The following is a 41,763-nucleotide window of genomic DNA, read 5'->3' on the forward strand; positions in this document are numbered from 1 at the left end:
CACTGGGTACGGGCAGATCGTTGTCGCCCAGACTCAAGGACAGCTGCTGCACCACCTGCCACATCGGCAGTTGCCGATATAGCGACAAACCGATGACCAGCCAGATGGCGTGCTCGGCTGGAAGCTTGCGCCTGCGGATGCTGGCCTTGCCGCTGGCGGCAAGGGCTTGGGTGATCCACTCGTTGTCGATCAACTGCGCCAACTCCCCCAGGCTATCGTTGGGGGCTTGTTGCAGGGTTTGGGCCAGGGTGTTTTCGAGCAGGCGCAAAGCAAAAAGGGAACGTGTTGCACACGTTCCCTTTTTAGCTCCCATCAGACTTCCAAGGGCTTATCTGACTGGCATTAGCCCCTCGGGGCCCGTTTTCTTTTGCTATTCATTTGGTAGCAAGAAACGTAGCAAAGACGGCGACATGGAGCATGCGGGAGCCGGAATCCGCGCCGCACACCCCCCGCAGCCTCAGAAGGGCCCTCCCGCGGACCGGAGTCACTCCACCACGATGCCGGCGCGGTGCGCCAGCGCGCGGTAGCGGCCGATCTCCGCGTCCATCTGCTGGCGGAAGGCCGTGGCGCCGATGGCGACCGGCTCCAGGCCCTGCGCGCGCAGCTGCGCCTGCAGGCCCGGATCGGCCATGGCCGCGTTCACCTCGCGCGCGAGCCGCCCGAGGATGGGCAGGGGCGTGCGGGCCGGTGCCGCGAAGCCGTACCACGCGTCGAAGGTGGCGTCGGGCCACTGCAGCTCGGCCATGGTGGGCACGTCGGGCAGCAGGCTGGAGCGCACCGCGCCGATGATGGCCAGGGCGCGCAGCTTGCCCGATTTGACGTGCGGCGCCACGGCGGCCACGGTGTCGATGCCCAGCTCGATCTCCCCGCCGATCACGGCCACCGTGCTCTGGCTGCTGCCCTTGTAGGGCACGTCCTGGAGCTTCACGTCCGTGGCCAGCGCGAGCAGCTCGCCCGCGAGGTGCGGGCCCGAGCCGGGGCCGAAGGTGGCATAGCGGACGCCCCGGGGCCGAGCCCGGGCGGCGGCCACCACGTCGGCCACCGAGCGCCAGGGCAGCTCCGAGCGCACCACCAGCACGAGCGGCGTGCGCGCCACGATCACGATGGGCGCGAGGTCGCGCACCGGGTCGTAGGGCATGCGGGTGCGCAGTGCCGGGTTCACGGTGTAGCTGGTCGAGCCCGACAGCAGCAGCGTGTAGCCGTCGGGCGCGGCCTTGGCCACGGCATCGGTGCCGATGATGGTGGAGGCGCCCGGCCGGTTGTCCACCACCACGGCCTGCTTCAGCCGGTCCGCCAGGCGCTGCCCGAGCGCCCGTGCCACCAGGTCGGTGCCGCCGCCCGGCGGGAACGGAACGACCAGCTTGATGGGCTTGCCCCCCGGCCAGGCCTCCTCGGCGCGCGCCGCGGCGGGCAGCAGCGCGGCGGCGGCCGTGGCCAGCAGGCCCCGGGAGAACGCGCGGCGGGGCAGGCGGGAGGACGGGGCGAGGGGAGGGTGGTGCTTCATGGTGGACAGGGCCTGGGGTTCGAGGGGGATCGGTGGAAGGGTGAAAGGGGGAGGGCGTGAGCCGCGCGCGGGCGGCGCGTCAGGCACCGGCCGGCGACGTCTGTGGCTGTGGCTGTGGCTGCGGGTCGGTCCGGGCCGCCTTGCGGAACCAGGGGGCGGCCGCCTCCCCGGTGGTCTCGCCCAGGTCCCAGTACAGCCCCGCCATGATGCCCAGGCCCTCGCGCACCACGGGCGCGAGCAGGTGCTCGTTCGGGGCATGCTGCGCGCAGGCGGGGTAGGAGTGCGGCACCCACAGCGTGGGCAGGTCCAGCAGGTCGGCGAACACGTCGTTGGGCAGGGAGCCCGCGAGGTTGGGCAGCACGTCGGGCGGCTGGCCGGCGCTGCGCCCGATCGAGCCCCGCGCCCAGTCCACCCAGGGGTGGTCGGGGTCGAGCCGCGTCGCCCCGCCCGCGAGGGTGATGGCCACCTCCACGTCGGCGAAGCCGTGCGCGTCCAGGTGCCGGCGCACGATGGATTCGAGCGCCTGCCACGGCGTGCCCACCACGAAGCGCAGCTGGCAGTGCACCACGGCCTCGCCCGGGATGGCGTTCACCGGGCGCTGGGGCTGCCCGGCCCCCATCGCCAGCACTTCCAGCGTGTTCCAGGCCATGAGCCGCTCGGCGGGGGAGAGCCCGGGCTCGCCCCAGCCCTCGGAGAGCGCCGGGTCGCCCTCGCCGCCGCCGATCGCGATGGAGGCCAGCGCCCGGCGCACGGCGGCGGGGACCGGCGGCGGGCGCAGCCCCGGCAGCGTGATGCGCCCGCGTGCGTCCACCATCGTGGCCACGGCATGGCACAGCCGCGTGGCCGGGTTGGCCAGCACGCCGCCCCAGTTGCCCGAGTGGTAGGCGCGCGGCCTCTCGCGCAGGCGCAGCGTGAAGTTGACCGCCCCGCGCGATCCCAGGAAGAGGGTGGGGCGCGCCGCGCTCACGCGCGGGCCGTCGCTCGCCAGGAAGAGCTGCGCGCGCAGGGCCTCGCGGTGCGCGGCGCACACGGCGTGCAGGCCGGGGGACGCGGCCTCCTCGCCCATCTCGATGAGCCAGGTCATGTTGTAGCCGAGCCGGCCCCCGCGCGCCTGCAGCACCGCCGCGAGCGCCCCCAGGGCGATGGTGTGCTGCCCCTTGTTGTCGGCCGTGCCCCGGCCGTAGAGCCGGTCGCCCCGGGCCGTGAGCGACCAAGGGCCCAGGCCCTCGTCCCAGAGCGCGTCCTGGCCGCTGGTCACGTCGCCGTGGCCATAGGCGAGCACCGTGGGCAGCGACGGGTCTTCCACCCGCCGGGCGATGAGGAACGGGCCGGCCCCGGGCTGCGGGTTGGGTACCACCGTGCCCTCGAAGCCGAGGGCGGCCAGGCGCGGCATGAGTTCGCCCTGCAGGTAGGCGGCGAGCGCGGGCGGCGCGCTGCCGGTGTCGCTTTCGGTGCGCAGCGCCACGCGGCGGCGCAGGTCGTCGAGGAAGCGGCCGTCGTCGAAATAGGCGTGGGCCAGGGCGATGGCATCGTGGCGGTGCATGCGGTAATCCTTTCACGGTATGCCATGCAAGTGGAAGGCCAGAAACCCGTTGCCGGAAGTGCTGTTTTGGCACCTGGGTATTGCCTTTGGCGCAATGCTGGCCGAGGATCGCGGTCGCGCCGCGGCCTGCTTGCGGCGCCCATCCCTTCCCCATCGCCCACCTCGGCTCTCCATGGCATCGCTTTCCCTGCACAGCACGCCCGTGCGCTACTTCCTGGAAGTGGCGCAGGCGGGTTCGGTCAACCAGGCGGCCTCCCGGCTCTTCGTCGCCCCGTCCGCCGTGAGCCGCCAGATCGCCAAGCTGGAGGACGGCCTGGGCGCCGCGCTCTTCGAGCGGCAGGCGCGGGGCATGGTGCTCACGGCGGCGGGGCAGCGGCTCGCGGCCCACCTGCGGCACGCGGTGGCGGATGCCGGGCAGATGCTCGACCAGGTGCGCCAGCTCGGGCAGGAGTCGTCGGCGCGCGTGCGCCTGTGCTGCACCGAAGGCTTCGCCACCGATTTCATGCCGGCGTTCATGCAGGACTTCTGGCGCGCGCAGCCCGGCAGCCGCGTCGAGCTGCTGGTCGGCGCGCCCGACGCGGTCAGCCAGTGGCTGCTGCGGGGCGAGGCGGACATCGGCCTGAAGTACGCGGTCGCGCCCGAGCCCGGCCTGCGCGTGGAGCACTCCGCCCGCGCGCCGGTGCTGGCCGTGATGGCGCCGGACCATCCGCTGGCCGCCTCCGAGCGCGTGGCCCTGGCGGACGTGGTGCGCCATCCGCTGCTGGTGGGCAGCGCGGGCGTGACGGCGCGGCAACTCTTCGACCTGGCCTGCAATGCCCAGGGGCTGCGCTACCACCCGGTGTTCGTGAGCAACTTCTCCTCGGTGATGCTGCCGCTGCTGCGCAGCCCGCAGATCCTGCTGTCGGGCCTGCTCACGGTCGCGCACCGGGTGCGCGAGGGCTCCGCCGTGGCCCGCCCGTTCTCCGAGGCCACCGTGCTGCGCCAGCGCCGCCTGCAGGTGCTGTCGCTGGAGGGCCGCACGCTCTCGCCGCCGCTGCGCGCCTGCGTGGACGCGCTGGCCCGGGCCATCGCCGAGGCCGCGCCGCCGGGGTAGCGCCCCGGTGCTCAACCCGTGGTCTCAGCCCGCGGCGTCGCCGCCCGCCGCCTTGAACGGGCTGTGGGCGCGCAGCGCATCCAGGTAGCCTTCCACGCCTTCGCCCTCGCGCTCCAGGAAGCGGTCCACCGCCTCGGCGAAGCCCGGGTGGGCCAGCCAGTGCGCGCTGGCGGTGGCCACCGGCATCAGCGCGCGCGCCATCTTGTGCTCGCCCTGCGCGCCGCCCTCGAAGCGCCCCACGCCGTGCGCGATGCACCATTGCAGCGGCTGGTAATAGCAGGCCTCGAAATGCAGGCAGTCCACGCGCTCCAGCGCGCCCCAGTAGCGCCCGTAGGCCACCGTTTCGGGGTCGTCGGGCGGGCATGTCGCCGTGTTTTTTGCATGGATTGCTATCAAACTGCTAGCAATCGGCTGGCCGCCGCGCTCCGCGATGAAGAGCAGCCAGGCCTCGGGCATGGCTTGCTCCATGCGGTGGAAGAAGTCGCGCGAGAGGTAGGGCGGGTTGCCGTGCTCCCAATAGGTGCGCTCGTAGCAGCGGTAGAAGAAATCCCAGTCCTGCGGCGCGATGTCCGCGCCGCGCGCCCAGCGGAACGCCACGCCCGCATCGGCCACGCGGCGGCGCTCCTGGCGGATCTTCTTGCGCTTGTCCTGCGACAGCGTGGCCAGGAAATCGTCGAACGAGCCGAAGGGCCGGCCCGTGGCCGGCGCGGCGTTGCGCCAGTGGAACTGCACCGTCTGCCGCAGCATCAGCCCGGCCGCGCGCGCGGCCTCCAGGTCCTCGGGCGCGGCGAAGAGCAGGTGCAGCGACGACAGCCCCGCCTCCGTGCACCACTGCACCAGCGCCCGCACCAGCGCCGCCCGCGCGCCGGCATCCACCGCCAGCAGCCGCGCGCCGGGCACGGGCGTGAACGGCACGGCCACCACCGCCTTGGGGTAGTACGCCACGCCGTGGCGCGCGTAGGCCTGCGCCCAGGCATGGTCGAACACGTACTCGCCATAGGAGTGCGGCTTGGCATACACCGCGCAGGCCGCCACCAGCGCGCCGCCGCGCCACAGGGTGCAGAAGACGGGCGTCCAGCCGGTCTCCGGCACGGCGCTGCCGCTGGCGTCCAGGGCCGACAGGTAGGCATGCCGCATGAAGGGCGTGGGATGGGGCTGGGCGGCCAGCAGGGCGTCCCAGTCGCGGGCGTCCACGTCGCCCGGCGACGGATGCAGCCGCAGCGTGTAGCCGCCGTCCTCGGGCGCCGGGGGGCAGGGAAGGGAGTCGTCGGTGGAGTTCAAGGGGCGCGCGGGTTGGGGGTGGGGCGGGCGCGGGGCCGGCCCGGGGCGGCCGCCATGATCGCGCAAAAGCGGTGCCCCCACGGGCTGCTGCGGATGCCCCGGCGGACGCGGCCGGCCCCGCGCGGCGCGGCCATCCACTGCCCAAAAATGCGGCATTGCAACAATTCTGTAACGCTGACAAGGGCTTGGCGCGCCCCTACAGCGCAAGCCACGGCTTATCCACAGAGTTGTCCAGCGCAGGCGGGGATAAGGCCCTGGCGCCTGGGCATGGGAGGGCGGATGACATAATCGCCCGACTCTCCTCCAGCCCTTTTCCATGCCATTCGCCATCAGCATCGCCCAATTCAACTTCATCGTCGGCGATGTGCAGGGCAATGCCCAAAGAATCGTCTCCGCCGCGCGCGAGGCCCACGCGGCCGGCGCGCGCCTGCTGCTCACCCCCGAACTGGCGCTGTGCGGCTATGCCGCCGAAGACCTTTACCTGCGCCCGGCCTTCCTCGGCGCCTGCGAGCAGGCGCTGGCCGCGGTGGCCCGGGAGACGGCGGGCCTCGACGGCCTCGCCGTGGTGGTCGGCCACCCCTGGCGGCGCACCGTGGACGGGCTGGAGTGCCTCCACAACGCCGCGAGCGTCTTGCGCGGCGGCCGCATCGAGCAGACCTACGCCAAGCAGGAACTGCCCAATTACGAAGTCTTCGACGAGCGCCGCTACTTCACGCCCGGCGACGCCACCTGCGTCTTCGAGGTCGAGGGCGTGCGTGTCGGCCTGCTGATCTGCGAGGACGCCTGGTTCCCCGGGCCCGCCCGGCGCGCGGCCGAGGCGGGCGCGCAGATGCTCGCCACCCTCAATGCCTCGCCCTTCCACCTGGGCAAGGGCGCGGAGCGCGAGCAGATCATGCGCGAGCGCGTGGCCGAAACGGGCCTGCCGCTGGTCTATGCGCACCTCGTGGGCGGGCAGGACGAGGTCGTCTTCGAAGGCCGCTCCTTCGCGCTGGATGCCGGCGGCTTCGTGCGCCTGCGGGCACCCGGTTTCGAGGAAAACCTCGTCCATGTCGCCGTCGATGCTTCGGAGTTTGTTATCAAACTCGAAGCAAGCATCGCCCCTTTCCCCGCGCCGGAGGCCGACCTGTGGAGCGCCCTCGTGCTGGGCGTGCGCGACTACGTGGGCAAGAACCGCTTCCCCGGCGCGCTGCTGGGGCTCTCGGGCGGCATCGATTCGGCGCTGGTGCTGGCCATCGCCGTCGATGCCCTGGGCGCGGACCGGGTGCGTGCGGTGATGATGCCCTCGCCCTACACCGCCGACATCAGCTGGATCGACGCGCGCGACATGGCCGAGCGCCTGGGCGTGCGCTACGACGAGATCCCCATCGCCGCGCCGTTCGAGGCCTTCAAGGCGGCGCTGGCCCCTGAATTCGCCGGCCGCGCGGAAGACACGACCGAGGAGAACCTGCAGGCGCGCATCCGCGGCACCCTGCTCATGGCGCTGTCCAACAAGTTCGGCGCCGTCGTCCTCACCACCGGCAACAAGAGCGAGATGGCCACCGGCTACTGCACCCTCTACGGCGACATGGCCGGCGGCTTCGCCGTCATCAAGGACGTGGCCAAGACGGCGGTGTTCGCCCTGGCGCGCTGGCGCAACGCCCACGACCCGTTCGGCACCGGCGCCAATCCCATTCCCGAGCGCATCATCACGCGCCCGCCCAGCGCCGAGCTGCGCCCCGACCAGAAGGACCAGGACAGCCTGCCGCCCTACGACGTGCTCGACGCCATCGTCGCCCGCTACATGGAGAACGACGAGCCCATCGAGTCCATCGTCGCCGCAGGCTACGACCGCGCCGACGTCGAACGCGTGACGCGGCTCATCCAGATCAACGAATACAAGCGCCGCCAGGCCCCCGTGGGCATCCGCCTCACGCGCCGCAGCTTCGGCAAGGACTGGCGCTACCCCATCACCAACCGCTTCCGGGCCTGAGGGCCCGGCGCGGGCCGACCGCCGGGCCTGCTGCCGTAGCCCCGATGGCTGCGCTGTCTTTCTTCCCCATCGATACCACTTCCGAGGAGTTCCCAGCATGAAAATGATCACCGCCGTCATCAAGCCCTTCAAGCTCGAAGAAGTCCGCGAAGCCCTGGCCGAATGCGGGGTCACGGGCCTGACGGTCACCGAGGTGAAGGGCTTCGGCCGGCAGAAGGGCCACACGGAGCTTTATCGGGGCGCCGAATACGTGGTGGACTTCCTGCCCAAGGTGAAGGTGGAGGTGGTCGTCAAGAGCGATGACGTGGACCGCTGCGTGGACGCCATCGTGGCCGCCGCGCGCACCGGCAAGATCGGCGACGGCAAGATCTTCGTGACCGAGGTGGAGCGCGTCATCCGCATCCGCACCGGCGACCTCGACGACGCGGCGGTCTGACCGTTACGGGTCAGATCACCGCGCGCAGCGCGACGGCACCCTCGCGGGCGGTGCCCGCGGCCTCGACCAGCGCGCGCAGCAGCGCCGCCGCATCGGTATCGACCGACAGCAGGCCCATCTGCCAGTCGCTCATCAGGCCGCCGTCCACGCTCTGCCGCAGGAAGGCCAGCAGGCCGTCGTAGTAGGCATCCACGTTGAGCAGGCCCAGGGGCTTGTCGTGGTAGCCGAGCTGGCGCCACGTCCACACCTCGAACAGCTCCTCGAACGTGCCGATGCCGCCCGGCAGCGCGAGGAAGGCATCGCAGCGCTCGGCCATCATCGCCTTGCGCTCGTGCATCGTGGTCACGATGTGCAGTTCGTCGCAGGCGTGGTTGGCCAGCTCCTTGTCCACCAGGGATTGCGGAATGATGCCCACCACGCGGCCGCCGGCGCGGCGCGCGGCCTCGGCCACGGTGCCCATCAGCCCGCTGCGCCCGCCGCCGTACACGAGCTGGCCGCCATGGCGGCCGATCCACTCGCCCACGGCGTTGGCGGCGTCGGTGAAGGCGGGGTTCGCGCCGTTGCGCGAGCCCAGGTACACACAGATCGAAAAAGCGGGATCAGCCATCAGGAAAGCCTTTGGTACAGCGCCGCGGCCCAGACGCCGCCGCAGAGCAGCAGGCTCAGCAGCACGGCCGCGCTGCCCATGTCCTTGGCGCGTTTCGAAAGATCATGCCACTCCGGGCCGATGCGGTCGATCGCGGCCTCGATGCCGGAATTCAGCAGCTCGGTGATCAGCACCAGCACCACCGCGCCGCTCAGCAGCGCCACCTCCACCCAGCCGCGCCCCACCCACCAGGCCAGGGGCAGCAGCACGCAGGCCAGCGTGGCTTCGAGGCGGAAAGCCTTCTCGGACCAGCCCGCCCGCAGGCCCTGCAGCGAGTGCAGGCCCGCATGCCAGAGCCGGAGCAGGCCGCGGCGGGCCTTGTGGGGGTTGTTGAAAAGCGGTGCGGTCATGTGAGTCGGACTTAAGGGGGCATTGCGGCGGCCCGGCCCGTGGCAAGGCCAGGGCGCGGGTGCGCGCTGAGGGATCAGGCCTGGACCAGCCGGGTGCCGGCCCAGGCGTCGTGCCAGAACTGCCGCTCGGGATGGAAGCGGCTCAGCAAGGCCCAGACGGCCACCCAGCCCAGCGTGATCACGGAGACCTCCCCAGCCGACAGGCCCAGCGGCCCCAGCAGGGCCAGGGGCGGCAGGAACCACATCCAGCTGAGCACGTACCGCAGCAGGGCGCGCCGCTGCGACACCGGGGCGCCGTGGCGGTCCCGCAGGCGGATATGCCAGGTCTTCATGGCCAGGGTCTGCCCCCTGGCCCAGAACCAGGTGAAATAGATGCCGAAGACTACGAACAGGAACCCCATGCGAACGGCCCGGTGGTCCAGGGCGTGCCGGGATTGGCTCAGGGTGTCGAACAGATAGCCCGCGATGAACACCACGCCGAACATCAGAATGCCCTCGTAGAGCCAGCAGGCCATGCGCCGGCGCAGGGAGGGGGCCCTGAGCGCTGCGGCGGGCGTTTCGGGGCGTTCGGTTCCGGGCGCCGGGCCGCGGTGGGTCGTGGTGGGCATCCTGGGATTATTGCGGCGGATGCAGGGGCTCGTTGCTTCGCGCCTCGGGCTGGGCGGGCGCGGGCTGCGGCTCGGTGAGCGGAGGCAGCGGGGTCGGCACGGCCGAGGGAGCCGCCACCGGCAAGGTCTCCACGACCGCGGGGACGGCAGGTGCGGCGGGTTGCGCCGGCACCAGCACGGGCAGGGCCTGCACCGTGTGCGCCGGCGGCGTCGGAATCTTGGGAGCGTTGGCGCGATTGGGCGCCGCCGCGGTGGCCGCGGGCACCCGTGCGAGCTTGCGCGGAGGCACGGGGCGCACCGCCGTCGCCGCGCCCGTGGGCTTGGGGGCGGCGCGCGCCGCCAGCTGCTTCTTCTCTTCCTCGCTCAAGGCGAGGTAGGCCTCCCACTGGGCGCGCTTGTCGTCGACGGCCAGCTTGTTGGTCAGCGCGTAGTTCAGCCGCGCCTGGCTCCGTTGCTGGCCGCTGAGGCTCGCCCACTCGGTGATGCGGGCCCGCAGCTTCTCCTGCTCCTGCGGGGAGAGGGTGGGGAAGGTGGCGGCCAGGGTGATCCAGTGCCGTTTCTGGGCCTCGCTCATCAGCGCCCAGCGCTCCCGAAGGGGATGGAGGGCCTGCTTCTGCGCCGTGGTGAGCTCGTTCCATCCGGGGCCCGTGCCCGCGCCGTCGGGATCGGGCGCGGGCAGGCGCACCTCGGGGCCCCGGGCCGTGTGCTTGCTGGCCAGGGCTTCGGCGGGCAGGGGCGTGCCCGGAGCCATGTCGACCTGCTTCCAGGCCTGCCATCCCCCGAAAGCGAGCGCTCCCAGCAACGCGAAAGCCAGCACGGCGGCTGGCATCGGGTGGGGAGCAGCGAGAGAAGCTGTTGGCATGCAGGCGGTAGGGGTCAGCGGCTTTGTGCCTGGGCGGCGGTCTTGAGGAATTGCAGGAAACCGGGGTCGGCGTAGGCCGACGGGGGGAGATCATCGGTCAGAAGCGCGGCATCGACTTCCGCTACCTCGGTCACCCCTTTTTCATCCTGTGCAACGTTGATGACGACCAGCCCGACCAGTAGCGCGGTCAGGGGAATCGCGGACACCAGCGCCCGCCACCAATTGCCGCCTTCGCCGCCCCATCCCAGGCTGGCGCTGGCCCCACGCCCCAGAATGGGCGTCTCCGTGGCTGCTGCTCGAACCGGAACGGCGACCTTCTTGCGCCGCGCGACCGCCTGGACCCGCGCGGCACGGAGTCGCTCGGTGATGTCATAGGGCATCTCGGCCGCTCCGTCGGACAGCCGGGCCGTGACGCGGCGTGCGAAACGTTCCGCAGCGGCTTCCTGGACTGACAGGGATTGGGGTGTGGCGTTCATAGTTCGATTCCTTTGGCCTTCAGTGCTTTGCTGAGGGACTGGATGGCGCGAAAACAGTGCGTCTTGACACTGCCTTCAGAGCAGCCCATGGCCGCGGCAGTTTCCGCAACATCCATTTCCTCCCAGTAACGCATCAAAAACGCCTCCCGTTGACGGGCCGGCAACTCCTGGATTTCCGCCTCGATATCCCGGAAAACCTGCGCCCGGCGGGCCAGATCTTCGGCGCTCTGGACAGTTTGATGGCCTTCCGGGCCCGAATAGGCTTCCAGCAGATCGAAATCGTCGCCATCTTCGCCAGGGCCCTCGAAGTCGCTCATGTTGGAAAAAAGCGCATTGCGGGTCTTCTGCCGGCGAAACCAGTCCAGCGTGCAATTCGACAGAATGCGCTGGAACAGCATCGGCAGTTCGGCGGGAGGCTTGTCCCCATAGTGCTCGGCCAGCTTCAGCATGCTGTCCTGCACGATGTCCAAGGCGGCTTCCTCGTTGCGCACGTGGTAGAGCGAGCGCTTGAATGCACGCTTTTCCACGCTTTTGAGAAAGTCGGACAGTTCTTGTTCGGTCGCCAAGAGAAGTAGGGGCCTGCCAGGGGCGAAAAGGATCCGCGTGCGGTGCACGGGGACAGCGATGAGTGGCCACATTATCGCATTCGATCGATGTTTTTTCGGCGCCGGTGGCTGGCGTCCGGGCCGCAATGCCATAATCCGCCCTGCAATTCAAAAGGCAAACGGGTCCCGGTCCGGCGCAGCCATCATCTCGCCCATGTCCGAGGCCTCAAGTTCCGAGCCGGCTTCACAAGAGCCGCGGCAAGGAGCACCCAAGGTTTTTCGTTAGAGAAAATCGCAAAGGTTGATCATGGAAATCTCCAAGGCCGAACTTTCCTCGGCATCCGCAGCCGCGCCGAGTGGCGCCGCACCAAATCCCCCGTCTTCCGCGATGCCCCAGGATCTGATGGGCTCCGAAATCCTCATCAAGGCGCTTCAGGCCGAGGATGTGCAGTACATCTGGGGTTACCCGGGCGGAGCGGTTCTGTACATCTACGACGCGCTCTACAAGCAGGACACCATCCAGCACGTGCTGGTACGGCACGAGCAGGCGGCCGTGCATGCGGCCGATGGCTATGCCCGGGCAACGGGCGATGTCGGTGTGGCACTGGTCACTTCCGGCCCGGGGCTCACGAACGCGGTGACAGGTATTGCGACGGCCTACATGGATTCCATCCCGATGGTCATCATCTCCGGGCAGGTGCCCACGCCCGCGATCGGGCTGGATGCTTTCCAGGAGTGCGACACCGTCGGCATCACGCGTCCCATCGTCAAGCACAACTTCCTGGTGAAGGATCCCCGTGATCTCGCCGCGACGATGAAGAAGGCGTTCCATATCGCCCGCACCGGCCGTCCGGGGCCGGTCGTGGTGGATATCCCCAAGGACGTGTCCTTCAAGAAGGTGCCGTACCACGGCTATCCGCAGAGCGTCGAGATGCGCTCGTACAACCCCGTCCGCAAGGGCCACGGAGGCCAGATCCGCAAGGCGCTCCAGTTGCTGCTGACGGCCAAGCGGCCTTATATCTACACCGGCGGTGGCGTGCTGCTGGGCAATGCCACGCAGGAGTTGCGGACCCTGGTGGATACGCTCGGGTACCCGGTCACCAATACGCTGATGGGGCTGGGTGCCTATCCTGCGAGTTCGCCCAAGTTCCTCGGCATGCTGGGCATGCATGGCACGATCGAGGCCAACAATGCGATGCAGAACTGCGACGTCCTGCTGGCCGTCGGGGCGCGCTTCGACGATCGCGTGATCGGCAACCCCAAGCACTTCGCGCAGAACGACCGCAAGATCATCCATATCGATATCGACCCCTCCAGCATCTCCAAGCGCGTGAAGGTTGACGTGCCGATCGTGGGGGATGTGAAGGACGTGCTGACCGAGCTGATCTCCATGGTTCGCGAGTCCACGACCCGCCCTGATGCGGCAGCGCTCGCGGCCTGGTGGGACACGATCGAAGGCTGGCGCCGTCGCGACTGCCTGAAGTACGACCGTGGCAACCAGGAAGTCATCAAGCCGCAGTACGTGGTCGAGACCCTGTGGAACATGACCAGGGATGCGGATACCTACATCACCTCCGACGTGGGTCAGCACCAGATGTGGGCGGCGCAGTATTACCGTTTCGACGAGCCGCGTCGCTGGATCAATTCGGGTGGGCTGGGCACCATGGGTGTGGGCATTCCCTATGCCATGGGCATCAAGCTCGCGAAGCCCCAGAGCGAGGTTTTCTGCATCACGGGCGAAGGCTCCGTGCAGATGAACATCCAGGAGCTTTCCACCTGCCTGCAGTACAACACTCCCATCAAGATCTGCTCGCTCAACAACCGTTACCTGGGCATGGTGCGGCAGTGGCAGGAAATCGAGTATTCGGGCCGCTACAGCCACAGCTACATGGATGCCCTGCCCAATTTCGTGAAGCTCGCGGAAGCGTATGGCCACGTGGGCATGCTCATCGAGCGTCCCCAGGACGTGGAGCCGGCCCTGCGCGAGGCCCGCAGGCTCAAGGACCGCACGGTCTTCCTCGATTTCCGCACGGATCCCACCGAGAACGTTTTCCCGATGGTGCAGGCCGGCAAGGGAATCACCGAAATGCTGCTGGGCTCGGAGGATCTCTGAGGCCGCCTGTCTGCTAATTCAGGCGTCGCCTGAATGCGTTGCCATCTTCAGAGTGGCAATCTGCTGACGAATCTATTGCTTGCCAAGCCTGGCGCTTACCGGCGTCAGGGGAGGGCAGCGAAAAGAGGAATCTTTCCATGAAACACATCATTGCCGTCCTGCTCGAAAACGAGCCTGGCGCCCTGTCCCGCGTGGTGGGGCTGTTTTCGGCGCGAGGCTACAACATCGAATCGCTGACCGTTGCTCCCACCGAGGATGCATCGCTGTCGCGAATGACCATCCAGACCACGGGTTCCGACGACGTGATCGAGCAGATCACCAAACACCTGAACCGTCTCATCGAAGTGGTGAAGGTGGTCGATCTCACGGAAGGCGCCTACACCGAGCGGGAGCTCATGATGGTCAAGGTGCGCGCCGTGGGCAAGGAGCGCGAGGAGATGAAGCGGATGGCCGATATCTTCCGGGGCCGCATCATCGACGTCACAGAGAAAAGCTACACGATCGAGCTGACTGGCGATCAGTCCAAGAACGACGCTTTCCTGCAAGCCATCGACCGCACGGCCATCCTGGAAACCGTGCGGACCGGCGCCTGCGGCATCGGCCGTGGCGAGCGCATCCTGCGTGTCTGAAGGTTTTTATCTCCCGACGCGCGCATTCACCATTACGACAAACCCACCGGATTCAACCTGGAGCCAAAATGAAAGTTTTCTACGACAAAGACTGTGATCTGAGCCTCATCAAGGGCAAGACCGTGGCCATCATCGGCTATGGCAGCCAAGGCCACGCGCATGCACAGAACCTTAACGACAGCGGCGTGAAGGTCGTTGTGGGCCTGCGCAAGGGTGGCGCTTCCTGGGACAAGGTCGGCAAGGCCGGCCTGACGGTCCTGGAGGTCAATGACGCGGTGAAGGCCGCGGATGTCGTGATGATCCTGTTGCCCGACGAGCAGATCGCCGAGGTCTACAAGAACAACATCGAGCCCAACATCAAGCAGGGCGCATCTCTCGCCTTCGCGCACGGCTTCAACGTGCATTACAACCAGGTGGTGCCCCGCGCCGATCTGGATGTGTGGATGGTGGCGCCCAAGGCCCCTGGCCACACCGTGCGCTCCACGTACTCGCAAGGCGGCGGCGTGCCCCACCTCGTGGCGGTGCACCAGGACAAGTCCGGCAAGGCCCGTGATCTGGCACTGTCCTATGCCATGGCCAATGGCGGCGGCAAGGCCGGCATCATCGAAACCAACTTCAAGGAAGAAACCGAAACCGATCTGTTCGGCGAGCAGGCCGTGCTGTGCGGTGGTGCCGTCGAGCTGATCAAGATGGGTTTCGAGACGCTCGTCGAGGCCGGCTATGCACCGGAGATGGCGTATTTCGAGTGCCTGCACGAGCTCAAGCTCATCGTGGACCTGATCTACGAAGGCGGCATCGCCAACATGAACTACTCGATCTCGAACAACGCCGAGTTCGGCGAATACGTGACGGGGCCCGAAGTCATCAACGAGCAGTCGCGCGCCGCCATGCGCAATGCGCTCAAGCGCATCCAGAATGGTGACTACGCGAAGATGTTCATTCAGGAAGGCCGCCTGAACTATCCGAGCATGACGGCCCGCCGCCGCAACACCGCGGATCACAAGATCGAAGTGGTCGGCGCACAATTGCGTGCCATGATGCCTTGGATCGCCAAGAACAAGCTGGTCGATCAGAGCCGCAACTGATGCGCAGCCGCCCATGAATGGGCGGTGCCCGACTCAGGAAAGGCCACCCGTCAGGGTGGCCTTCTTCTTTGGCGGCGGTCGCTGCCCGGTCGGCTCTACACTGCGCGCTTTCGTCCGCGGACGGCGGATGGGGTACTATGAATTTAATAGCTGAATGCGGCAATGCATTGGGCTCTGGAGATCTATCTGATGCATGACGGCAAAGACATCACCGGCAACCCGGGCGTGGTGGTGCGCAAGCGCCGCAAGGGCATCTACATCCTTCCCAATCTGTTCACCCTGGCGGCGCTGTTCGGTGGCTTCTATGCCATCGTGATGGCCATGAACGGCCGTTTCGACCTCGCGGCCGTCGGGGTGTTCTGTGCGATGGTGCTCGACAGCCTCGATGGCCGGGTGGCCCGGATGACCAATACGCAAAGTGCGTTCGGGGAGCAGATGGACTCGCTGTCCGACATGGTGTCCTTCGGTGCGGCTCCGGCATTGATCGCATACGAATGGGCGCTCAATGGCCTGGGGCGCTGGGGATGGATCGCCGCGTTCGTCTATTGCGCCTGCGCTGCACTGCGACTCGCGCGCTTCAACGTCAACACGGGCGTGGTGGACAAGCGGTATTTCCAGGGGCTTCCGTCGCCCGCCGCGGCGGCGCTCGTGGCGGGCTTCATCTGGCTGCTGACGGAGCTCGGAATTCAGCGTGGAGTGGACGGCTGGCTGACGTGGCGCCAGCTCAGCTGGACGATGTTCGCATTCACCCTGTATGCCGGCCTGACGATGGTGACGAACGTGCCTTTCTACAGCTTCAAGGACATCCAGATGAAGAAAAGCGTACCGTTCGCGACCATCGTCCTGATTGCCCTGGGGATCGCTGTCATCAACATCCATCCGCCAACGGTCCTCTTCAGCATCTTCGTGCTCTATGGACTCAGCGGCTATGCCGTATATGCGTGGCGCAAGGCGAAGGGGCAGCACAGCAGCGTCATCAGCACATCCACGGACGAGCCTGACGAGCGCGGCCTGCACCAATGAGGCTTGGCCAAGGCGGTTCATCGTGCTTTCACCGCAGGCCTTTTTCTTGCGCCTGAGTTTCCCGTCATTGCAAGCGACACCCCACACCCAGACAACACAAGGAGAATCCGATGGCTGACAAACTGATCATTTTCGACACCACCTTGCGTGACGGCGAGCAATCTCCCGGTGCGTCGATGACCAAGGACGAAAAGCTGCGCATCGCGCGCCAGCTGGAGCGCTTGAAGGTGGATGTGATCGAGGCGGGTTTTGCAGCCAGCTCCAACGGGGATTTCGAGGCTGTGCAGGCCATTGCCCAGGCGATCAAGGATTCGACGATCTGCTCCTTGTCGCGTGCGAATGACCGCGACATCGCCCGTGCCGCCGAGGCGCTCAAGGATGCCCAGCGTGCGCGCATCCATACCTTCATCGCGACGAGTCCGCTGCACATGGAAAAGAAGCTGCGGATGACGCCGGAGCAAGTGCTGGAGCAAGCCAAGCAAGCCGTGCGTTTTGCGCGCAATCTGGTGGGAGATATCGAGTTCAGCCCGGAAGACGGATACCGGAGCGATCTCGATTTCCTGTGCCGGGTGCTCGAGGCCGTGATCGCGGAGGGCGCTACCACGATCAACGTTCCGGATACCGTGGGCTACGCGATTCCGGAGCTCTACGGCAACTTCATCAAGACCCTGCGAGAGCGCATTCCCAACAGCGACAAAGCCATCTGGTCGGTGCATTGCCACAACGATCTGGGCATGGCGGTCGCCAATTCGCTCGCGGGCGTGAAGATCGGTGGAGCAAGGCAGGTGGAGTGCACCATCAACGGCCTTGGCGAGCGGGCCGGCAATTGCTCTCTCGAAGAGGTGGTCATGGCCGTGAGAACGCGCAAGGACTATTTCGGGCTGGATCTGGGGATCGACGCCCAGCACATCGTTGCAGCGAGCCGCATGGTCAGCCAGACCACGGGATTCGTGGTGCAGCCGAACAAGGCGGTCGTGGGTGCCAATGCATTTGCCCATGCCAGCGGCATCCATCAGGATGGCGTGCTGAAAGCACGCGACACCTATGAAATCATGCGGGCCGAAGACGTAGGCTGGACGGCGAACAAGATCGTCCTGGGCAAGCTCAGCGGTCGCAATGCGTTCAAGCAGCGCCTGCAGGAACTGGGGGTGCAGCTGGAGAGCGAGGCCGAAGTGAATGGCGCCTTCCTCAAGTTCAAGGAACTGGCGGATCGCAAGAGCGAAATCTTCGATGAGGACATTCTCGCCTTGGTGAGTGGCGAGACGGCCGCCGGTGACGGCGAGCGGTATGGCTTCGTGTCTCTCTCGCAGCGCAGCGAAACGGGTGAGCGCCCGCATGCCACCGTGGTGTTCACCGTGGAGGGCAAGGAAGTGCACGGCTCTTCCGATGGCAACGGCCCCGTGGATGCATCCCTCAAAGCCATCGAGGCGCATGTGAACAGCGGTGCCGAAATGGTTCTGTATTCGGTCAACGCCATCAGTGGCTCCACCGAGAGCCAGGGTGAGGTGACCGTGCGCCTTCAGAACAGCGGCCGGGTGGTCAATGGCGTGGGGGCCGACCCTGACATCGTCGTCGCGTCAGCCAAGGCCTACCTCAGTGCGTTGAACAAATTACAAAGTAAAGCCGATCGCGTCGCAGCCCAAGGGTGACGAGCGAATTTATAATTCAGGCACTTTATTGAGAAGGTCGCGTAAGGTCTTGATCTTGCGCGACTTTTTTTGGTTTAGTACACTGCTATACACTTTTTGCCGCTTGGAGCACTTGATGCCAGAACGCCGCCGCATCGCCCCCCGTCTCTTCCATGCGTTCGCCTTCCTCGCGCTGAGCATCGCGCTGGCGGCTCCAGGGGCGCACGCGGCCGAGCAGAAGAAAACCACGGCCAAGAAGCAGGCGGCTGCAGCCAGCGCCAAGCAGCGCCCCGTGGCCCGATCCACGAAGGCCGTGCCCCGCAAGGCGGTCACGCGCGTGAAGGCGACACGCTCCATGGCCAGCAGCGCCAAGCTGGCGCCCCGCGCGGTGGCTGTCCCTGAGCGCCTCTCCTTTGGCCAGGCGGCAGGCCTGCATGCCGTGGCGGACCCTCTCGATCTGAAGTCCAGCGTGGCGCTGGTGATCGACCAAGATACGCACGAAGTGCTGCTGAGCAAGAACGACCACGCGGTGCTGCCAATTGCCTCGCTGACCAAGCTCATGACGGGGCTTCTCGTGTCCCAGGCGCATCTGTCGATGGATGAGCCCATCACGATCACGCAAGACGACGTAGACACCGAGAAATTCAGCAGCTCCAGGCTGGCGGTCGGCACCACGCTGACCCGCGGAGAGATGCTGCATCTGGCATTGATGTCCAGTGAGAATCGAGCCGCCCATGCCCTGGGGCGGACGCATCCGGGGGGGCTGGATGCATTTGTCGTCCAGATGAATGCAAAGGCCAAGCTTCTGGGGATGACGGATACCCGCTATGCGGAGCCCACGGGTCTCTCCAGCCGCAACCAGTCCAGCGCCCACGATCTGGCGATCCTGGTGAATGTCGCGCACTCCGACCCGTTGTTGCGTGAGCTCACGACGTCGCCGAGCTACGAAGTCGCCGTCGGGCGGCGAACCCTCCAGTACAACAATACGAATCGGCTGGTGAAGAATCCCGCATGGGATATCGGTCTCCAGAAGACGGGATATATCTCCGAGGCGGGGCGATGCCTTGTGATGCAGGCGCAGATCGCAGGCCGCAAGGTCATCATGGTGTTTCTGGATTCCGCTGGAAAATTCAGCCGCCTGGGTGATGCGGAACGGGTGCGTAATTGGGTGGAGAAGCGTCCTTCGATCGGTACGCCGGGCATGTTGCATGCCATAGGTGGTGCCAAGGTGGAATAACGGGGTGTGTCCTGTGGCAGGCTTGTTTCGGATCAGCATGCCATTTTGAAGCAGCCGAGAATTTTCCTTGGCTTGCAGGTGTGAATGCCTTCCTGTCGGCGCTGCGCTCGTGCCATCACGGATGAGGTAGAAAGTGCGCGCCGATGGTTGCCGTTTCGTGGCCAGCGCACGGTTTCGGCAGGGCCCATGGATTCAGGGGGCCGGGATAGCCCCAGGGGCGCTACTCCGCAGAGGGCCCGGAAGTGCGTGGGGCTCTTGAGCTGCTGTAGCCCAGTGCCGTGGAGATTTCATTCGCCGTGGCCTGCAGCTTGGGCAGCCAGTTCTCATCCAGCCGATCCGCCGGCGCTGAAATGGACAATCCGGCCACGAGTTGCGCCTGGTCGTCGTACACCCCTGCGGCCATGCACCTCACGCCCAGCTCCAGTTCCTCGTTGTCCCTTGCGATGCCGTATTGGCGGGCTTTGCTCAATTCCCGCTCCAGTATGGGCAACTGGGTGATGCTGTTGCGGGTGTGGCCCGAGAGGCCGGTGCGCATCGCATAGGCGCGCACGCGCTGGGGATCGTCTGCTGCCAGGAAGAGTTTGCCGGTGGAGGTCAGGTGCAGCGGCGCACGACCTCCGATGGCCCGGACCACCTGCATGCCGGAACGCTCGCTGTAGGCGCGTTCGACGTAGACGATTTCATCGCCCTGGCGCATGCTCAGATTGACGGGCTGCTGGATCAGCTTGTGCAGATTGCGCATGGGAAGCAGGGCGGCATCTCTGACGCTGAGCCGTGCCTTGACGAGGTTGCCGAGCTCCAGAAGCCTCATGCCGAGGCGGTAGCTGCCCGACTCGGGGCGATCCACGAAGCGGCCGATCGTGAGGTCGTTGAGGATGCGGTGCGCCGTGGAGGGGTGGAGTCCCGTCTTTTCGCTGATTTCTTTCAGCGGGATCGCTTCTTCCCGTGAAGCCAGCACATCAATGAGCATGAACATGCGTTCCAGCACTTGCACGCTGGGTTTGGCGGAAGGGCCTGCATTGTCTTTTTTCATGGTTTTCGGCAAGGGCAGTATCACTTAATTTTATCTTGTGAAAAACCCTTGATGCCGGGTTCAGGCGCCACGCTGCCAGCTTCCGTCGATCCGCAATTCATGGGGATGAAAACGTGACTTGTAGTTCATCTTCGGGCTCTGCGCGATCCAGTACCCCAGATAGACGTGCGGCAGGTTCAGGGTTCGGGCCTGTTCTATCTGCCACAGCACGTTGTAGGTGCCATAGCTGCACCCCGGCTCGGGTTCGTAGAAGGTATAGACGGCCGACAGGCCATCGTCCAGCACGTCGAGGATGGACACCATGCGCAGGGTTCCGGCTTCTCCGTCCGCGGTGGCGGGGTCGCGAAACTCCACCAGCCGCGAATTGACACGGCTTTGCAGCAGGAACTGGGTGTATTGGTCGATGCTGTCCTGGTCCATGCCGCCGCCAGCGTGGCGTGCCCGCTGATAGCGCAGGTAGAGCTGGTAATGCTCGGGTTCGTAGCAGAGCCTCAGCACGTGCGCCTGGAGGTGGGCGTGCTGTTTCCAGGCGCGGCGCTGGCTGCGATCCGGCTCGAAGGCGTGTGCCAGCACCCGCAAGGGGGTACAGGCCTGGCAGCCGTCGCAGTAGGGGCGATAGGTGAACATCCCGCTGCGGCGGAAGCCGCGTGCCACCAGATCGGAGTACACGTCGTTCTGGATGAGGTGGCTGGGTGTGGCGACCTGCGAGCGGGCCTGCCGTTCGGGCAGATAACTGCACGGATACGGCGCCGTCGCATAGAACTGCAGGGTGTGCAGGGGGAGGTCGTTGAGTTGCGTCATGGCGGGGAGGGCAGCAACGCGTCCCAGTATACGGACTCGAAATGCCATTCCACGGGGGGGTGTCGGGTGGCGCCGTCGAGATGTTCGAGAAACGCGCGCCGTTCGATCTCGCCCGCACCCAGGGATGCCAGGTGGGCGGTGTTCTGCTGGCAGTCGATCCACCGCACGCCCTGCGATCGGCAGAGGCATACCAGGGCCGCCAGTGCGATCTTGGAGGCATCGGTGGCATGGGCGAACATGGATTCTCCGAAAACCGCTTTTCCGATGCCGATCGCATACAAGCCTCCCACGAGGCGCCCGTCTTTCCAGGTTTCGATGCTGTGGGCGTGGCCGGCTGCGTGGAATGCGCAGTAGGCGTCGATCATCGCCGGAACGATCCAGGTGCCGCCCTGGCCCTGGCGGGGGGTGTTGGCACAGGCGTGGATGACCGCGGCGAAGTCGTGGTCCACGCGGATTTCGCAGCCCGGCGTGCTGCGGAATGCCTGCAGCGTGCGGCGCAGCGAGCGGTGAAGTCGAAAGTGTTCCACGGGCAGCACCATGCGGGGGGCGGGGCTCCACCAGAGGATGGGCTGGCTGGGACTGAACCAGGGGAAGATGCCGCTGGCGTAGGCCCGGCGGAGATGGTCCACGTCCAGCGTTCCGCCGGCGGCCAGCAAGCCGGGCGCGGGGTCGTCCGGTCCCCAGGCGGCTTCGGCGGGCGGGAAGGGGTCTTCGGGATCGAGCCAGGCGAGCGGAGCGGGCATGGGGCTTGGCGATTGCGGCGGGATGGGTGGCCGGAGGCCATGGTGGGCGCCATGGCTCGCCGGGTGGTGCGATATACCGATCCTAATGCGCCTAACCGCCCGTCAGTGCGGTTTGCTCGGGCCCAGGCAAAGCCGTGCAGCGCTTTTTGATGCCAGGGCACGGCGAAAAACAAAAAGGCCACCTTTTTAGGGGTGGCCTTTACAGATATCTGGCTCCTCGACCTGGGCTCGAACCAGGGACCTACGGATTAACAGTCCGGCGCTCTACCGACTGAGCTATCGAGGAATATCTTTCGCAAAAAAGCCTTGTTCGATTGCAAGGCTTTGAAATTCTTGGCTCCTCGACCTGGGCTCGAACCAGGGACCTACGGATTAACAGTCCGGCGCTCTACCGACTGAGCTATCGAGGAACAAGACTTAGATTATATACACAAAAAAACAGCTGATCCGGCAATCTGGCATGCGGGCGCTTCCTGGGGGCTCATTCGGGGCGGCACCACAGCCATGCCAGCACGCCGGCCATGCACAGGGACGAGCCGATCGCCACCCAGCGCGGTGCCGGGCTGACCACCAGGACGATGCCGCTCAGGCCCATCAGCGCGGTGGCGCTCCATTTGGCGCGGCGGCTCACGCGGCCGCCGTCGGCCCAGTTGCGCAGCATGGCGCCGAAGACCGGGTGCCGCCAGAGCCAGGCATGCAGGCGCGGGGAACTGCGCGCCGCGGCCCAGCCCGCCATGAGGATGAAGACGGTGGTGGGCAGGCCGGGCACGAAGATGCCGATGATGCCAAGCGCCAGGCTCAGGCCGGCGAACCCCAGTAGCAGCCATCGCACCAGCAGCGGCAGGGGCGCGTGCGCGGGAGGCGGGGGTAAGGGGGCCGGGGGGTGCTCGGGCATGGAAGGGATTGTGCCCGCTGGGGCGCTCGGCGATATGCTGCGCATCCCCACGTTCCGGATTGATTGCTCCATCGGCTTTCCATGACCACACCATTCTGAGAATGGGCGATGCGCGCCTGCTGCGCGTCGCCGCTCCCGTGACCGGGTTCGATACCCCGGCGCTGCACCAGTTGGTGCAGGATCTCCACGACACCATGCGGGCCGCGAAGGGTGCCGGACTGGCGGCGCCGCAGATCGGCGTGGATCTGCAGGTGGTGGTTTTTGGTTCGAACGAGCGCAATCCGCGCTATCCCGACCGGCCGCTGGTGCCCCCGACGGTGCTCGTCAACCCCCGGATCACGCCGATCGGCCAGGACGAGGAGGAGGACTGGGAGGGGTGCCTGTCTGTGCCGGGCTTGCGCGGCAGGGTGCCGCGCTGGTCGAGCATCCGCTATACCGGCTTCGACGCGCAGGGCGAGCCCATCGACCGCACGGTGGAAGGCTTCCATGCCCGTGTGGTGCAGCACGAGTGCGACCACCTTCTGGGCACGCTCTATCCGATGCGGATGCGTGATTTCTCGCGCTTCGGCTTCACCGAGGTGCTGTTTCCGGAGATCGCGCCGGACGAGGACGATTGAAGAGGGTGTTTGGAATCAAACCCCCTCCATGTCGCCGTAAATCATGGATTGTTTGCTATTGAAAGAATAGCAATCGCCGGTCGGGCACGCAGGCTCACCCGGAGAGCGCTTCCAGCAGCTCGGTTTCGATCTGGATCTGCCGCGCGTTGTGCTGCAGCTCCGGTCCCTGGAGGAGGAAGGTGTCTTCCACGCGCTCGCCCAGGGTGCTGACCTTGGCGAGCTGCACGCTCAGCTGGTGGCGCGAGAGCACGCGCGCCACCAGGTAGAGCAGGCCCGCGCGGTCGCTGGCGGAGATGTGCAGGATCCAGCGCTGGGCCTTCTCGTCCGGGCGCAGGGCAACGCGCGGGGTGATCGGAAAGCTCTTGACCCGGCGCGACACGCGCTTGCGGCCCGGCTCCGGCAGCGGGCCGCCTTCCTCGATGGCGCGCATGAGATCGTTCTCGACCATGTGCGTGAGTTCGCGGTAGTGCCCGGCCTGCTCCGGCGCCACGATCTGGAAGGTGTCGAGCGCGTGGCCGTTGCGGGTGGTGTGCACGCGCGCGTCGAGGATGCTGAAGCCCGCGCGGTCGAAGTAGCCGCAGATGCGCGCGAAGAGGTCGGGCTGGTCGGGCGCGTAGACGGCCACCTGCAGCCCCTCGCCGACGACCGACTGGCGCGCCCGCACGACGCAGCGGCCGGCGCCGACGTGGCGTGCCAGGTGCCGCGCGTGCCAGGCGATGTCGGAGGCCTCGTGCCGCATGAAGTAGCCGACGTCGAGCGTGTCCCAGAGCTTCTTGTGGGCCTCGAACGGCTGGGCGCTGAGGGCGAGCAGCACCAGGGCCTCGCGCTTGCGGGCCTCGACCTCGGCGGCGGCGTCGGGCGCCCGTCCGCCCAGGGCGCGCAGGGTGGCGCGGTAGAGGTCTTCCAGCAGCTTGCCCTTCCAGGCGTTCCAGACCTTGGGGCTGGTGCCGCGGATGTCGGCCACGGTGAGCAGGTAGAGCGCGGTGAGCTTGCGTTCGCTGCCCACGCGCTGCGCGAAGGCCTCGATGACGTCGGGGTCGGAGAGGTCCTGCTTCTGCGCCACCTGGCTCATCGCGAGGTGCTCGGCCACGAGGAATTCGACCAGCGCCGCATCGCCCTGCGCCACGCCGTGCTGGCGGCAGAAGTGGCGGACTTCCTCGGCGCCGATCTGCGAGTGGTCGCCGCCGCGGCCCTTGCCGATGTCGTGGAAGAGGGCAGCGAGGTAGAGCAGCCAGGGCTTGTCCCAGCCGCCGGCCAGTTGCGAGCAGAACGGGTATTCGTGCGCGTGCTCGGGCATGAAGAAGCGGCGCACGTTGCGCAGCACCATGAGGATGTGCTGGTCCACGGTGTAGACGTGGAAGAGGTCGTGCTGCATCTGCCCGACGATGCGCCGGAAGGGCCAGAGATAGCGCCCGAGCACCGAGGTCTGGTTCATGAGCCGCATGGCGTGGGTGATGCCCACGGGCTGCTGCAGGATGCGCAGGAACTGCTGGCGGTTGACCGGGTCGCGGCGGAAGGCGCCGTCCATGACGCCCCGGGCGTTGTAGAGCGCGCGCAGCGTGCGCACCGACAGGTCCTTCAGGCCCTCTTCGGTTTCGTAGAGCAGGAAGGTTTCGAGGATGGCGTGGGGGTTCTGGCGGTAGAGGTCGTCGCTCGCCACCTCGATGAGCCCGGATTTGTCGAAGAAGCGCTCGTTGATCGGCCGCAGCTCGTGGGAGGGGGGCGAGAGGTGCTCCTCGATGTTGAGCAGCAGGATCTGGCTGAGCTGCGACACCGCCTTGGCTGCCCAGTAGTAGCGGCGCATGAGGGTTTCGCTGGCGCGCAGGCGCAGGCGCTTGCCCTCGGCGGATTGCGAGCGGTAGCCGAAGGACTCGGCCACGGCGGTCTGCAGGTCGAAGACGAGGCGGTCTTCATGGCGCCCGGCAACGGCGTGCAGGCGCGCGCGGATGAGAAAGAGCAGGGCTTCGTTGCGCTCGATCTGCCGCACCTCGAACGCGGTGGCCAGGCCGTGCGCGGCGAGCTCCTTCCAGTTGCGCCCGAGGCCGGCGGCGCGGGCCACCCAGAGCACCGTGTGCAGGTCGCGCAGGCCGCCGGGCGACTCCTTGCAATTGGGCTCCAGGGCGTAGGGGGTGTTCTCGTACTTGGTGTGGCGCTGGCGCATCTCCAGCGTCTTGGCGACCAGGAAGGCCTCGGGGTCCATCTGCGCGTCGTAGCTTTGCTGGAATTGCGCGAACAGCGCGGCGCTGCCGACGATGCGGCGGGCCTCCAGCAGCGAGGTCTGCACGGTGATGTCGGCCGCCGACTCGGTGAGGCATTCGTCCACGGTGCGCACGCTGGAGCCGATCTCCAGCCCGGCGTCCCAGCAGCTGCCGATGAAGGCTTCGATGGCCGGGCGCAGGGGGCCGTCGCACGCGGTTTCGCCGCCACCTTCGCTTCCACCCGGCAGCAGCAGCAGCACATCCACGTCCGAGGCGGGGAAGAGCTGGGCGCGCCCGTAGCCGCCCACGGCGACCAGGGCCAGCGTGTCGGGCAGGCCGGCCCGGTGCCAGAGGTGGCGCAGCAGCCGGTCCGCCAGCGCCGAGAGCTTGCCCAGCAGGGTGCGCACGCCCCGCGTGGACGCGCCCGTGGACCGCAGCGTGGCCAGCAGTGCCGCCTTGTCCTGGCGGTAGGCGTCGCGCAGCGGCTGGAGGTCCGAGAGGGAGGGGGGCGGCATGGCGGACGATGGGGTGGGCGAGGGGGGCGAAGGCCGGTGCATGCTCATGGCGCCCCGGCAAGCAAGAACCGTGCGCCTCGGCGGGGCCCGGGGCCCCGGAGGCCAGCGGTCAGGTCCGGGTGGCCGTGACGAAGGGCGGCAGCGGCGGCGAGCCGGCCGAGAGCGTCAGCACCTCGTAGCCGGTTTCGGTCACGAGGACGGTGTGCTCCCATTGTGCCGAGAGGCTGTGGTCCTTGGTGACGATGGTCCAGCCGTCGTTGCCGTGTTCCTTCACCTCGCGGCGGCCCGCGTTCAGCATGGGCTCGATGGTGAAGATCATGCCGGGCACCAGTTCCTCCAGGGTGCCGGGGCGGCCGTAGTGCAGCACCTGGGGCTCCTCGTGGAACTTCTTGCCGATGCCGTGGCCGCAGAACTCGCGCACCACCGACAGGCCATGGCCTTCGGCGAACGTCTGGATCGCGTGGCCCACGTCGCCCAGGTGCGCGCCGGGCCGGACCTGCTGGATGCCGATCCACATGGCGTCGAAGGTGAGCTGGCTCAGGCGCTTGGCGGCGATGGACACGTCGCCGATGAGGTACATGCGGCTGTTGTCGCCGTACCAGCCGTCCTGGGTGATGACGGTGACATCGACGTTCATGATGTCGCCCTTCTTGAGGGGCTTGTCGTTCGGGATCCCGTGGCAGACCACGTGGTTGAGCGACGTGCACAGCGACTTGGGGTAGGGCGGGTAGCCGGGGGGCTGGTAGCCGATGGTGGCCGAGATGGTGCCCTGCTGCGCCATGCACTCGGCGGCCAGCCGGTCGACCTCGTTCGTGGTGAGCCCGGCACGGATGTGGGGTGTGATGTAGTCCAGCACTTCGGAGGCCAGGCGGCAGGCCTCGCGCATGCCGGCGATTTCCTCTGCGGACTTGATGGTGATGCTCATGGGGCCGGATTATCCCATCGGGGCCCGCGCGCGCCGGCCCGGGGGGCGATGGCAGTGGTGCCCGGCCGAAGCCGGCCGGGCCGGTAAAATGGCGGGCTGCGTCAACTGCGCCGCGCCGCCCGCGCAAGAGAGGCCCCATTCAGCGGCCTTGCCCGGCGGGCCGCGGCTCCCCTCCGAGATCCATCCCCCGCAACAGGCCGCCAAAGTGACCCTGCACCTTACCTCGTTCGAGGGCAGCAATGCCCTCAGCCCCTTCCGCGTCCAGCAGCTCCTGCCCCGCCTGCAGGCCATCCACGACCGCATCGAGGGGATCTCGGCCCGGTTCGTGCACCTGGTGGCCACGGATGCCGAGCCCACGCCCGCCGACCGGGAGCGGCTGGCCGCGCTGCTCACCTACGGCGAGCCCTGCGCCGGCCCCGCGTCCGGCCCGGCGATCGTCGTCACCCCGCGCATCGGCACGGTGTCTCCCTGGGCCTCCAAGGCCACCGACATCGCGCGCAACTGCGGCCTGCACGTGCGCCGCGTGGAGCGCATCACCGAATACCGCCTGGGCCTGAAGTCCGGCCTGCTGGGCGGCACGCCCACCCTGACCGACGCGCAGAAGGCCGCCGTGGCCGCGCTGCTGCACGACCGCATGACGGAATCGGTGCTCTGGGACCGCGCCGGCGCCGCCGACCTGTTCACCGAGCTGCCGGCCGCGCCCATGGAGTTCGTCGATGTGCTGGGCGGGGGCCGCGCGGCGCTGGAGGACGCCAATACCCGCTGGGGGCTGGCCCTGGCCGACGACGAGATCGACTACCTCGTCAACGCCTTCACGGCGCTGCGGCGCAACCCCACCGACGTCGAGCTGATGATGTTCGCGCAGGCCAACAGCGAGCACTGCCGGCACAAGATCTTCAATGCGCGCTTCACCATCGATGGCCAGGAGCAGGACAAGAGCCTGTTCGCCATGATCCGCAACACGCACCAGCTCGCGCCGCAGCACACGGTGGTCGCGTATTCGGACAACGCCTCCATCATGGAAGGCAGCGCGGTGGAGCGTTTCATCGCCCCATCGGTCCTGGGTCGCGGAGAACAGGGCGTTCCCAGCTATCAAAAGAGTAGCGCAACGCACCACGTGCTGATGAAGGTGGAGACGCACAACCACCCGACGGCGATCTCGCCGTTCCCGGGCGCCTCCACGGGCGCGGGCGGCGAGATCCGCGACGAGGGCGCCACGGGCCGGGGCTCCAAGCCCAAGGCCGGCATGACGGGCTTCACGGTCTCCAAGCTCTGGGGCGGCTGGAGCGATGAGGCGGGCGGCAAGCCCGGGCATATCGCGAGCCCGCTGCAGATCATGGTCGAGGGCCCGCTGGGCGGCGCGGCCTTCAACAACGAGTTCGGCCGGCCCAACCTGCTGGGCTACTTCCGCGAGTACGAGCAGGACGTGGCGGGCGTGCGGCGCGGCTACCACAAGCCCATCATGATCGCGGGCGGCCTGGGCGTGATCGACGCCGGCCTCACGCAGAAGATCGAGTTCCCGGCCGGCACGCTGCTGATCCAGCTCGGCGGCCCGGGCATGCGCATCGGCATGGGCGGCGGTGCGGCCAGCTCGATGGCCACGGGCGCCAACGCGGCCGAGCTGGACTTCGATTCCGTGCAGCGCGGCAACCCCGAGATCGAGCGCCGCGCGCAGGAGGTCATCAACCATTGCTGGGCGCAGGGCGCGCACAACCCCATCCTCGCGATCCACGACGTGGGCGCGGGCGGCCTCTCCAATGCCTTCCCCGAGCTGACCAACGACGCCGGCCGCGGCGCGCGCTTCGACCTGCGCGCGGTGCAGCTGGAGGAATCCGGCCTGGCGCCCAAGGAGATCTGGTCCAACGAGAGCCAGGAGCGCTATGTGCTGGCGATCGCGCCCGAATCGCTGGACGCGTTCCGCGCGTTCTGTGAGCGCGAGCGCTGCCCGTTCGCCGTGATCGGCACGGCCACGGGCGAGCGCCAGCTCGTGCTGGAGGACACGGCCGTGGAGCGCGGCGACCAGAAGTTCCCGGTGGACATGCCCATGGACGTGCTGCTGGGCAAGCCGCCCAAGATGCACCGCGACGTGAAGACCGTGCGCCGCGAGGCCGCGCCCATCGACCTCACGGGTGTGCCGCTGCAGAAGGCGGTGATCGACGTGCTCGCGCACCCGACGGTGGCCTCCAAGCGCTTCCTCATCACCATCGGCGACCGCACCGTGGGCGGGCTGTCGCACCGCGACCAGATGGTGGGCCCCTGGCAGGTGCCCGTGGCCGACTGCGCGGTGACGCTGGCGGATTACAAGGGCTTCGCCGGCGAGGCGATGAGCATGGGCGAGCGCACGCCGCTCGCCGCCATCGACGCGCCGGCCTCGGGCCGCATGGCCGTGGCCGAGGCCATCACCAACCTGCTGGCCGCTCCCATCGAGCTGCCGCGCGTGAAGCTCTCGGCCAACTGGATGGCCGCCTGCGGCGAGGCCGGCGAGGATGCCGACCTCTACGCCACCGTGAAGGCCGTGGGCATGGAGTTGTGCCCGCAGCTGGGCATCAGCATCCCGGTGGGCAAGGACAGCCTGTCGATGCGCACGCAGTGGAAGGACGACGCGGGCGCCGCGAAGAAGGTCACCTCGCCCGTGAGCCTGATCGTGAGCGCCTTCGCCACCCTGGCCGACGTGCGCGGCACGCTCACGCCGCAGCTCGATGCGCAGGAGGACGACACCACGCTGGTGCTGATCGACCTCGGCAAGGGCCTGTGCCGCATGGGCGGCAGCATCCTCGCGCAGGTGCTCGGGCAGGAAGGCGGCGCGGTGCCGGACCTGGACGATGCGCAGGACCTGGTGAACCTCGTGAACGCCGTGAATGCCCTGCGCGCGCAGGGCCGCGTGCTGGCCTACCACGACCGCAGCGATGGCGGCCTGCTGGCCGCCGTGGCCGAGATGGCCTTCGCGGGCCACGTGGGCGTGGCGCTGAACGTGGACCTGCTGGTCACCGAGGGCGACGGCATCAGCGACAGCCGCATGGAAACCGGCGACGCCAAGAACTGGGCGCAGCAGGTGAGCGCGCGCCGCGAAGAGCTCACGCTCAAGGCCCTCTTCAACGAAGAGCTGGGCGTGGTGCTGCAGGTACGCACCGCCGAGCGCAACGACGTCATGCAGACGCTGCGCGAGCACGGCCTCTCGAAGTTCAGCCACTTCATCGGCAAGACGCGGCCGGCGTCGTCGGCGCTGGACGCGGGCAAGGGCGAGCTGCAGGTGTGGCGCGACGTGAAGGCGGTGTTCAGCGCATCGCTCTCCGACCTGCACCAGGTCTGGGACGCGGTGAGCTGGAAGATCTGCCAGCAGCGCGACAACCCGGCCTGCGCCGATGCCGAGCACGCCGCCGCCGGCGCGCCGGGCGACCCGGGCCTGCACGTGTCCCTCTCGTTCGATCCGGCCGAGGACGTGGCCGCGCCGTTCCTGAACCTCGCCCGCCCCAAGGTGGCGATCCTGCGCGAGCAGGGCGTCAACTCGCACGTGGAGATGGCCTATGCCTTCACCGAGGCGGGTTTCGAAGCCTACGACGTGCACATGACCGACCTGCAGGCGGGCCGCGCGCGCCTGGCCGATTTCGCAGGCATCGTGGCCTGCGGCGGCTTCAGCTATGGCGACACGCTGGGCGCGGGCATCGGCTGGGCGCGTTCGGTCACGTTCAATCCGCAGCTCGCGGAGCAGTTCCAGGGCTTCTTCGCGCGCCAGGACACGTTCGGCCTGGGCGTGTGCAACGGCTGCCAGATGTTCGCCGAACTGGCCGACATCATTCCCGGCGCCGAGGCCTGGCCGCGCTTCACCACCAACCAGAGCGAGCGTTTCGAGGCGCGCCTGTCGCTGGTGGAGGTGCTGGAGTCGCCCAGCCTGTTCCTCCAGGGCATGGCCGGCAGCCGCCTGCCGATCGCGGTGGCCCACGGCGAGGGCTATGCCAACTTCAAGGCCCGCGGCAATGCGGCGCAGGCCATCGCGGCGATGCGCTACGTGGACCATCAAGGGCGCGCGGCCGAGCAGTATCCGTTCAACCCCAACGGCAGCCCGGGCGGCCTCACGGCCGTGACCACGGCGGATGGCCGCTTCACGGCCATGATGCCGCACCCCGAGCGGGTGTTCCGCAACGTGCAGATGAGCTGGACCGGCGGCGACCGCAGCGCGCTCAGCCCCTGGATGCGCATCTGGCGCAACGCGCGCAAGTGGGTGGGGTGACGCGGGTGGGATGAGGCGGGCGCCGGGCCGGCCTGCCGGCCCCGCCTGGCGGCCTCAGCCCGGCAGGGCTTCGGGCGTGACCAGCGCGTTCCAGTGCTGCACGAAGTCGAAGGCCTCGCCGGGCGGCAGGGGGCGGCTGAGGTAGTAGCCCTGCACCTGGTCGCAGCCGATCTGCATGAGCTGGTCGAACACCTCGGCCGTCTCCACCCCTTCGGCCAGCAGGCGGTAGCCCAGCGTGTGGCCCAGGCGCACCATGCCCCGCACGACGTCGAGCGCCCGGGCGTCCGAGCCGATGGGGCGGATCAGCGCCTGATCGAGCTTGAGCACTTCGGCGGAGAGGCCGTAGAGGCAGCCGAAATTGCAGTAGCCCGTGCCGAAGTCGTCCAGCGCCACCCGCACGCCCAGCGCGCGCGTGGCGTTGATGGCGTTCAGCGTCGGGCCCTCGGTGAGCACGGCGTTTTCCGTGCATTCGATCTCCAGGCGCGACGGCGCGAGGCGGTGGCGCTGGAAGGCCCCGCGCAGGGTGTCGATGAAGTCCGGCTGCTCCAGGTTGCGGGGCGAGACGTTGATGGCCACGTCCAGGGTCAGGCCCCGGTCCTCCCACTCGCGGATCTGCGCGAGGGCCGTCTCCAGCACCCAGTGCGTGAGCGCATGGATGTGCGTGGTCTTTTCCAGCAAGGGGATGAAATCGCCCGGCGGCACCGGCCCCAGGCGCGGGTGGTCCCAGCGCAGCAGGGCTTCCACGCAGGTGTAGCGGGTCGAGGCGCGTTCGAACTGCGGCTGGTAGACCAGCCGGAACTCGCCTTCGATCAGCGCGCGGGGAATGCTCGCGATCAACTCGTAGGAGCGGCGGTAGCTGGCATCGACCGCGGCATCGTAGTGGCAGATGGCGGCCCCGGGCACGGGATGCTGGTAGAGCGCGGCATTGGCCCGCCGCAGCGCGTCGCCGGTGTCCGCGGGCTCCAGCCTGAACGGCGCCAGCCCTACGCGCCGGCGCTGGTTGATGACGAGGCCGCTGCCGCGCGAGGTGATGGGGGCATGCAGCGCATCGAGCAGATCCCGCGCGAACGCCTGCAGCGCGGGAACCTCCCCGGGGCGCAGCACCAGGGCCAGCCGGCCGACGCCCGTGTGATAGACGCGCGATTGGGTGCCCACGAAGCGGGTCAGCCGCTGGCCGGCCTCGTGGGTGAGCTGGTCGATGGGCTCCATGCCCACGGCGCGCGCGGTGTCCATGAGGCCGTCGTGCGGCAGCAGCTCCAGCAGCGCGAGGGTGCGCTCGCCGCCGGGGTCGGCCCGGCTCAGGCCGTCCAGGTCTTCCAGCAACTGCGCGCGGTTGGGCAGCAGCGTGGCCTCGTCCACGCGCGCGGCGGAGCATTGCAGGTCGATCTGCGCCACCACCAGCGCGGCCAGATCCTCCAGCTGCCGCTGCTGCGCGGGGCCGAAGGCGCGCGGCACGGTGTCGATCAGGCACAGGCTGCCCAGGTTGTGGCCCCCGCGCAGCGTGAGCGGGGCGCCGGCGTAGAAGCGGATGTGGGGCGGGCCCAGCACGAGGCGGTTGTCCGCGAAGCGGGGGTCGGACAGCGCGTTTTCCACCACCATCACGGAGGTGCCGCAGATCGTGCGGTCGCACAGCGCGTCTTCCCGGCAGGTTTCCTGCACCGCCAGCCCGACGCGGGATTTGAACCACTGCCGGTCGGCATCCACGAAGCTCACGAGCGCGATCGGCACGTCGAAGACGTCGCTCGCCAGCCGCGTGATGCGGTCGAACTCCTCGGAGGGCGGCGTGTCCAGCAGACCCGTGGCCCGGAGGGCGGCCAACCTCTCGGGCTCTGAACTTGGCGAGGTGGTCATCGTGGGGTGGGGCACTCGGGCGCGGCGGCCGTGCGGGGAGAACGGTCGAACCGCGAGCGATCCGGCAAGCATATGCAATTTGCGTTGGACTTGGGGAGAGAAGGGGTGTTGGCGCGCAGGGGCGGGGGGGCCGGAAGGCGCGGCATTTGTCCCCATAATCGCCCGACTTCAACCACGGAGCCCCACATGGCCGGAGCCAGCCTGCTGACCTTGCTCGACGACATCGCAACCGTTCTCGACGACGTGGCCCTCATGACGAAGGTGGCCGCGAAAAAAGGGGCCGCGATGGCCGACGACGTGGCGGTGATGACCCGGACCGCCGCGCAGAAGACGGCCGGCGTGCTGGGCGACGATCTGGCGCTGAACGCGCAGCAGGTCACGGGCGTGCGCGCCGAGCGCGAGCTGCCGGTGGTGTGGGCGGTGGCCAAGGGGTCCATGGTGAACAAGGCCATCCTCGTGCCTGCCGCGCTGCTGATCAGCGCCTTCATTCCCTGGGCCGTGACGCCGCTGCTCATGCTGGGCGGCGCCTTCCTGTGCTACGAGGGCGCGGAGAAGCTGGCGCACAGGTTCCTGCCCGCCGAGCCCGGGCAGGCGGCCGAGCGCGAAGCCCATGCGATCGCCGCGGCCAACCCCGCGGTGGACATGGCCGCGTTCGAGAAGGACAAGGTGAAGGGCGCGGTGCGCACGGATTTCATCCTCTCGGCGGAAATCATCGCGATCACGCTGGGCACGGTGGCCGGCGCGCCGTTCGGCCAGCAGGTGGCGGTGCTGGCGGGGATCGCGGCCATCATGACCGTCGGGGTCTATGGCCTGGTGGCCGGCATCGTGAAGCTCGACGATGCGGGCCTGTGGCTCAGCCGCCGGGCGGGCGCCGGCGCGCGGGCGCTGGGCCGGGGCATCGTGGCCGCCGCGCCCTGGCTCATGAAGGCGCTGTCCGTCGCGGGCACGGCCGCCATGTTCCTGGTGGGCGGCGGCATCCTGGTGCATGGCGTGCCGGCGCTGCACCATGGGGTGGAGGCGCTGGCCGCGGCGGCGTCGCAGGGGGCCGCCGGCGGGCTTGGGCATGCCCTCGTGACCAATGCTCTCAATGCGGTGGCCGGGATCGCCGCGGGCGCGGTGGTGCTCGCGGCCGTGGCACTGGCGCGGCGCCGGAGGGCCGGGCGCGCGGCGCTGAGCTGAGGCGGCAAGGCACCTGCCTTGTTGATCTGCGGCAAGGCGGGCAGGGCGGTTTGGCGGCCCAATGCGTGCACGGGGGCCGTCCCCGTTCAACCGCATCGAGTTCCGTATGAAAAAGAATCTGCTCGCCCTGGCCGCCCTCTGCGCTCTGACCTCGGGCTCCGCCTTCGCGCAAGCCACCGACGGCCAGGGCCCGTGGCTGGTTCGCGCCCGCGCGGTGCACCTGGACAGCTCGAACAAGGACAGCACCGGGCTGGGCCTGTCGATCAACAACAAGACCCTTCCCGAAGTCGATATCTCGTACTTCTTCAACAAGAACGTCGCCGCCGAGCTGGTGCTCACGGTGCCGCAGAAGCAGGACGTGCGCTCCAGCGCCCTGGGCGCGCAGATCGGCACGCTCAAGCACCTGCCGCCCTCGCTGATGCTGCAATACCACTTCGAGGCCCCCGGCTTCAAGCCCTACGTGGGCGCCGGCATCAACTACACGCGCTTCTCCAGCGTGCGCCTGCCCGCCGGCGTGAGCATCGACAAGAGCAGCTGGGGCGGTGCGCTGCAGGTGGGCGTGGACATCCCGCTGACCAAGAACCTGTCGCTGAACTTCGACATCAAGAAGGTCTATATCCAGACCGACGTGTCGGCCAACGGCGCCAAGCTGGGCACGCTCAAGATCGATCCGGTGCTGGCCGGCGTGGGCCTCGGCTGGCGCTTCTGATGCGCTGAAGGGCATGCCCCTGCGGGGGCACCTCAGCGGCCGCCGGCCGTCAGGTTCGGCCGCTGCGGCAATTCCAGCGTGAAGCGCGCGCCCCGGCCGAGGCCGGAGACCACGGTCAGCCGGCCGCCCATGAGTTCGGCCAGCGAGCGGGACAGCGCCAGTCCCAGGCCCGTGCCCCCGTGCTGGGTGCTTACGTTCGCATGGCCCTGGCGGAACTTCTCGAAGATGATGTCCTGCACCTCGGAGGGAATGCCGGGGCCGGTGTCGATCACGTGGAAGCGCACCACGCGGCCCACCGTGTCCACCTCCAGCCGCACGCCGCCCCGCTCCGTGAACTTGAAGGCGTTGCTCAGCAGGTTGTTCAGGATCTGCTTGAGCCGCAGCCCGTCGCACCGCAGCGTTTCGGGCACCTCGGGCGCGATGTGCGTCTCCAGGGTGAGTCCTTTTTGCGCGGCCGAGATGGCGAAGAGGTCGGTCGTGGTCTGGACCAGTTCGCGCACGCCGTGCTCGCCCCAGACGATGGGCATGGCGCCCGCCTGGACCTTGGCGAGGTCCAGGATTTCCGACAGCAGCGTGTTCAGGTGTTCCGCCGCCTTGCGGATCAGGCCGGCCGCCTCGCGGTAGGCGGGCTGCTCCAGGCGCAGCTCCATCAGTTCCGCGAAGCCGTGGATGCTGGTGAGCGGGGTGCGCAGCTCGTGCGAGATGGCCGTGAGGAACTCGCTCTTGGCCTGGTTGGCCGACTGGGCCTGGGCCTCGCTCACGGCCAGCTCCTGGTTCTTGCGTTCGAGCTGGCGCACGCCGTTCAGGAAGCCCAGCCCGATGGCGACGAGCGCGATGGAGAACAGGCCCGCGAACACCACGGCGAGGTTGCGCATGGTCTTCCACTCCGCGAGCGCGGCGTCCGTGGTGGTGGAGACCACGACGCTGAGCGGGTAGCCCTTGATGCGGTGGAAGGCCGAGATGCGCTCGATCCCGTCGATGCGGCTGACGCGCTGGAACGAGCCCTGCACGGTGTCGAGGTGGTGCAGGGGGTGGTCGTCCGGAAAGTCGAGGGCCAGGCCCATGCCCTCCGAGAGCCCGCCCACGACCCGCGCGCGCACGTTGAAGTCGTTGCCGATCAGGAGCACCGAGCCCTGGGCGCCGATGTCCACGTCGGCATACACCTTCTCGAAATAGCCCGGGTTGAGGGACGCCACCACCACGCCGTGCAGGTAGCCGCTGGCATTGCGGATGGGGCGGCTGAGCTGCACGGTCCACTTGCTCGACACCTTGCCCAGCACCGGCTTGCCCACGAACAGGCCCGAGTCCGAAAACTGCATCTGGGCCTGCGGCAAGCTGTCGGGCTCCAACTGCACGCGGATGTGTTCGCGCTCGCTCAGGTCCACCGACAGGCTCTTCTCGCCCGCCGGATCGATGTTGCTGCCCACGAAGCGGCCGTCCGGCCCCACCACGGAGAGCTGCGTCAGGATGTCCGGGACCAGGCCGGTCTCGTTGGCGAACAGGACGTAGTCGTCCGCCGTGAATTCGCCGTTGTTGACTTCGCCGGCCACGCGCAGCGTGGCCTGGTCCACCGTGGTGAGCACCCGCACGGTCTGTTCCTGCAGCACGCGGGCCAGGTTGCCGTTCTGGCGCTCCTCGGCTTCCATGGCGTCTTGCCACTTGATGTGCAGCGCCATGGTGACAAGCACCCAGGTCGTGGTCAGGGCCAGCAGCAGGAACCCGATGACCAGTGCGCGCAGCCGCGGGCCGTGCGCGCCCTGCGTGGGCGGGGACGCCGGTGAGGCGGGCGCTGCGGCGGCGGGGCGTTCAGGGGATCGGGGCATGTGCGGAGCTTGCCATGTTCTGGCGGTTTTCGGCCCCGCCAGTGCGCGGCATTCTCCGCTTGCGGGGGAATTTGTGACAAAAACGTGACGATCTCAGAACGTGAACACGTTCTCAGGGGGCCGGGGTGCCGAAGGGACCGTCGCCGCCACGGTGGCCCTGGATGCGGCGCCACAGGGCGGGCAGCGCGGTGGCCGGATCGGGGCGCTGCCATTGCTGGGTGATCCGGCCATGGCCCGAGAGAAGATCCTGCGGCGTGCCCAGGTCGAAGTGGAAGGTGTAGGACGGCTCCTGGCCCATGCGCAGGTCGGTGAGCTGGAGGTGGCCGTCCTGCTCGCGCATGCGGAAGAAGCCGTGGCTGAACCGCGCCACGCGCTGCACCGGCGCCTGGCTGCCGAAGCGGGCGATGAGCGCTTCTCCCCGGTCATGGATGGTGAAGCGGATGGCGGTATCGCCGTCGGCGAACGCATAGAAGCCTTCGGCGTACTGGTCCGGGGAGACGGCCAGCACGCGCCAGGCGAGGGTATTGAACGGGGTGGGCGTGACCAGCACGTGGTCGGTGGGCCAGCCGGAGGCCTCCAGGGAGGCCTGCGCGACCTTCGCCACGTGCTGCTGGGCCGCCACGCTCCACGCGAGGTAGACCGAGCTCAGCACCAGCCCCACGGTGTTCCAGCGCAGGCCGCGCTCCTCGGAGACGGCCAGCGCGGCCACCACGCCCACGATGAGCGGCACGGTGTAGAGCGGATCGATGATGAAGATGCTGCCCACGGCATAGGGCTGGTCGGTGAACGGGCGCAGCAGCTGCGTGCCGTACACCGTCATCCAGTCCAGCAGCGGGTGGGTGACCAGGGCGAGCCACATCGCCAGCCACCAGCGGCGCCAGAGACCGGTCTCGCCGTGCAGCCGGGCCGCCAGCCCGGCGAGCGGCAGGGAGACGAGCGACAGGTACAGCAGCGCGTGGCTCTCGGCGCGGTGCCGCACCATGTTGGCGATGGCGTCGCCATGGTCGATGAGCGCATCCAGGTCGGGCACCGTGCCGGCCAACGCGCCCCAGAGGGCGGCTTTCCAGGCGGCGGTGCGCCGCCCCATGACTGCGAGGGAGACGGCGGAGCCGAGGGCGATCTGGGTGAGGGAGTCCATGGGTGTGCTCTGAGCGTGCGAAACCGTACCGGCAAGAGATCCATCGGGCCATGCGCGAGTGCGCGGGGGACGTCGGGCGCTGCCGCCCGGGGCCAGGCCCCGGGTGCGGAAGCTGGCGGGGCGCCTGCGGTCAGCCCGGCCTGCGGGCCACCACCGTGGGAAAGAGCCTTGCCCGGTCGTCGATGAAGGTGATGTCGGTGAACCCGGCCGCTTCCAGCTGGCCGCGCGTGGTGGCGTGCGTGCGCAGCGCGCTCCAGCGCGCCTCGATGAGGCGCATGAAGAGCAGTTGCTGGAAGGCCAGCGCCTGCGGATCGAGCCGGGCCATGTCCCAGGGCGATTCGGGCGAGAGGCCGGGCGGCGGGGTGAGGAAGCTGGTCACCAGCGTGCCGCCGGGGCGCAGCGCGCCGTGGAAGCGCTGGTAGAGCGCGGTGACGCGCGCGTCGTCGGGCTCGTAGATGTTGAGGCCGTTGCTGGCCAGCACGTCGAAATCCGCCGACGGCGGAAGCTGCCAGGCGTCTTCCTGCCGCAGCGTGACGCGGTCCGCGAGCCCGCGCTCCCGCGCGAGCGCTTCCGCGCCCTGCAGCGCGCCCGCGTCGAGGTCGATGCCCACGATCGCGGCATCGGGCGCCGCGCCGTGGTCGAGCAGCAGCAACTCGCCCATGTGGCCGCAGGGCACGGACGCCATGCGCGCGCCGGGTCGCACGTGCTGCTGCAGTTGCGCGCGGAAGATGCCGAAGCGCTCGCGGGTGGCGAGCACGGTGGGCAGCGTCTCGAAGATGCGGCGTTCCAGGGCGCCCGCCGCGCGGCCCCGGGGGCCGTCGGGCGTATAGGTGACGACCTCGTGGGTCCAGTGCGCGTCCAGCCCGTGGTTCTGCAGCAGGAAGCGGCCGACGTCCAGGGCCGCGAAGGCGTGCAGCAGCTCGATCTGCTGCGCCACGGGCGCGCCGGGCAGGTCGCCGGCCGCTCGCAGGCGGGCTTCAATGGCCTGCAGTGCTTCGTCGCTCAGGGGGGCCGAGCCGGGGGCGTGGGAGAGGATGCGTGCGGAGGCGGGCTGGGACATGGCGGGGTTCGCTGGGGCGGGTTGAGGGAGTGCCGCGCGCGCTGGCCACGCGCCCTGGCGCGCGGATTCTAGGGGGATTGTTTTCAGATTCCGCCTAATGGCATGACCGCGCAAGGGGTGCTCGGCGGGTGCCTGCGGGGCGGGCGGCGTTCGTGCCATGCCTGCGGGCCCGCGCGCGGGGGCCTGCGGCGCGGGGATGCCTGTTTGCTATTGAATAAATAGCAAACTTGATAGCAAAACCGGCGACGTGGAGCCCAAAACCCTTCGAACGGTGTCCCCGGCGAAGCCGGGCGCCCGGGAGTGGGCCCCGTGCCTCTCGCCCACGGGCGGGGCCGGCGCGGCGCTGGCCACCCCCGTCCCGCCGGGTCAGGCCGCGTCCAGCGCCTGCGCGAGGTCGGCCGTGAGGTCGTCGATGTGCTCGATGCCCACCGACAGGCGCACCATGCCCTCGCTCACGCCGGCCTGGGCGAGTTCCGCGGGGCCGAGCTGGCGGTGGGTGGTGGAGGCGGGGTGCGTGGCGAGCGAGCGCGCGTCGCCGATGTTCACCAGCCGCGTGAAGAGCTGCAGCGCGTCCAGGAACCGCGCGCCGGCCGTGCGCGGGTCGTCGCCCGGGGCCGGGCGCAGCGTGAACGACAGGATGCCCGAGGCCCGCCCGCCCAGCTGCCGCTGCACCAGCGCGTGGTCGGGGTGGTCGGGCAGGGCGGCGTAGCGCACGTCCGCCACCTTGGGGTGCTGTTGCAGGAAATGCGCGATGGCCAGCGCGTTCTCGCAGATGCGGTCCATGCGCAGGGCCAGGGTCTCGATGCCCTGCAGGATCAGGAAGGCGCTGTGCGGCGCGAGCGCGGCGCCCGTGTTGCGCAGCGGCACCACGCGCGCGCGGCCGATGAAGGCCGCCTCGCCCAGCGCCTCGGTGTAGACCACGCCGTGGTAGCTCGGGTCGGGCTCGTTGAGCTGCGGAAAGCGTTCCTTGTGCCGGGCCCAGGGGAACTTGCCGCTGTCCACGATGGCGCCGCCGATGCTGTTGCCGTGGCCGCCCAGGTACTTGGTGAGCGAGTGCACCACGATGTCGGCGCCGTGCTCGATCGGGCGCAGCAGGTAGGGGCTGGGCACGGTGTTGTCCACGATCAGCGGCACGCCGTGGTCGTGCGCCACCTTCGCCAGCGCGGCGATGTCGGTCACGTTGCCCAGCGGGTTGCCGATGGATTCGACGAACACCGCCTTGGTCCGCGCGTCGATGTGCCGGGCGAAGCCCGCCGGATCGCGCGGATCGGCGAAGCGCGTGGTGATGCCCTGGCGCGGCAGCGTGTGGGCGAAGAGGTTGTAGGTGCCGCCGTAGAGCGTGCCGGCCGAGACGATGTTGTCGCCCGCCTCCGCGATGGTCTGGATGGCGTAGGTGATGGCCGCCATGCCCGAGGCCAGGGCCAGCGCGGCGATGCCGCCCTCCAGCGCCGCGACGCGCTTTTCCAGCACGTCGTTGGTCGGGTTCATGATGCGCGTGTAGATGTTGCCGGGCACCTTCAGGTCGAACAGGTCCGCCCCGTGCTGGGCGCTGTCGAAGGCATAGGCGACGGTCTGGTAGATGGGCACGGCCACGGAGCGGGTCGTGGGGTCCGGCGTCTGGCCGGCGTGGACGGCGAGGGTCTCGATCTTCATGGCTTGGTTGCCTTCAGGAACGGTTCGGGTGGGTGGTGCGGCCGCGCGGGGTGCCGGGGCGAGCCGGGCCATTGTGTCGGCGCGCGTCCGGGGGCTGAACGAACCGATGGCTATGTGCTTATGCGAAAGCCTGCCATGGGGGCCCATGCCGGTAAGATCGTGAACACGTTCTAAGAGCGTGTTTACGATCTCCTGAGTAGCAGAGCCAGAAACGCCAAGTGGACGAACTGTAAGCTGGTGTTGAGCCATCGCTCACAGTTCTTCCATAGCCGCCGGTTCTTGTCCAGCCAAGCAAAGCTGCGCTCAACCACCCAGCGCTTGGGCATGACCTTGAAGGTGTGCAACTCGCTTCTCTTGGCGATCTGCACCGTCACATGCTCACCCAGGATGTCCTTGACGCCTTGGGCGAAGGGCGCTCCTGTGTAGCCGCTGTCCGTCAGCACACTTTGCACCCGCCCCAGCGACTGTTTGCAGCGCTTGAATGCCGCAAGCGCTCCTTTGCGATCCGTCACTTCGGCTGTGGTTACCGTCACGGCATGGGGTAGCCCCTGAGTGTCCACCGCGATGTGTCGCTTGATACCCGAGACTTTCTTACCTGCGTCGTAGCCTTTGAAGCCCGCTGTGTCAGCGTTCTTGACGCTCTGCGCGTCCACGATCAAGAACGCGCTGCAGGCGTTGCGCCCCAGTCTCTCGCGGGCCGCGCCAACCTGATTTTTTTAAAGCCTGCTCCAGCACGCTCACTCCGTGCTGGTCAGGCTCGCTCCACTTGCGCCAGTACGCATAGACGTTGTGCCACTTGGGGAACTGCGGCGGCAGATAGCGCCACTGACAACCCGTGCGAAGCAGGTACAGCACTGCACAGAACACCTCGTATAGATCGAGCTTGATCGGTTTGGTGCTGCGCCGAACGCTACGCAGCAGCGGCTCTATCTCGGCAAACTTCTCTCGACTGACGTCGCTTGGGTACGGCTTTCTCTTCACCCTAGGATTGTCGGGGAAGAGATCGTAAACACGCTCTAAGAACGTGTTTACGATCTTCTGAGTAGCAGAGCCAGAAACGCCAAGTGGACGAACTGTAAGCTGGTGTTGAGCCATCGCTCACAGTTCTTCCATAGCCGCCGATTCTTGTCCAGCCAAGCAAAGCTGCGCTCAACCACCCAGCGCTTGGGCATGACCTTGAAGGTGTGCAACTCGCTTCTCTTGGCGATCTGCACCGTCACATGCTCACCCAGGATGTCCTTGACGCCTTGCGCGAAGGGCTCGCCTGTGTAACCGCTGTCCGTCAGCACACTTTGCACCCGCCCCAGCGAGCGCTTGCAGCGCTTGAAGGCCGCAAGCGCTCCCTTGCGATCAGTCACTTGGGCTGT

At 68.1% G+C, this 41,763-nt stretch carries 36 protein-coding genes and 2 tRNA genes; 13 read left to right on the plus strand and 25 right to left on the minus strand.

All coding sequences use genetic code 11. From position 1 onward, the window contains the following. From AX018_RS26035 to AX018_RS18530, 3 genes are all read right to left on the minus strand, one after another. The coding region (locus AX018_RS26035; RefSeq protein ID WP_211322482.1) for a transposase domain-containing protein at positions 1 to 268 on the minus strand (268 nt) is incomplete at its 3' end. A 216-nt stretch (positions 269 to 484) separates the two neighbouring features. Continuing rightward, the gene (locus tag AX018_RS18525; protein ID WP_111880316.1) at positions 485 to 1,504 is read right to left on the minus strand and encodes a tripartite tricarboxylate transporter substrate binding protein; all 1,020 of its coding nucleotides are present in this window, start codon (positions 1,502 to 1,504) and stop codon (positions 485 to 487) included. A 79-nt stretch (positions 1,505 to 1,583) separates the two neighbouring features. Further along, positions 1,584 to 3,047: a M20 family metallopeptidase gene (locus AX018_RS18530; RefSeq protein WP_111880326.1), complete on the minus strand. Its 1,464-nt coding sequence runs from the start codon at positions 3,045 to 3,047 to the stop codon at positions 1,584 to 1,586. Between the two features lie 172 nt (positions 3,048 to 3,219). On the opposite strand from AX018_RS18530, the gene AX018_RS18535 reads away from it, so the two are divergent. Further along, a complete protein-coding gene (locus tag AX018_RS18535; protein WP_111880328.1) occupies positions 3,220 to 4,140 on the plus strand; it encodes a LysR family transcriptional regulator in 921 nt (306 codons plus the stop codon). Between the two features lie 24 nt (positions 4,141 to 4,164). Here the strand turns inward: AX018_RS18535 and AX018_RS18540 are convergent, their stop codons facing one another. Next, positions 4,165 to 5,421 (minus strand): GNAT family N-acetyltransferase, encoded by a 1,257-nt coding sequence (locus AX018_RS18540; RefSeq protein WP_111880331.1) that lies wholly within the window; start codon positions 5,419 to 5,421, stop codon positions 4,165 to 4,167. Positions 5,422 to 5,737: 316 nt separating this feature from the next. Between AX018_RS18540 and AX018_RS18545 the strand changes: the two genes are divergently transcribed. Both AX018_RS18545 and AX018_RS18550 read left to right on the plus strand, forming a co-directional pair. Further along, complete coding sequence (locus tag AX018_RS18545; RefSeq protein WP_111880334.1) at positions 5,738 to 7,390, plus strand: NAD+ synthase; 1,653 nt, start codon at positions 5,738 to 5,740, stop codon at positions 7,388 to 7,390. A 97-nt stretch (positions 7,391 to 7,487) separates the two neighbouring features. After that, a complete protein-coding gene (locus tag AX018_RS18550) occupies positions 7,488 to 7,826 on the plus strand; it encodes a P-II family nitrogen regulator (protein ID WP_111880336.1) in 339 nt (112 codons plus the stop codon). A 10-nt stretch (positions 7,827 to 7,836) separates the two neighbouring features. Here AX018_RS18550 and AX018_RS18555 read toward each other — a convergent pair whose 3' ends face one another. The 6 genes from AX018_RS18555 to AX018_RS18580 all read right to left on the minus strand — a co-directional run bounded on the left by AX018_RS18555 (position 7,837) and on the right by AX018_RS18580 (position 11,334). Further along, a complete protein-coding gene (locus AX018_RS18555; protein ID WP_111880339.1) occupies positions 7,837 to 8,433 on the minus strand; it encodes an LOG family protein in 597 nt (198 codons plus the stop codon). Continuing rightward, positions 8,433 to 8,822, minus strand: coding sequence for a diacylglycerol kinase (locus AX018_RS18560; protein WP_111880341.1), 390 nt, complete (start codon positions 8,820 to 8,822; stop codon positions 8,433 to 8,435). Before AX018_RS18560 ends, AX018_RS18555 begins: the two co-directional genes overlap by 1 nt. A gap of 74 nt (positions 8,823 to 8,896) precedes the next feature. After that, positions 8,897 to 9,430, minus strand: a complete 534-nt coding sequence (locus tag AX018_RS18565) for an RDD family protein (RefSeq protein WP_111880344.1) — start codon at positions 9,428 to 9,430, stop codon at positions 8,897 to 8,899. 7 nt (positions 9,431 to 9,437) lie between these two features. After that, positions 9,438 to 10,292 (minus strand): DUF3106 domain-containing protein, encoded by an 855-nt coding sequence (locus tag AX018_RS18570; protein ID WP_111880346.1) that lies wholly within the window; start codon positions 10,290 to 10,292, stop codon positions 9,438 to 9,440. A 14-nt stretch (positions 10,293 to 10,306) separates the two neighbouring features. Beyond that, complete coding sequence (locus AX018_RS18575) at positions 10,307 to 10,768, minus strand: DUF3619 family protein (protein WP_111880349.1); 462 nt, start codon at positions 10,766 to 10,768, stop codon at positions 10,307 to 10,309. After that, complete coding sequence (locus AX018_RS18580; RefSeq protein ID WP_111880351.1) at positions 10,765 to 11,334, minus strand: RNA polymerase sigma factor; 570 nt, start codon at positions 11,332 to 11,334, stop codon at positions 10,765 to 10,767. The genes AX018_RS18575 and AX018_RS18580 overlap by 4 nt, the downstream gene beginning before the upstream one ends. 286 nt (positions 11,335 to 11,620) lie before the next feature. Between AX018_RS18580 and AX018_RS18585 the strand changes: the two genes are divergently transcribed. From AX018_RS18585 to AX018_RS18610, 6 genes are all read left to right on the plus strand, one after another. After that, positions 11,621 to 13,426 carry an acetolactate synthase 3 catalytic subunit gene (locus AX018_RS18585; protein WP_111880354.1) on the plus strand — a complete coding sequence of 602 codons (1,806 nt, stop codon included), beginning with the start codon at positions 11,621 to 11,623 and terminating at the stop codon, positions 13,424 to 13,426. Positions 13,427 to 13,563: 137 nt separating this feature from the next. Further along, positions 13,564 to 14,055, plus strand: a complete 492-nt coding sequence (gene ilvN, locus AX018_RS18590) for an acetolactate synthase small subunit (protein ID WP_111880356.1) — start codon at positions 13,564 to 13,566, stop codon at positions 14,053 to 14,055. Positions 14,056 to 14,063: 8 nt separating this feature from the next. Next, on the plus strand, positions 14,064 to 15,140 hold the full coding sequence (gene ilvC, locus AX018_RS18595; RefSeq protein WP_281269566.1) for a ketol-acid reductoisomerase: 1,077 nt from the start codon (positions 14,064 to 14,066) through the stop codon (positions 15,138 to 15,140). Positions 15,141 to 15,329: 189 nt separating this feature from the next. Next, positions 15,330 to 16,163: a CDP-diacylglycerol--serine O-phosphatidyltransferase gene (gene pssA, locus AX018_RS18600; protein ID WP_111880403.1), complete on the plus strand. Its 834-nt coding sequence runs from the start codon at positions 15,330 to 15,332 to the stop codon at positions 16,161 to 16,163. 110 nt (positions 16,164 to 16,273) lie between these two features. Then, positions 16,274 to 17,812 (plus strand): 2-isopropylmalate synthase, encoded by a 1,539-nt coding sequence (locus AX018_RS18605; protein WP_111880360.1) that lies wholly within the window; start codon positions 16,274 to 16,276, stop codon positions 17,810 to 17,812. Positions 17,813 to 17,927: 115 nt separating this feature from the next. Continuing rightward, positions 17,928 to 19,028: a D-alanyl-D-alanine carboxypeptidase family protein gene (locus AX018_RS18610; protein ID WP_111880405.1), complete on the plus strand. Its 1,101-nt coding sequence runs from the start codon at positions 17,928 to 17,930 to the stop codon at positions 19,026 to 19,028. A gap of 220 nt (positions 19,029 to 19,248) precedes the next feature. Here AX018_RS18610 and AX018_RS18615 read toward each other — a convergent pair whose 3' ends face one another. The 6 genes from AX018_RS18615 to AX018_RS18640 form a co-directional block, all read right to left on the minus strand. Next, on the minus strand, positions 19,249 to 20,061 hold the full coding sequence (locus AX018_RS18615) for an IclR family transcriptional regulator (protein WP_111880363.1): 813 nt from the start codon (positions 20,059 to 20,061) through the stop codon (positions 19,249 to 19,251). A gap of 60 nt (positions 20,062 to 20,121) precedes the next feature. After that, entirely contained in the window at positions 20,122 to 20,862 is a 741-nt protein-coding gene (locus tag AX018_RS18620) for an arginyltransferase (RefSeq protein WP_111880365.1), read from the minus strand. Beyond that, positions 20,859 to 21,605: a leucyl/phenylalanyl-tRNA--protein transferase gene (aat, locus tag AX018_RS18625; protein ID WP_111880368.1), complete on the minus strand. Its 747-nt coding sequence runs from the start codon at positions 21,603 to 21,605 to the stop codon at positions 20,859 to 20,861. The genes AX018_RS18620 and aat overlap by 4 nt, the downstream gene beginning before the upstream one ends. Before the next feature lie 210 nt (positions 21,606 to 21,815). Next, positions 21,816 to 21,891: transfer RNA gene (locus tag AX018_RS18630), tRNA-Asn, on the minus strand. A gap of 48 nt (positions 21,892 to 21,939) precedes the next feature. Continuing rightward, positions 21,940 to 22,015, minus strand: a tRNA-Asn gene (locus AX018_RS18635). Between the two features lie 71 nt (positions 22,016 to 22,086). Further along, positions 22,087 to 22,500, minus strand: coding sequence for a YbaN family protein (locus AX018_RS18640; RefSeq protein WP_111880370.1), 414 nt, complete (start codon positions 22,498 to 22,500; stop codon positions 22,087 to 22,089). Positions 22,501 to 22,601: 101 nt separating this feature from the next. On the opposite strand from AX018_RS18640, the gene def reads away from it, so the two are divergent. Next, on the plus strand, positions 22,602 to 23,117 hold the full coding sequence (gene def / locus AX018_RS18645; RefSeq protein ID WP_111880373.1) for a peptide deformylase: 516 nt from the start codon (positions 22,602 to 22,604) through the stop codon (positions 23,115 to 23,117). A 94-nt stretch (positions 23,118 to 23,211) separates the two neighbouring features. Here def and AX018_RS18650 read toward each other — a convergent pair whose 3' ends face one another. Next, positions 23,212 to 25,830, minus strand: coding sequence for a [protein-PII] uridylyltransferase (locus AX018_RS18650; RefSeq protein ID WP_245951685.1), 2,619 nt, complete (start codon positions 25,828 to 25,830; stop codon positions 23,212 to 23,214). A gap of 109 nt (positions 25,831 to 25,939) precedes the next feature. Beyond that, a complete protein-coding gene (gene map, locus AX018_RS18655) occupies positions 25,940 to 26,755 on the minus strand; it encodes a type I methionyl aminopeptidase (protein ID WP_111880378.1) in 816 nt (271 codons plus the stop codon). A 205-nt stretch (positions 26,756 to 26,960) separates the two neighbouring features. Between map and purL the strand changes: the two genes are divergently transcribed. Next, the gene (purL, locus tag AX018_RS18660; protein ID WP_111880409.1) at positions 26,961 to 30,983 is read left to right on the plus strand and encodes a phosphoribosylformylglycinamidine synthase; all 4,023 of its coding nucleotides are present in this window, start codon (positions 26,961 to 26,963) and stop codon (positions 30,981 to 30,983) included. A gap of 54 nt (positions 30,984 to 31,037) precedes the next feature. On the opposite strand, the gene AX018_RS18665 is transcribed toward purL, so the two are convergent. After that, positions 31,038 to 32,834 carry a putative bifunctional diguanylate cyclase/phosphodiesterase gene (locus tag AX018_RS18665; RefSeq protein ID WP_111880381.1) on the minus strand — a complete coding sequence of 599 codons (1,797 nt, stop codon included), beginning with the start codon at positions 32,832 to 32,834 and terminating at the stop codon, positions 31,038 to 31,040. A gap of 186 nt (positions 32,835 to 33,020) precedes the next feature. On the opposite strand from AX018_RS18665, the gene AX018_RS18670 reads away from it, so the two are divergent. Both AX018_RS18670 and AX018_RS18675 read left to right on the plus strand, forming a co-directional pair. After that, complete coding sequence (locus AX018_RS18670; protein WP_111880386.1) at positions 33,021 to 34,013, plus strand: DUF808 domain-containing protein; 993 nt, start codon at positions 33,021 to 33,023, stop codon at positions 34,011 to 34,013. A 106-nt stretch (positions 34,014 to 34,119) separates the two neighbouring features. After that, positions 34,120 to 34,722 (plus strand): OmpW/AlkL family protein, encoded by a 603-nt coding sequence (locus AX018_RS18675; RefSeq protein ID WP_111880388.1) that lies wholly within the window; start codon positions 34,120 to 34,122, stop codon positions 34,720 to 34,722. 32 nt (positions 34,723 to 34,754) lie between these two features. On the opposite strand, the gene AX018_RS18680 is transcribed toward AX018_RS18675, so the two are convergent. From AX018_RS18680 to AX018_RS18705, 6 genes are all read right to left on the minus strand, one after another. Continuing rightward, positions 34,755 to 36,545, minus strand: coding sequence for a sensor histidine kinase (locus tag AX018_RS18680; protein WP_111880390.1), 1,791 nt, complete (start codon positions 36,543 to 36,545; stop codon positions 34,755 to 34,757). A 112-nt stretch (positions 36,546 to 36,657) separates the two neighbouring features. Further along, on the minus strand, positions 36,658 to 37,683 hold the full coding sequence (locus AX018_RS18685; protein ID WP_111880393.1) for a metal-dependent hydrolase: 1,026 nt from the start codon (positions 37,681 to 37,683) through the stop codon (positions 36,658 to 36,660). Positions 37,684 to 37,813: 130 nt separating this feature from the next. After that, positions 37,814 to 38,743, minus strand: coding sequence for an SAM-dependent methyltransferase (locus AX018_RS18690; protein ID WP_111880395.1), 930 nt, complete (start codon positions 38,741 to 38,743; stop codon positions 37,814 to 37,816). A gap of 366 nt (positions 38,744 to 39,109) precedes the next feature. Next, the gene (locus AX018_RS18695) at positions 39,110 to 40,396 is read right to left on the minus strand and encodes an O-acetylhomoserine aminocarboxypropyltransferase/cysteine synthase family protein (RefSeq protein ID WP_111880398.1); all 1,287 of its coding nucleotides are present in this window, start codon (positions 40,394 to 40,396) and stop codon (positions 39,110 to 39,112) included. Between the two features lie 182 nt (positions 40,397 to 40,578). Next, positions 40,579 to 41,377 (minus strand): IS5 family transposase gene (locus AX018_RS18700; protein WP_434803143.1). Its coding sequence is split into 2 segments (ribosomal slippage): positions 40,579 to 41,112 and positions 41,114 to 41,377, totalling 798 coding nucleotides; the frame shifts between segments, so codons are not numbered across the junction. A gap of 47 nt (positions 41,378 to 41,424) precedes the next feature. Continuing rightward, on the minus strand, positions 41,425 to 41,763 hold a 339-nt coding region (locus AX018_RS18705; RefSeq protein WP_146749365.1), incomplete at its 5' end, for a transposase.

The organism is Paracidovorax anthurii, from assembly GCF_003269065.1.
Taxonomy (GTDB): domain Bacteria; phylum Pseudomonadota; class Gammaproteobacteria; order Burkholderiales; family Burkholderiaceae_C; genus Paracidovorax; species Paracidovorax anthurii.

What these genes read in the sequence shown, in the direction of transcription:
- AX018_RS18525 (WP_111880316.1), bottom strand. Translation starts at nt 1,504, where the DNA reads ATGAAGCACCACCCTCCCCTCGCCCCGTCCTCCCGCCTGCCCCGCCGC.
- AX018_RS18530 (WP_111880326.1), bottom strand. Translation starts at nt 3,047, where the DNA reads ATGCACCGCCACGATGCCATCGCCCTGGCCCACGCCTATTTCGACGAC.
- AX018_RS18535 (WP_111880328.1), top strand. Translation starts at nt 3,220, where the DNA reads ATGGCATCGCTTTCCCTGCACAGCACGCCCGTGCGCTACTTCCTGGAA.
- AX018_RS18545 (WP_111880334.1), top strand. Translation starts at nt 5,738, where the DNA reads ATGCCATTCGCCATCAGCATCGCCCAATTCAACTTCATCGTCGGCGAT.
- AX018_RS18550 (WP_111880336.1), top strand. Translation starts at nt 7,488, where the DNA reads ATGAAAATGATCACCGCCGTCATCAAGCCCTTCAAGCTCGAAGAAGTC.
- AX018_RS18555 (WP_111880339.1), bottom strand. Translation starts at nt 8,433, where the DNA reads ATGGCTGATCCCGCTTTTTCGATCTGTGTGTACCTGGGCTCGCGCAAC.
- AX018_RS18560 (WP_111880341.1), bottom strand. Translation starts at nt 8,822, where the DNA reads ATGACCGCACCGCTTTTCAACAACCCCCACAAGGCCCGCCGCGGCCTG.
- AX018_RS18565 (WP_111880344.1), bottom strand. Translation starts at nt 9,430, where the DNA reads ATGCCCACCACGACCCACCGCGGCCCGGCGCCCGGAACCGAACGCCCC.
- AX018_RS18570 (WP_111880346.1), bottom strand. Translation starts at nt 10,292, where the DNA reads ATGCCAACAGCTTCTCTCGCTGCTCCCCACCCGATGCCAGCCGCCGTG.
- AX018_RS18575 (WP_111880349.1), bottom strand. Translation starts at nt 10,768, where the DNA reads ATGAACGCCACACCCCAATCCCTGTCAGTCCAGGAAGCCGCTGCGGAA.
- AX018_RS18585 (WP_111880354.1), top strand. Translation starts at nt 11,621, where the DNA reads ATGGAAATCTCCAAGGCCGAACTTTCCTCGGCATCCGCAGCCGCGCCG.
- ilvN (WP_111880356.1), top strand. Translation starts at nt 13,564, where the DNA reads ATGAAACACATCATTGCCGTCCTGCTCGAAAACGAGCCTGGCGCCCTG.
- pssA (WP_111880403.1), top strand. Translation starts at nt 15,330, where the DNA reads ATGCATGACGGCAAAGACATCACCGGCAACCCGGGCGTGGTGGTGCGC.
- AX018_RS18605 (WP_111880360.1), top strand. Translation starts at nt 16,274, where the DNA reads ATGGCTGACAAACTGATCATTTTCGACACCACCTTGCGTGACGGCGAG.
- AX018_RS18610 (WP_111880405.1), top strand. Translation starts at nt 17,928, where the DNA reads ATGCCAGAACGCCGCCGCATCGCCCCCCGTCTCTTCCATGCGTTCGCC.
- AX018_RS18615 (WP_111880363.1), bottom strand. Translation starts at nt 20,061, where the DNA reads ATGAAAAAAGACAATGCAGGCCCTTCCGCCAAACCCAGCGTGCAAGTG.
- AX018_RS18620 (WP_111880365.1), bottom strand. Translation starts at nt 20,862, where the DNA reads ATGACGCAACTCAACGACCTCCCCCTGCACACCCTGCAGTTCTATGCG.
- aat (WP_111880368.1), bottom strand. Translation starts at nt 21,605, where the DNA reads ATGCCCGCTCCGCTCGCCTGGCTCGATCCCGAAGACCCCTTCCCGCCC.
- AX018_RS18640 (WP_111880370.1), bottom strand. Translation starts at nt 22,500, where the DNA reads ATGCCCGAGCACCCCCCGGCCCCCTTACCCCCGCCTCCCGCGCACGCG.
- def (WP_111880373.1), top strand. Translation starts at nt 22,602, where the DNA reads ATGGGCGATGCGCGCCTGCTGCGCGTCGCCGCTCCCGTGACCGGGTTC.
- AX018_RS18650 (WP_245951685.1), bottom strand. Translation starts at nt 25,830, where the DNA reads ATGCCGCCCCCCTCCCTCTCGGACCTCCAGCCGCTGCGCGACGCCTAC.
- map (WP_111880378.1), bottom strand. Translation starts at nt 26,755, where the DNA reads ATGAGCATCACCATCAAGTCCGCAGAGGAAATCGCCGGCATGCGCGAG.
- AX018_RS18665 (WP_111880381.1), bottom strand. Translation starts at nt 32,834, where the DNA reads ATGACCACCTCGCCAAGTTCAGAGCCCGAGAGGTTGGCCGCCCTCCGG.
- AX018_RS18670 (WP_111880386.1), top strand. Translation starts at nt 33,021, where the DNA reads ATGGCCGGAGCCAGCCTGCTGACCTTGCTCGACGACATCGCAACCGTT.
- AX018_RS18675 (WP_111880388.1), top strand. Translation starts at nt 34,120, where the DNA reads ATGAAAAAGAATCTGCTCGCCCTGGCCGCCCTCTGCGCTCTGACCTCG.
- AX018_RS18680 (WP_111880390.1), bottom strand. Translation starts at nt 36,545, where the DNA reads ATGCCCCGATCCCCTGAACGCCCCGCCGCCGCAGCGCCCGCCTCACCG.
- AX018_RS18685 (WP_111880393.1), bottom strand. Translation starts at nt 37,683, where the DNA reads ATGGACTCCCTCACCCAGATCGCCCTCGGCTCCGCCGTCTCCCTCGCA.
- AX018_RS18690 (WP_111880395.1), bottom strand. Translation starts at nt 38,743, where the DNA reads ATGTCCCAGCCCGCCTCCGCACGCATCCTCTCCCACGCCCCCGGCTCG.
- AX018_RS18695 (WP_111880398.1), bottom strand. Translation starts at nt 40,396, where the DNA reads ATGAAGATCGAGACCCTCGCCGTCCACGCCGGCCAGACGCCGGACCCC.